Annotated in this window: 54 protein-coding genes, 4 tRNA genes and 1 riboswitch (1 of these 59 running past the window's edge); of the genes, 11 read left to right on the top strand and 47 right to left on the bottom strand. The window is 46.9% G+C overall.

Annotation, left to right across the window (positions count from 1 at the left end):
- Positions 1 to 479: the 5' portion of a DUF445 domain-containing protein gene (locus F3H20_RS11335; protein WP_223191734.1), read on the bottom strand. Its footprint begins 766 nt before the window's first position; only the first 479 of its 1,245 coding nucleotides appear in the window; the start codon lies at positions 477 to 479; its stop codon lies off the left edge, out of view.
- 193 nt (positions 480 to 672) lie between these two features.
- The gene (gene htpX, locus F3H20_RS11330) at positions 673 to 1,539 is read right to left on the bottom strand and encodes a zinc metalloprotease HtpX (RefSeq protein ID WP_149735034.1); all 867 of its coding nucleotides are present in this window, start codon (positions 1,537 to 1,539) and stop codon (positions 673 to 675) included.
- A gap of 652 nt (positions 1,540 to 2,191) precedes the next feature.
- Between htpX and F3H20_RS11325 the strand changes: the two genes are divergently transcribed.
- Entirely contained in the window at positions 2,192 to 2,650 is a 459-nt protein-coding gene (locus F3H20_RS11325) for a DUF441 domain-containing protein (protein WP_149735033.1), read from the top strand.
- A 2-nt stretch (positions 2,651 to 2,652) separates the two neighbouring features.
- Here F3H20_RS11325 and F3H20_RS11320 read toward each other — a convergent pair whose 3' ends face one another.
- Both F3H20_RS11320 and F3H20_RS11315 read right to left on the bottom strand, forming a co-directional pair.
- The gene (locus F3H20_RS11320; protein WP_149735032.1) at positions 2,653 to 4,746 is read right to left on the bottom strand and encodes an RNA degradosome polyphosphate kinase; all 2,094 of its coding nucleotides are present in this window, start codon (positions 4,744 to 4,746) and stop codon (positions 2,653 to 2,655) included.
- A 5-nt stretch (positions 4,747 to 4,751) separates the two neighbouring features.
- On the bottom strand, positions 4,752 to 6,302 hold the full coding sequence (locus F3H20_RS11315) for a Ppx/GppA phosphatase family protein (RefSeq protein WP_149735031.1): 1,551 nt from the start codon (positions 6,300 to 6,302) through the stop codon (positions 4,752 to 4,754).
- Between the two features lie 147 nt (positions 6,303 to 6,449).
- On the opposite strand from F3H20_RS11315, the gene ppx reads away from it, so the two are divergent.
- Positions 6,450 to 7,976, top strand: coding sequence for an exopolyphosphatase (gene ppx, locus F3H20_RS11310; RefSeq protein ID WP_149735030.1), 1,527 nt, complete (start codon positions 6,450 to 6,452; stop codon positions 7,974 to 7,976).
- 56 nt (positions 7,977 to 8,032) lie between these two features.
- Here ppx and F3H20_RS11305 read toward each other — a convergent pair whose 3' ends face one another.
- The gene (locus tag F3H20_RS11305) at positions 8,033 to 9,172 is read right to left on the bottom strand and encodes a two-component system sensor histidine kinase NtrB (RefSeq protein ID WP_149735029.1); all 1,140 of its coding nucleotides are present in this window, start codon (positions 9,170 to 9,172) and stop codon (positions 8,033 to 8,035) included.
- Positions 9,173 to 9,989: 817 nt separating this feature from the next.
- Here F3H20_RS11305 and F3H20_RS11295 point away from each other — a divergent pair.
- Positions 9,990 to 10,508 carry a hypothetical protein gene (locus tag F3H20_RS11295; RefSeq protein WP_149735027.1) on the top strand — a complete coding sequence of 173 codons (519 nt, stop codon included), beginning with the start codon at positions 9,990 to 9,992 and terminating at the stop codon, positions 10,506 to 10,508.
- 20 nt (positions 10,509 to 10,528) lie between these two features.
- Positions 10,529 to 11,227 carry a DUF421 domain-containing protein gene (locus F3H20_RS11290; protein ID WP_149735026.1) on the top strand — a complete coding sequence of 233 codons (699 nt, stop codon included), beginning with the start codon at positions 10,529 to 10,531 and terminating at the stop codon, positions 11,225 to 11,227.
- Between the two features lie 269 nt (positions 11,228 to 11,496).
- Here F3H20_RS11290 and F3H20_RS11285 read toward each other — a convergent pair whose 3' ends face one another.
- The 29 genes from F3H20_RS11285 to F3H20_RS11150 all read right to left on the bottom strand — a co-directional run bounded on the left by F3H20_RS11285 (position 11,497) and on the right by F3H20_RS11150 (position 41,460).
- Complete coding sequence (locus F3H20_RS11285; RefSeq protein WP_149735025.1) at positions 11,497 to 12,087, bottom strand: hypothetical protein; 591 nt, start codon at positions 12,085 to 12,087, stop codon at positions 11,497 to 11,499.
- 157 nt (positions 12,088 to 12,244) lie between these two features.
- Complete coding sequence (locus F3H20_RS11280) at positions 12,245 to 13,144, bottom strand: DUF535 family protein (protein ID WP_188128296.1); 900 nt, start codon at positions 13,142 to 13,144, stop codon at positions 12,245 to 12,247.
- A 471-nt stretch (positions 13,145 to 13,615) separates the two neighbouring features.
- The gene (locus F3H20_RS11275) at positions 13,616 to 15,601 is read right to left on the bottom strand and encodes a methyl-accepting chemotaxis protein (RefSeq protein ID WP_149735023.1); all 1,986 of its coding nucleotides are present in this window, start codon (positions 15,599 to 15,601) and stop codon (positions 13,616 to 13,618) included.
- Between the two features lie 313 nt (positions 15,602 to 15,914).
- Positions 15,915 to 15,990 (bottom strand) — tRNA-Arg (locus F3H20_RS11270).
- Positions 15,991 to 16,003: 13 nt separating this feature from the next.
- Positions 16,004 to 16,077, bottom strand: a tRNA-Gly gene (locus F3H20_RS11265).
- Between the two features lie 15 nt (positions 16,078 to 16,092).
- Positions 16,093 to 16,169: transfer RNA gene (locus F3H20_RS11260), tRNA-Pro, on the bottom strand.
- 192 nt (positions 16,170 to 16,361) lie between these two features.
- Positions 16,362 to 17,120, bottom strand: coding sequence for a succinate dehydrogenase iron-sulfur subunit (gene sdhB / locus F3H20_RS11255; RefSeq protein WP_149735022.1), 759 nt, complete (start codon positions 17,118 to 17,120; stop codon positions 16,362 to 16,364).
- 18 nt (positions 17,121 to 17,138) lie between these two features.
- Positions 17,139 to 18,890: a succinate dehydrogenase flavoprotein subunit gene (sdhA, locus tag F3H20_RS11250; protein WP_091743899.1), complete on the bottom strand. Its 1,752-nt coding sequence runs from the start codon at positions 18,888 to 18,890 to the stop codon at positions 17,139 to 17,141.
- 77 nt (positions 18,891 to 18,967) lie between these two features.
- Positions 18,968 to 19,588 (bottom strand): succinate dehydrogenase, encoded by a 621-nt coding sequence (locus F3H20_RS11245; RefSeq protein WP_091743900.1) that lies wholly within the window; start codon positions 19,586 to 19,588, stop codon positions 18,968 to 18,970.
- Between the two features lie 64 nt (positions 19,589 to 19,652).
- Entirely contained in the window at positions 19,653 to 20,210 is a 558-nt protein-coding gene (locus F3H20_RS11240) for a Fe-S-containing hydro-lyase (protein ID WP_091743901.1), read from the bottom strand.
- 15 nt (positions 20,211 to 20,225) lie between these two features.
- Positions 20,226 to 21,068: a fumarate hydratase gene (locus F3H20_RS11235; RefSeq protein ID WP_091743902.1), complete on the bottom strand. Its 843-nt coding sequence runs from the start codon at positions 21,066 to 21,068 to the stop codon at positions 20,226 to 20,228.
- Between the two features lie 517 nt (positions 21,069 to 21,585).
- Positions 21,586 to 22,830 carry a diaminopimelate decarboxylase family protein gene (locus tag F3H20_RS11230; protein ID WP_091743903.1) on the bottom strand — a complete coding sequence of 415 codons (1,245 nt, stop codon included), beginning with the start codon at positions 22,828 to 22,830 and terminating at the stop codon, positions 21,586 to 21,588.
- A 110-nt stretch (positions 22,831 to 22,940) separates the two neighbouring features.
- A riboswitch (Lysine riboswitch) is annotated at positions 22,941 to 23,116 on the bottom strand.
- Between the two features lie 58 nt (positions 23,117 to 23,174).
- On the bottom strand, positions 23,175 to 23,654 hold the full coding sequence (locus F3H20_RS11225; protein ID WP_149735021.1) for a metallophosphoesterase: 480 nt from the start codon (positions 23,652 to 23,654) through the stop codon (positions 23,175 to 23,177).
- Positions 23,651 to 24,241: an XTP/dITP diphosphatase gene (locus F3H20_RS11220; RefSeq protein WP_149735020.1), complete on the bottom strand. Its 591-nt coding sequence runs from the start codon at positions 24,239 to 24,241 to the stop codon at positions 23,651 to 23,653. Before F3H20_RS11220 ends, F3H20_RS11225 begins: the two co-directional genes overlap by 4 nt.
- Entirely contained in the window at positions 24,238 to 24,978 is a 741-nt protein-coding gene (rph, locus tag F3H20_RS11215; protein ID WP_091743982.1) for a ribonuclease PH, read from the bottom strand. The genes F3H20_RS11220 and rph overlap by 4 nt, the downstream gene beginning before the upstream one ends.
- Positions 24,979 to 24,992: 14 nt before the next feature.
- Complete coding sequence (locus F3H20_RS11210) at positions 24,993 to 26,318, bottom strand: histone deacetylase family protein (protein ID WP_149735019.1); 1,326 nt, start codon at positions 26,316 to 26,318, stop codon at positions 24,993 to 24,995.
- 5 nt (positions 26,319 to 26,323) lie between these two features.
- Entirely contained in the window at positions 26,324 to 27,991 is a 1,668-nt protein-coding gene (locus tag F3H20_RS11205) for a hydantoinase/oxoprolinase family protein (protein ID WP_149735018.1), read from the bottom strand.
- 1 nt (position 27,992) lies between these two features.
- The gene (locus tag F3H20_RS11200) at positions 27,993 to 28,757 is read right to left on the bottom strand and encodes an acyl-CoA dehydratase activase (RefSeq protein ID WP_149735017.1); all 765 of its coding nucleotides are present in this window, start codon (positions 28,755 to 28,757) and stop codon (positions 27,993 to 27,995) included.
- Between the two features lie 6 nt (positions 28,758 to 28,763).
- A complete protein-coding gene (locus F3H20_RS11195) occupies positions 28,764 to 29,738 on the bottom strand; it encodes a 2-hydroxyacyl-CoA dehydratase family protein (protein WP_149735016.1) in 975 nt (324 codons plus the stop codon).
- Between the two features lie 149 nt (positions 29,739 to 29,887).
- Positions 29,888 to 30,556 (bottom strand): coenzyme F420-0:L-glutamate ligase, encoded by a 669-nt coding sequence (locus tag F3H20_RS11190; protein ID WP_149735015.1) that lies wholly within the window; start codon positions 30,554 to 30,556, stop codon positions 29,888 to 29,890.
- Between the two features lie 20 nt (positions 30,557 to 30,576).
- Complete coding sequence (locus F3H20_RS11185) at positions 30,577 to 31,119, bottom strand: hypothetical protein (RefSeq protein ID WP_091743911.1); 543 nt, start codon at positions 31,117 to 31,119, stop codon at positions 30,577 to 30,579.
- Between the two features lie 391 nt (positions 31,120 to 31,510).
- On the bottom strand, positions 31,511 to 31,927 hold the full coding sequence (locus tag F3H20_RS11180; protein ID WP_149735046.1) for an acyl-CoA thioesterase: 417 nt from the start codon (positions 31,925 to 31,927) through the stop codon (positions 31,511 to 31,513).
- A 913-nt stretch (positions 31,928 to 32,840) separates the two neighbouring features.
- On the bottom strand, positions 32,841 to 33,017 hold the full coding sequence (locus F3H20_RS19920) for a hypothetical protein (protein ID WP_188128295.1): 177 nt from the start codon (positions 33,015 to 33,017) through the stop codon (positions 32,841 to 32,843).
- Between the two features lie 251 nt (positions 33,018 to 33,268).
- Entirely contained in the window at positions 33,269 to 34,036 is a 768-nt protein-coding gene (locus tag F3H20_RS11175; RefSeq protein WP_149735014.1) for a 4-hydroxy-tetrahydrodipicolinate reductase, read from the bottom strand.
- 315 nt (positions 34,037 to 34,351) lie between these two features.
- Positions 34,352 to 35,863, bottom strand: coding sequence for a phosphohexomutase domain-containing protein (locus F3H20_RS11170; RefSeq protein ID WP_149735013.1), 1,512 nt, complete (start codon positions 35,861 to 35,863; stop codon positions 34,352 to 34,354).
- Between the two features lie 501 nt (positions 35,864 to 36,364).
- On the bottom strand, positions 36,365 to 37,612 hold the full coding sequence (locus F3H20_RS11165; protein WP_149735012.1) for a PTS galactitol transporter subunit IIC: 1,248 nt from the start codon (positions 37,610 to 37,612) through the stop codon (positions 36,365 to 36,367).
- 83 nt (positions 37,613 to 37,695) lie between these two features.
- Positions 37,696 to 37,974 carry a PTS sugar transporter subunit IIB gene (locus F3H20_RS11160; RefSeq protein ID WP_149735011.1) on the bottom strand — a complete coding sequence of 93 codons (279 nt, stop codon included), beginning with the start codon at positions 37,972 to 37,974 and terminating at the stop codon, positions 37,696 to 37,698.
- A 31-nt stretch (positions 37,975 to 38,005) separates the two neighbouring features.
- Positions 38,006 to 38,485, bottom strand: a complete 480-nt coding sequence (locus F3H20_RS11155; RefSeq protein ID WP_188128294.1) for a PTS sugar transporter subunit IIA — start codon at positions 38,483 to 38,485, stop codon at positions 38,006 to 38,008.
- Between the two features lie 5 nt (positions 38,486 to 38,490).
- Positions 38,491 to 41,460, bottom strand: coding sequence for a sigma 54-interacting transcriptional regulator (locus F3H20_RS11150; RefSeq protein ID WP_149735009.1), 2,970 nt, complete (start codon positions 41,458 to 41,460; stop codon positions 38,491 to 38,493).
- Positions 41,461 to 41,871: 411 nt separating this feature from the next.
- Here F3H20_RS11150 and proC point away from each other — a divergent pair, with 411 nt between their 5' ends.
- The gene (proC, locus tag F3H20_RS11145) at positions 41,872 to 42,684 is read left to right on the top strand and encodes a pyrroline-5-carboxylate reductase (RefSeq protein WP_149735008.1); all 813 of its coding nucleotides are present in this window, start codon (positions 41,872 to 41,874) and stop codon (positions 42,682 to 42,684) included.
- A 56-nt stretch (positions 42,685 to 42,740) separates the two neighbouring features.
- On the opposite strand, the gene F3H20_RS11140 is transcribed toward proC, so the two are convergent.
- From F3H20_RS11140 to F3H20_RS11130, 3 genes are read right to left on the bottom strand one after another with little or no spacing between them, the layout of a single operon-like run.
- Positions 42,741 to 43,253 (bottom strand): YjbQ family protein, encoded by a 513-nt coding sequence (locus F3H20_RS11140; protein WP_149735007.1) that lies wholly within the window; start codon positions 43,251 to 43,253, stop codon positions 42,741 to 42,743.
- Positions 43,250 to 43,954: a triose-phosphate isomerase gene (locus F3H20_RS11135; RefSeq protein WP_149735006.1), complete on the bottom strand. Its 705-nt coding sequence runs from the start codon at positions 43,952 to 43,954 to the stop codon at positions 43,250 to 43,252. Before F3H20_RS11135 ends, F3H20_RS11140 begins: the two co-directional genes overlap by 4 nt.
- Positions 43,955 to 44,014: 60 nt before the next feature.
- Positions 44,015 to 44,848 (bottom strand): class II fructose-bisphosphate aldolase, encoded by an 834-nt coding sequence (locus tag F3H20_RS11130; RefSeq protein WP_149735005.1) that lies wholly within the window; start codon positions 44,846 to 44,848, stop codon positions 44,015 to 44,017.
- Between the two features lie 558 nt (positions 44,849 to 45,406).
- Between F3H20_RS11130 and F3H20_RS11125 the strand changes: the two genes are divergently transcribed.
- Both F3H20_RS11125 and F3H20_RS11120 read left to right on the top strand, forming a co-directional pair.
- Positions 45,407 to 45,961 carry a histidine phosphatase family protein gene (locus F3H20_RS11125; protein WP_149735004.1) on the top strand — a complete coding sequence of 185 codons (555 nt, stop codon included), beginning with the start codon at positions 45,407 to 45,409 and terminating at the stop codon, positions 45,959 to 45,961.
- 320 nt (positions 45,962 to 46,281) lie between these two features.
- Positions 46,282 to 46,740 (top strand): GNAT family N-acetyltransferase, encoded by a 459-nt coding sequence (locus tag F3H20_RS11120; protein ID WP_149735003.1) that lies wholly within the window; start codon positions 46,282 to 46,284, stop codon positions 46,738 to 46,740.
- Positions 46,741 to 46,918: 178 nt separating this feature from the next.
- Here F3H20_RS11120 and F3H20_RS11115 read toward each other — a convergent pair whose 3' ends face one another.
- On the bottom strand, positions 46,919 to 47,626 hold the full coding sequence (locus F3H20_RS11115; RefSeq protein WP_149735002.1) for a Bax inhibitor-1/YccA family protein: 708 nt from the start codon (positions 47,624 to 47,626) through the stop codon (positions 46,919 to 46,921).
- Between the two features lie 228 nt (positions 47,627 to 47,854).
- Between F3H20_RS11115 and F3H20_RS20455 the strand changes: the two genes are divergently transcribed.
- The gene (locus F3H20_RS20455) at positions 47,855 to 48,307 is read left to right on the top strand and encodes a DUF805 domain-containing protein (RefSeq protein WP_188128293.1); all 453 of its coding nucleotides are present in this window, start codon (positions 47,855 to 47,857) and stop codon (positions 48,305 to 48,307) included.
- 107 nt (positions 48,308 to 48,414) lie between these two features.
- Here F3H20_RS20455 and F3H20_RS11105 read toward each other — a convergent pair.
- From F3H20_RS11105 to rpe (F3H20_RS11070), 8 genes are all read right to left on the bottom strand, one after another.
- Positions 48,415 to 48,489, bottom strand: a tRNA-Arg gene (locus F3H20_RS11105).
- 154 nt (positions 48,490 to 48,643) lie between these two features.
- Entirely contained in the window at positions 48,644 to 49,963 is a 1,320-nt protein-coding gene (locus F3H20_RS11100; protein ID WP_149735001.1) for an MFS transporter, read from the bottom strand.
- Between the two features lie 159 nt (positions 49,964 to 50,122).
- On the bottom strand, positions 50,123 to 50,635 hold the full coding sequence (locus F3H20_RS11095) for a transcription repressor NadR (protein ID WP_149735000.1): 513 nt from the start codon (positions 50,633 to 50,635) through the stop codon (positions 50,123 to 50,125).
- A gap of 157 nt (positions 50,636 to 50,792) precedes the next feature.
- Positions 50,793 to 51,971, bottom strand: a complete 1,179-nt coding sequence (locus F3H20_RS11090) for an ROK family transcriptional regulator (protein WP_223191733.1) — start codon at positions 51,969 to 51,971, stop codon at positions 50,793 to 50,795.
- A 456-nt stretch (positions 51,972 to 52,427) separates the two neighbouring features.
- Entirely contained in the window at positions 52,428 to 53,105 is a 678-nt protein-coding gene (locus F3H20_RS11085; RefSeq protein ID WP_149734998.1) for a transaldolase family protein, read from the bottom strand.
- Between the two features lie 59 nt (positions 53,106 to 53,164).
- Positions 53,165 to 53,833: a ribulose-phosphate 3-epimerase gene (rpe, locus tag F3H20_RS11080; RefSeq protein ID WP_149734997.1), complete on the bottom strand. Its 669-nt coding sequence runs from the start codon at positions 53,831 to 53,833 to the stop codon at positions 53,165 to 53,167.
- Positions 53,830 to 54,288, bottom strand: a complete 459-nt coding sequence (gene rpiB / locus F3H20_RS11075) for a ribose 5-phosphate isomerase B (RefSeq protein WP_149734996.1) — start codon at positions 54,286 to 54,288, stop codon at positions 53,830 to 53,832. Before rpiB ends, rpe (F3H20_RS11080) begins: the two co-directional genes overlap by 4 nt.
- A gap of 33 nt (positions 54,289 to 54,321) precedes the next feature.
- Positions 54,322 to 54,990 (bottom strand): ribulose-phosphate 3-epimerase, encoded by a 669-nt coding sequence (gene rpe / locus F3H20_RS11070; protein ID WP_149734995.1) that lies wholly within the window; start codon positions 54,988 to 54,990, stop codon positions 54,322 to 54,324.
- Between the two features lie 236 nt (positions 54,991 to 55,226).
- On the opposite strand from rpe (F3H20_RS11070), the gene F3H20_RS11065 reads away from it, so the two are divergent.
- From F3H20_RS11065 to F3H20_RS11055, 3 genes are all read left to right on the top strand, one after another.
- Positions 55,227 to 55,970 carry a GntR family transcriptional regulator gene (locus tag F3H20_RS11065; protein WP_223191732.1) on the top strand — a complete coding sequence of 248 codons (744 nt, stop codon included), beginning with the start codon at positions 55,227 to 55,229 and terminating at the stop codon, positions 55,968 to 55,970.
- Positions 55,971 to 56,166: 196 nt separating this feature from the next.
- Positions 56,167 to 56,628: an Lrp/AsnC family transcriptional regulator gene (locus tag F3H20_RS11060; RefSeq protein ID WP_149734993.1), complete on the top strand. Its 462-nt coding sequence runs from the start codon at positions 56,167 to 56,169 to the stop codon at positions 56,626 to 56,628.
- Between the two features lie 2 nt (positions 56,629 to 56,630).
- Entirely contained in the window at positions 56,631 to 57,254 is a 624-nt protein-coding gene (locus F3H20_RS11055) for a LysE family translocator (protein WP_149734992.1), read from the top strand.
- Positions 57,255 to 57,457: 203 nt separating this feature from the next.
- Here the strand turns inward: F3H20_RS11055 and F3H20_RS11050 are convergent.
- Positions 57,458 to 57,671, bottom strand: a 214-nt coding sequence (locus tag F3H20_RS11050; protein WP_188128292.1) for a transposase, incomplete at its 5' end; no start/stop codon positions are given.

Below are 57,671 nucleotides of genomic sequence, written 5' to 3'. Positions count from 1 at the left end.
AGCAAAAGCGGTTCCGACAGGGAAAGGTTCGCCAGATTCTTTTGCACCAACTGATTCAACAAATGCGCGGTCTGGCGGGCTTTTCCCTGCTGAGCCAACGCCAAGAGTGCTAGACGAAGCAGCTTTTCTACCTGCCGTTTGCCATCCTGCTTATATAAGTACTCCAGAATAACCGCCGTAGTGTCATAACCACACAGTGTCCTGGCCATATTACTGCCTGTCAGCAGGTCATCCTGCACCATAACAGAAAAAGCGTGAAACATTTGCTCCCGCTTTCGGGGGATCATCGCCGTATGCCAGGGAAAGCCCAACGGCTTTCTAAACAAGGCCGTCACGGCAAACCAGTCGGCTAACCCGCCTGCCAGCGCCGCACTGGCTACCGCGCACAGTAGACCGCCGCCCAGGGTATGCCGGTATGGATAACTTGCCAGGCAAACTAACAGGGTAATTCCCAATATCAGGTTAGCTTTATGTTTCATGGATTTCATCCGACACCCTCGCTTTACTACGGCTTCTTATCATTATTTCTCGCTGCCGGACACTTTTCCTATCTAAGACGTTCTTATATCCATATAATATGTCCTGCAACGTTACTTTTCCGGCAATAGCCAGAAAAAAGAGATATTTCATTTTAAAATGAAATATCTCCAGAAAAACTAGGGAAATACTATGTTAGCGCATCTGGCTGGCCAATTGCTGCAGCTTGGCAACCCGTTCCGCCGTAGACGGGTGAGTGCTAAACAGACTGGTCATCCAGGAGCCTGCGCCACTAAGCGGATTGATAATAAAAAGATGCGAAGTAGACGGCGTCGCCGCAGGCATCGCCGCATGCTTGGCATAGTATTCAATTTTCTGCAGGGCGCTGGCTAAGGCCAAGGGGTTGCCGGACATGAGTCCGCCGGTTTTATCAGCCTGATATTCCCGGGTGCGGGATACACCCAGTTGGATCAAAGTCGCTGCCAGGGGAGCCAGTACCACCAAGAAAACAAACCCTACAATACCGCCGATTCCGTTATCGTCATCATCACTGCGGCCAGTACCAAAGATCGCCGCCCATTGCGCCATATTAGCAATCATCGAAATGACCCCGGCAATTGTGGCAACAACAGTGCTAATCAGAGTATCACGGTTTTTGATGTGAGACAACTCATGGGCTACCACGCCCTCCAGTTCCTCCCGGTTAAGGGCCTGCATAATGCCTGTGGTCACCGCTACAGCGCCATGCTCCGGATTGCGGCCTGTGGCAAAGGCATTGGGTGTATTGGTATCAATAATGTACACCTTCGGCATTGGCAATGCCGCTTTTTTGGCCAAATTGGCCACCAAACGAATTAAATCAGGGGCGTTTTGTGCGTCTACCTCCCGGGCATTGTACATTTTGAGAACAATCGTGTCACTGAACCAATAGCTGCCAAAATTCATGAGGATTGAAAAAATGAACATGAGAAGCATGCCGTGCGTACCGCCAAACATATTGCCTATAGCGAGTAATAACCCGGTTAGCGCCGCCAGTAAGATTGTCGTTTTCAGTGAGTTCATATCATTTTCCTCCATTTTCTATTTTACTATAAAAATAGACCTTTGGTATGACGATGATCATACCAAAGGTCTTGCTTTATTGGGTATTATCCAACGAACAACACCAGATGATAATCATCGGTTGTTGATGCTGTCCTTACAAGCTACTCCCCTAAGGTTCACTTCTTTTTTTAATTACTTACATTATAACAAACTTCTCTGGTCTTGTAAAGCACCGATTGGGGACAAGGCTGCCGGCAAACAGGCGCTTCCCGTTGCAGATAACGCCGCCTTGTAATATGATACTAATGATCCACCAACTCTGAAAATACAATTCCTTTACTGTTCTTTTTCCACAAGGCCTCGTTGTCGTCGACTTACCTATGTTCGATAGGTGCGTCTCCTCCGCCCTGCCTTACGAAAAAATTCCCGCAAATTAATTTGCACTTTCGAAATTGGCGAACCACTAGGGAACCGCTGATTTAATGAGCCTGCCAGACTGGTGAGACATTCTTTCGGCTGACAAGGAAGTAAACCGCAGGAATAGCGGTCACTATTTCAAGGTTTTACTTGACGCAGGCAGACGGAAAAGATCGCCAAAATGCACGGTATGAATAAATCAGTGGTTCACACGGGAATTCTGATTTCACGCTACACAAAAGGAAGTGATCATATGTCCTGGGACAATATTCCCTTACTTCTCATCCTGGCATTGTCCGTAATCGGTCAAAATCAATCGGTCGCCCTCGCTGCCGCCGTCCTGCTTATCCTGAAACTGCTGGGACTGACCGCCTGGTTCCCGCTACTGGAAAGTAAAGGTCTGAACTGGGGAATCACCCTGTTAACCATTGCCATTCTCGCGCCGCTGGCTTCAGGAAAAATAAGTTTGCGCGACATGTACGCCTCCTTCGGCAATCTTCAAGGGCTGTCTGCTATTGCTATCGGCATATTTGTAGCCTGGGCTGCCGGCCAGGGCATCACGCTGGTTAAGGCCTCGCCGGAAACGGTGACCTCCCTCGTATTGGGCACAGTGATCGGCGTTGCCTTCTTTCAGGGCATCGCCGTCGGCCCGTTGATTGCTGCCGGGCTGCTTTCCTTGCTGATGAGTCTGCTCAAATTACTGCAAGGCTGAACCTACAAATCCTTCCGGTACATCGGCTTTAACCGCTGCTCTAAAGGTATTTCCGCCACTTTGGCAGCTTTGCGGGCAGCATCCATCAATACTTCATGGCAATTAATTTCTTTGCCCCGCTTATCCACCTTGCGATAGGTTCCGTCTGTTTTCATGACATAAGCTTTCCGGTTATCCTTAAGCATTAGGTCCAATATCTCTTTAATCCGTTCCACATGGGCCGTATCGTCAACCGGGAAGAACAATTCCACCCGGTCATTGAGGTTGCGGGGCATCCAATCGGCACTGGACAGATAAACCCGTTCCAGTCCGTCATTGTAGAAATAAAAAATACGGCTGTGCTCTAAAAACCGTCCGACAATGCTGCGTACGGTGATGTTTTCACTCACCTTTTCCATCCCCGGCCTGAGCGCACAGATGCCGCGGATAATCAGGTCGATTTTCACCCCATGAAGGGAAGCCTCGTATAATTTTATAATAATTTCCTTATCCAGCAAGGCATTCATCTTGACGATGATGCGCGCCGGATGCCCCTGCTTGGCGGATTTAATTTCGCGATCAACCAGTGCCTCAATCTTATCCCGCAGCCCCAGCGGCGCCACCACAATTTTATTCCATACCGGTGGGTCGGAATAACCGGACAGTACATTAAAAAAGCCCGAGGCGTCGGCGCCAAACTGATCGTTGGCAGTAAACAGCCCCATATCAGTGTATACCTTCGCCGTGGTATCGTTATAATTGCCTGTTCCCATGTGAACATACCGTTTAATACCGCTGTCCTCCTGGCGAACAACCAAAATCATCTTGGCGTGTGTTTTCAGACCAACCAGGCCGTAAATAACATGACAGCCGGCTTCTTCCAGGCGCTTGGCCCACAATATATTGTTTTCCTCGTCAAAACGGGCTTTGAGCTCCACCAGCACGGTCACTTGCTTGCCATTTTCCGCCGCCTGGGCCAGTGCCAATACAATCGGCGAGTTGCCGCTGACCCGGTACAGGGTCTGCTTGATAGCCAGTACTTTGGGGTCCGCTGCCGCCTGCCGGACAAAATCAACTACCGGCCGGAAGGTTTCAAACGGATGGTGCAGCAAAATATCCTTTTTACGGATGGCGGCAAATAAATCAGGCTGATCAATCAAGTCGGCCGGGACCTGCGGCACCAGCGGGGCATAACGCAGCGCGTCACAGCCGGGCAAATCGACAAACTTCATCATGCAGGTCAAATCGATCGGTCCGTTTATTTCATACACATCGGGCTCGGAAATTTTCAGTGCGTTGATCAGGAAGCTGCGCAGGACCGGATTAGCCCGTTTGGCAATCTCCAAGCGTACCGCCTGTCCTCGCTTACGCTGACGCAGAGATTTTTCAACCTCGATCAATAAATCCTTTACGTCATCTTCATCAATGGACAAATCGGCATTGCGTGTGATCCGAAACACCGCAATGTCTTTTATTTTATAACCGTAGAATAAGTTCTGGGCATAATTCATCATAATCTGCTCTAGGAAAACAAATTCCTGCTTACCGTCAGTCCCCGGCACCGCCACAATGCGCGGCAGTCCCCTGGGCACGGGGATAACCGCCATGCTGGTCTCGTCATCCCTTACCAGGGTAACCGCCAGGTTTAGCGTCCGGTTCGCCAAAAACGGGAATGGATGGCTGGCATCAACCGCCATGGGAGTAATAACCGGATAGACCGTGTTGTGAAAGTAATCATCGAGCCACTCTTTCTGCCTGCCGTTAAAATCATCAATATCGCGGAAATATATCTGATGCTCTTCGATATCCTTTAACGTACCCTTCAAAAAACGGTATTGGCCCCTCACCAGATCATGAGCCGACTCGCTGATTAAGTCAATCTGTTCCCTGACGGTAAGGCCGGCGGCATCCATCTTATTAATTCCGCTTTCCAACTGGTGTTTGAGTCCCGCCAGGCGGATCATAAAAAATTCATCCAGATTGGAACTGGTAATGGCTAAAAAGCGCAGCCGCTCCAATAGTGGCTTTTGTTTATCATTGGCTTCTCCCAATACACGGGAGTTAAACTTCAGCCAGCTCAATTCCCGGTTAATAAAGTTTTCATGTTTAGTAAGCACCGTTATCAACCTGCCTGTCTCTTTAAAATTGCCCGGATGCCAAAGACATTTTCAAAAAATCTCGCTTTATCTTCAAAAGTCCACTCTTCCAGCGAAATGTCCTCTCTTGCCTCTACGGCGACAAACAGCATCTCTTCGTTAAAGGAAGCCGTACATTTCACTATTTTCTGCCGGTGTGTACAATCCAGTGAGTTAGCAAGCCGCAAAATAGCCGCCAGCTTCGCTACTGTCACCTTTTGCTCTTTGGTCAGGCTGTTAAAGCCGCTTTCAAAATCCGACGGCGTTCCCTTGGAGTGATAATAGGCCACACTGGCCATAATAATCTTTTCTTCCTCGCTAAAGCCCAATATATCCGAAGACAGAATCAACCGGTAGGAGTAAAGATAATGGCGGCGCAAATTGATAAATTTACCGATATCGTGCAAAATAGCCGCCACTTTTAACAGCAGCCGCTCCCGTTTCCCCATGCCATGGAGCTTTACAATCCGGTCATAAATAATCAGCGCGATCTCTTCCACCTTTTCCGCATGCGCTTCGTTGTAGCGATACCGGCGGGCAAAACTCCGTGCCAAGCTGACCAGTTGCGCCTCAATATCCTGTAACCAGGCGTCTTTTGTATTTTCCGCAATATACAAGGTAGTAATTCCATCAATAAACTGGTCGTTGGCAATAACAATTTGTTCCACATCGGTTAGTGCCATAATCTGCCGGTATAGTATAATAGTAGGGAGCACCATATCGGCCTTATTTTCAGCCAGATTGAAGATATCAATGATTTGCGATAAATTTAAGTTAACAACCTGCTTATATAATTGGTAAAAATCATGTAAACTGATATAAGAAACTGCTTCCTGCGGTTCCCGCCCCAAAATGCTCAGTAATAGATTGGTCTCCAGGCCGGACAGCACCAAATACTTAATTTGATGTCTGCCCAGCTCTTCCTGAACCGGCGCAATGACGCTATAAATAAATTCCTCCAGGGCTTTATGAAAATGCAGCGATTCCCGTTGATGCTTTTCAAAGCTTTCCTTAATACGCAAAATGCCAATATGAAGATTCTGCTGATAAATTAAAGCGCCCTGTTTATATAAGGTAATGCCTAAACCGCCTGACGAAATATCCACAAACAGTACCGCGTCTGTCCGGTTGGCTAATTGAGCCTCCTGCATCCGGCGATAAAGTGCCACATACTTATAGAAAATTTCCTGGGTCATCCCGGCTACTTCCACGCGAAAGCCCGTTTTTACCCGGATCTGGTCAATAATATATTGTTGGTTATCAGCTTCTCTGATGGCTGTCGTAGCCACCAGCCGATATTCCGTAACACCGTATTCTGCCAGCAAGCGCCGGTAGCCCTTAAGCAGCTCGCACAGTTCACTGACCGCGCTGAAACTGATCTGTCCGGTCTTGAAGGTCTCCTCTCCCAGGACCATTTGATAATTGGCCCTCTCAATTACTTTAATATCCTGCAGGCTTTTATATTCCACAATTTGTAAACTGATTTGTTCTGACCCGATATGCACGGCGGCAAACAGGTCAGGAGCCTTTCCTGACATGTACTCACCTCCATAATAAATGTAATTTCGACATGCCCGTGTCGAAACCCCTTTCTGCCTTATACAATTTTATGTTATGCTTTTGTAAATTTAGTAAAAATATTATAAACCGGAAATACAATACATTTTGCAATAGGAGTGATCTTTGTGACAGAACGGATTGCAATCATTGATTTAGGCTCCAACTCCGCCCGCCTGATTGTCATGCATGTTTACGAAAAAGGTGCCTATAATCTGGTCTACAATCAAAAAGAGTCGGTACGGTTAAGCGAAGGCATGAATGCTACTTTACACTTACAGCCCGAAGCCATTGGCCGGGCGTTAAGCACGCTAAAAATTTTTGCTCACATGTGTCAGTTATTTCAGGTGGACAAAATCATCGGCGTCGCCACCGCTGCTGTCCGCAACGCCAAAAACGGCGATCAGTTTATCGCTCTGGCGGAAAGGGAAACCGGTATCCTGCTGGACGTAATCAGCGGTGAACTGGAAGCAGAGCTGGGCTTTATCGGCGCAATGAACACTATCGACCTTACGGACGGCCTGTTGTTTGATTTGGGTGGCGGCAGCACGGAGTTGACCCTGGTGAAAAACCGGCAAATCAAGCAAAGCATCAGCCTGCCCTTTGGTGCCGTTACGCTGACCGAACGCTTCGGTCTGCAGGACAAAGTCAATGATGCCAAAATCGCCGAATTGCAGGCCTTCATCCAGGCTCAGCTTGCCAGCCTGCCCTGGCTGAAGAGAATCTTTGCTCCGCTGGTCGGCATCGGCGGCACGGCCCGCAATATTGCTAAAATAGACCAAAGGCTTAAAAACTATCCCTTTGCCAAAGTACATAATTACCGTCTGGGCCCTCTGTCTTTTGACCAAATCCTGGAGCTGATTGACAAGACCAGCCTGGCTCAGCGCCGCAAACTGCCCGGACTTAGCAGCGAGCGGGCTGACATCATTATCGCCGGTGTTAACATCGTCAAAGGGTTACTCGACATAACCCAGGCCCCTCAGTTGGTCATCAGCGGCTGCGGTGTCCGGGAAGGGCTGTTCTTGCAATACTATCAAGCCAAATACCAACAACCCCCGATCATGAAGAATATTCTGGAGCATAGTACCCATAACGTCCTGCTGGCTCACGAGGGAGATCCAAATCACGCCTATCATATAGCGGCCCTGGCTGAAACCCTGTTTGACGGCTGGCAGGATCATCTGGCACTCCGGTCGGGCGACAAAAAACTGCTGAAGGTGGCAGCCTTATTGCACGACATCGGCATCACTATCAATTACTATGATCATCCCCGCCACAGTTCATACCTAATTGAAAACGCCCGCCTATTCGGTTTGACACACCGCGAGCAAATACTGGCTGCCGTCATTGCCGGCTGGCACAACGGCACTTCGGCCAAGTACTACCGCAATAGAATCTATAGTGAATTTTTAGATGAAGGGGACTGGCATATTGCCCGGAAGCTAGCCATGCTGCTGGCCATCGCCGAATGCTTGGACGTCACCCAGATGGGCCTGGTCAAAACGGTACAGGCGTTGATAAAAACGAAGGCCGCCGTCCTCAAGCTGTACTTAAGTGAACCGGCTCCGATTGAACGCCAAGCCTTGCAAAAGTGTGACAAGTGGATCAAAAAGGATCTTGGCCTGGCACTGGAAATCGAGGAATGTTTCATATAATGAATAAGCCAAGAGGTCGCCCGACGTTACGTCAGGCGACCTCTTGGCTTATCTGTTTATTGCAGGTTTAACAGTTGCTGGTGCACGACCGTCAACCGGCGGAGCCTGTCATCGACAATGGGCAGATATATCTTTACTTTCGTACCGCCCTGTTCATCGGCATTGACATGGATAAACCCGCCATGTTCACTGATAATACGGTGGGCAATTGGCAGCCCAAGCCCCATCCGGTCAAGCTTGGTCGTGTAAAAAGGTTCAAAAATCCGCGACAAGATCTCAGTTGGGATTCCGTTGCCCGTATCGTATATCCCAATGACCAGCATGTTCAATTCCGAATTCAACCAGGACTTCACGGTTAGCGTCCCTTCCTCCGCCATAGCTTCCAGGGAGTTTTGCATGATATTGACGACGGCCTGTTTAACCAGATTAATATCCAGGGCAACTAAGGGCAAATTGGTCGCCAATTGCTTGTGAATATTAATCTTTTCACCACCCAGATCTTTAAAAGTAAGCAGCAGCGCCTCGTGCAAAATCCGGTTAATATCTACCTGCGGTTCTTTGTTCACCGGCGGTTTGGCAAACAACACCAGTTCCTTTACCACATCATTGATATAGGACACTTCATCCAGCAATACTTCCAGGGTATCGCGCTTTACAGTATACTGATCGTTTTCCAGACGCCCCAGCATGACCTGTAAATAACCGCTCAGCGTGGTAAGCGGCGTCCTGACGTGATGAGCCACACCGGCAGCCAATTCGCCCAGCGAAACCAGCATCTGTGTTGTCTGTATTTGCTTAATCGCTGCCCGGACCGCCGAAACATCCTGCAAAATGACGATCATGCCTGTCGTTTCCCCATTTGATCCGGTTAGCTTCAGTGCATTAATATGCAGGTAGAGAGCCTGCTCGTTTACATTGATTCTTACACTGGTAGTATACAGATTGTCACAATCAGCAGGTGAAAATACTTTCAGAAATTTGTAGCCGAAATCCTGAAACACCTGTTCAGCCTGTTTTCCCAGTACCCGCTTCCGGTCAATGCCGCAAATCCGTTCTGCTTCTCTATTTAAATTTTTAATTCTCCCGTTACTGTCGAGGTATAGAATGCCGGTCGTCGTTGTTTCAAAATAATCTTTATATTCATCTTCACGAGAGTAATGTACCAACTTACTGGCTGCCGCTTCCGCTGAATACATGATTCGCACCTCAATTCGAATTAATTGAAATGCTTATAACATTCTTGTAAAATAATGTATCTCCTTCTAAATTAGTCCATTTACTTTTCGTAAAAAACCGACATGATCCGGCGAAAAAAACTCCTCTCTGTCGAAAATAGGTAGCCCCAAAAGGGGCTTTTCCTATTATAAAACAGAAAATTTATCCATATTTTTACATAAAATTAATTTTCAACCATCATTTTTCAGCTTAAGCCCTTCTTTTATTACATTATTTATATCTTTTTACATTAATTTCCATAAAAACCTCTTATTTCACCATTACAAGGGCTTATCCTTTTCGACATAATCCAAGCAATCCACCCCTGCTGCCTGGCGTACTTCTCGGCAGGGTAGTATTCGGCTCTTAAAATTCATGGCCCTGCAACCATAAGGAAAGTTCCTGTCCCAAGTAACATAAAAATACCGGCAACTATGACATAAGGCTGCTTTATTCTCCATCCACTATCCATCCCTTATCGCTAATTCCTCATAGAAAGCGTACCAAGCCACTACTTTATCTTTCTTAATCCATTGAATACTGGCGGTCTATTTCCCTGATTACTTCGTTGTCGTCAGTCGGCATACTCTCGGTACCTTGACCGGATTAAAACTTTGGTTATCTCACGACTTTTTTCCCATCCTGAAGCGTTGTCGTCAGCTCACATATGTTCGATATGCTGGCTTTCTTTCTCCTATCCTTGTAAAAAAACTTACACTTTTCAATGAACAGGGCCCTGAATATATTTTTAATAAATTCTCATCCTATCTATAACAGTATAACAAGGAGGTACTTATTATGGAAGATCGGATTACAAACGGTTTTCTTGCCGGTACCATCGGTGGTATAACCGCCAATGTCTGGGGCTTTACAGCCGGCATGTTTCATTTAACAACCTTGCGTTTTGTCGACTGGATGGCTATCATCCTTTACGGCCATGTACCTCCTTTCACCTCGAGCGAAACGTTTCTTGCCCTGCTGGGGCATATTGTCTTCTGCGGTATGCTGGGTGCAGTTTTCGCTCAGCTTACACCACAGATTTCCAGCCGGAATCTGGTATTCAAAAGCTGGCTTTATTTCATGACGGTTTGGTTTACTATTTACGCCATAACTACTTTATTCAAAACAGAAGGCACCACACCCCTGCCGGTCTACACGGTATTGTCCAATATCATCAGCGCGACCATTTTAGGTATCGTACAGGCGCTTGTACTTCGCAATCTTCTATCCGTCAACAGACAGCCGGAATACCGGATCGTTCCGGCGATGAAACCGTTACCGAAACAAAAAAATAAAGACGATCAGCCAAACGACTGATAACGATAGGGAGTGGAACAATGGTCGGATCAGAATTTCTTCGTGACACCTGGCAAACCTCGCTGGTGTTTTTAAGCCTGCTTATTTTTACCCGTATTTTAGGTAACACACAAATCGGACAGTTGACCTTATATGAATATATCAGCGGCATTACCATCGGTTCCATTGCCGCCAATGTAGCCGCAGCCGATCCGGATAAAACCCTGAGTCATTATTACGATCTGGTCCTGTTTGTTCTCCTTACCTACCTCATTTCTCATCTGACCATCCGGAGCCGCCGGTTACGCAAACTCATTGACGGTTCTCCCACAGTAGTTATTGAAAATGGCCGCATTATGACTGCTAACATGGGAAAACTCCGTTACGACCTGGATGAACTGAACGGGCAGTTGCGCCAACAAGGCATTTTGGATCCTGCCGAAGTGCAGTACGCCGTAGTGGAAACCTCCGGTAATCTAAGCGTTATAAAAAAATCCGATTACCAAACGGTAACCAGAAGCGATATCAAGCTAGCCTCGCAGGATCCGACTTTTCCTCTTGAACTGATCATGGACGGCGAAGTAATCTACAAAAACCTGCAAGGAAATTATTCTCTCGATTGGCTGAATGGGCAGCTTGCCGGCAAAGGAATTACCAGTCCCGATAAGGTCAGCTATGCAGCGATTGATTCCAAGGGAAAACTGTATATCAGCCCGGCACCGTCCCCGGCCAAAATCTAGCGCTCCTCTAGCCTTGAATGCAGAATTTGCTGATAGGTGTACGACTTCCTCAACCGCCGTTGTCTTCAGTTGACATACTGGCGGTATAGCTCCTCCCTCTGCTTTGGCGACAAAATTTTGCCTCATTATCTTCTTCCAGCTTTAAAGTTGAGCGGGTCACTAGTGTTCCGCCCAACTTGAAGCGGGGAATTAATTTGCGAGGTTTTTCGTAAGAAAAGGCGGAGATGGATACCCCTATCGATTATAGGTGACGACAACGAAGCCTTACGCTAGGAAAACAGCTTGTCGGCCAGATACCGTCCCAAACGGGTATACGCAAGCTGAACAGCGGCAATAACCGCACCCACGGTATCGGCAAGCAGGTCCAGATCGGTATCCACGAGACTCGCCTGCCCCGGAATAAGAGGCTTGTTGATTGTATCAACTGCAAATTCCAGCAGTTCATAAACCACTCCCAGCGATATACCGAGGCAAATAATGAACAAACAGGTAAACAATCGATTAACCGGCTGACGGATGATCAACTGAGCCAGCAATATGTAAAAAAACAAGGCAAAAGAATAGGTGCCAAACAGATGCAGTGCTTTGTCAAAAATCTGTGACGTCATATAATAGCCTAAATAACCGCCAATATAGCTGTCAGCAACAACCGTGATGACAATCAAGGCCCGTACGTAATTGTTCATGTACAGCCGACACTTTATTTCCCAGAGGGTATAGGCAAGCAGCAATATCGCACCCCAAGCCGCTCCGCGCATAAATTCCCAATTCTCTTGCCCGGCCATTCCCAGCATCACCAGAATTTGCGCCAGTATGCAGCCACTGGTAAGAATCAGCCTCACCCTTGCATGCTCTCCCATATAAACGCCCCTTGTCTCTTCGCCCTTCCTTCCCGGAGTGACTTAATCATTTAATCTTTAACTAGTTTGCCCGGCTGCTGCAAAATTAAAAACACAAGCGTTCACACGAATAAAAAGAAGTTGAACTGCCGACATAATCGGACAGCTCAACTTCTTTTTATTGACCTATTAATTTTGTTGCAATAGCTTCACTGATTGCAGCATCCACACAGTCCAGCATCGCGAAACGCTGCCGGTAAAGATTGCGTTTGTGGGATTTGACCTCACTCAAATCCTTACGCAGCTCCTCTAGAGGTAAAGCAAAAAAACGCCGGTCTTCGGTCAACGTCCCGCCGATCTCCTGCCAGAACATATCCAGTGACCGTTTCAGCTTACGGTCCAGCCGCAGATGATTGCCGGTATAAAACCCATAATTGGATACCGCATATATATGCCGGAAGCCCAACTCTCTGACGAAACAACGAACGGCATACAGCACCAGATTGTGCGGACGATAGCCGAAGCAAAATTTAGTCAGATCATGATTCATTTGCCGCCCGTCGGGTGCTCCCTGCAATGCGCCAATCCATATAGCCGGTTCCTGCCCGGTTTCATAACCTCCCCAAAAAGTCACTTGCTGAATCCGTTCTCCATCCAGCTTTAATTCGATTGCCAGCAAGCCTTCCTTCTTATGACAGTCATGAAAACATACTTCCATCTGCAGCCGTCCTCCCTTATAGTCCTGCTCCCAAAGAATGACACTGCCTCCCGAATAGATATGTTGTAAAGCATCTTTTTTAATCAGGGACACAAACAAGGAATAATGCTCTTTTATTAATTTAATTCGTCCCCAAAAATTGGACTGCCGGTAAAACCAGTGTCTCGCTGCCTGTTCAAATGCGTATTTGCGGGTCAGAGGTAAATGCTTAAGCATGGAGTCAGCGGCAAAAAAGTGAATTAATTCCTGCATATGCCTGTTATGAAGCAATGCCCTAACAACAAATACAGGCCGCCGCCAATAGTTCTCCAAAGTCTTTGTCGCATACAATTCATGACTGATCTCAATATACTGTCTCATGCTATAACCTCCAAGGCTGTACGCCTTCATGTTTTTACTCCTTACAGAAATCAAATACCCAATCAGCCTTAATCCAGTGAATACTGGCGGTCTATATCCGTACCCCTTGTTGTCATCAGTCAGCATACATCGGATATGCTGACTTCCTCCTCTTGGGGCTGAGAAAAATAGCTGCCATGATCCTAGCGTTTTAAGCCTGGCAAGTTATCAGCTCTTGATTGGCTTATTTGTTATAGCATGCAATTCTGAAAAATACCTGAAAAAGGCAAAAAAACTGCAACCTTTTTAAAAAATAAATATAAACAAGGCTCCTTATCCTTGGGGTGGATAAGGAGCCTTGCCTCGTTCTGGCAGGTCGCAGGCTGCCGGAACAACATATGTAATCGTTTGGCCATCTTTAGTGTACTAAGTAAATGTGACAAAACAATTACAACATTCTCGCAGGGTTGTATTATCTGCAACAAAAACTTTTTAAATACTAAATTTTCCTACCGCCGTTATCAGATTTTGCGCCATATCCGCCAGACCTCTGCTTGAGGCCGCCATTTCCTCCATAGACGCCGACTGCTCCTCAGTCGCTGCCGATACCGTTTCGGCTTCCGCAGCAGCTGCTTTGCTAAGACTGTCAATCTTATCAATATTGCCAACCACTGCCTTGTTACTTTGATTAATCTCTTGCATAGAAACAGACAACGTGCCTACACTGCTGTTTATCCGGGAAATTCTTCGCTCGATTTCCTGAAAGGCATTACCGGCAGCCATGACAATTTTTGCACCATTCCCGACTTCCTTCGTGCCGTTGTGCATAGCCTGTACCGTTTGTTCGGTGTCCCGCTGGATTTCGTTGATCAGTTCGGTGATCTTTTGAGCTGCTGCCTGGGACTGTTCCGCCAATTTCCGTACTTCCTCCGCCACAACCGCAAATCCCCGTCCCTGTTCGCCCGCTCTTGCCGCCTCAATCGCAGCGTTCAAGGCAAGTAGATTGGTTTGTCCCGCAATACCGCTAATCGTGTCAATAATTTGTCCAATTTCCTGCGAACGGCTTCCCAGCACGGTCACAAGTTCAGCCGAGGTACCTACAGCGCTTTTAATATGATCCATTTGACTCACAGCCTGTTTAACCATAGCATCACCTTGCGTAGCCTTTGCCGATGTCTCAGCCGCTTCGGCGGCAACCTGCTCCATCTGCTCTGCCGCATGCTGAACAAGGTCCGACATCTGGCGGATGGACTGCACACTCTCTTCCACGGCTGCAAGCTGCATAGCCGCTCCTTCGGCAACTTGAGTGATAGAGGTCGCGACCTGTTGTGAGGCCAAGGCTGATTGTTCTGTCCCGGCGGTAAGCTCTTCCGAGGAGGCCGCCAATTGCTCCGCCTGACTATTTACCATACCGACCAGCTTTCTCAATTCGGTCCCCATATTGTTAAAGCCCTGAGCCAGTGTACCGAACTCATCAGTCGCTACATGATCAACCGTAACCGACAGATTGCCTTGACTAAATGCCTTCACGGCCACAGTAAGTTTTTCCAAGGGAACACAAAATATTTTAGTCAACCAATAAGATAGACCAAGACATAATACCAGCACAGCCAATGCCGCAATAACGGTAACAAAAATTTGGTGATTGCGATCGGCGTAATACTGCTCCAGGCTCTTTCCGGCAAACAGCATGCCTACCGTCCCATCCTGGGCTCCCAAAATGGGGCGATACGCCGTAACATAGGGTTTGCCGTTTACATCGGCCACTCCCGTATAGATCGCTTTTTCCTGCAATACCTTGGCAATGACGGCTCCACTGGCTTTGGTTCCAATCGCCCGCTGCCCATCCTTCATCACCGTGGTGCTTACCCGGGTATCGCCACCGAAAACAGTTGCATCCACCTGGTAAATTTCTTTTACTTTATCCACTAATGTCTGCTGTGCTCCGTCAATACTAACGGAAAGCGTTCCCACAACCTGTCCGCCTGGCAAACGAATCGGAAGGCAAGTTCGAATGCTTAGCGGCGTAGCCGGGGAATTTTCCACTGTAGTGGACGTATTACCGATCATGGCCTGCTGCACCGCGTAGATGTTAGCAATACTGTCCCCCGTTTTTGAGGAATGAGTCCGGGCCAGAACTACACCGTTCTTATCGGTAACCGTAACATAGTCGACACCACTTTTCGGTACATCCTGAATTAATTGCAAAAGTTTAGGCCCGTCACCGGCGTAAGCGGCTTCCGCCAGTCCCGGCAACAAAGCTGCTAAATTAGCCACCGCCTTTGTTTTCCGTTCACTTTCACTAAACATTTCTTCCATGGCCCTGCTACTGCTTAGCGCTTCATTTTGGTAGCTTTGATACATCTTTTCAGTCTGTAAATACAAAATCGGCCCGACGGTTGCTCCGATGGCCACCAATACTATCATGGCGACAATTGCCATGATTTTTCCTTTAACTCCTAAACTACGAATATGCATAATTCCAATCCCTTCTCTATGTACTTCAAAATCAACTAGTTGAAACAGCTTCCGGCATAAAATAATCAACTACCAAAGGCGGTTGCTTATTTACCCCGGCATACTCAAATAACAATTATCCATTAATATCAATACTCTAAAAATAATATACTCATTTTACCAAAACTCTTAGAACCAGTCAATCAGCTTAACCAAATATTAAAAATCCAAAACCTAACTGTCTTGTTTTTTGTCTCCCAAATGATAGACCTGGGTACTTATAATACACAAAGGCCTTCCGCTTTACCGGAAGGCCCATTTCATTAAATTTACATGGCGCGCCTGGCACGATTCGAACGTGCGACCAACCGCTTAGAAGGCGGTTGCTCTATCCCCTGAGCTACAGGCGCATTGACAAAAATATGGAGCGGGTGAAGGGAATCGAACCCTCGTAGCTAGCTTGGAAGGCTAGTGCTCTACCATTGAGCTACACCCGCATAACATTTTAAATATGGTCGGAGCGGCAGGATTTGAACCTGCGACCCCCTGGTCCCAAGCCAGGTGCTCTACCAAACTGAGCCACGCCCCGTTAATCACAAAATATATTCTACTTCATTCTTAATATTTTGTCAATGTTTTTCTTTTCACCAGCATTGCTGAATGATCATTTTAAACAAAATCTCTCTTTTAAGCTTAATTATAATAACATACATACCTTACATTGTCAATATGCAAGGAGCAGCACCTCCCGTTAAGACAGAAGGTGCTGCTTATTCCTTAATTACTTATTTAACATGTTCAGCAAAGCTTGTTTGTTAGCATCACGGTTTAACTTGGCAATATATTCGGTCAGCTTAATATCTTTCGGGCAAGCCTGTACGCAGTTTTGGCTGTTGCCGCAGCTACTGATACCGCCTTTTTGCATCAATGCGTTAATACGGTCTTCCTTATTGTACTCGCCGGTAGGATGCAGGTTAAATAAATGAGCCTGCACCATCGGAGCCGGTCCAATGAAATCGGAACCGGAGTTTACATTCGGACAAGCGTGCATGCAGCAGCCGCAGGTCATGCAACGGGAAATCTCATAAGCTGTATCGGCAGTCTTAGGGTTTTGACGGGGAGCATCATTATGAATCTGCCAACTGCCGTCCACTTTTACCCAAGCCTGTACCTTTTTTAAGCTTTCAAACATGACCGAACGGTCAATCATAAGATCCCGGATAACGGGGAAGGTTCTTGCCGGAGCCAGTCTGATCGGCTGTTCCAGATGATCAATCAGAGCGGCACATGCTTGCTGTGCCTTACCGTTGATAACCATCATGCAGGCGCCGCATACCTTTTCGAGACAATTGCATTCCCAAACAACAGCCGTTGTCTTCTTGCCGTCCTTCGTTACAGGATTTTTCTGAATTTCCATCAGCGCCGCAACCACATTAAGTGCCGGGCGATAGTCTACTTCAAATTCTTCCGTGTAAGGCTGGGAAGTAGGACCATCTTGTCTTTCTATGATAAAATGTACTTTTTTCTTTGTTTCTGCCATGATTAATTTACCTCCCTCTTACTCTTTCTTAGCAACAGCATAGTTACGCGGACGCGGTTTCACCAAGGAATGATCAAAGTCGCCATAGCTGATCTTAGGTTCTTCGGTTGCCGGATCGAACTCCGCAACGGTTATTTTCATGAAACGTTCGTCGTTACGTTCAGGGAACTCCCGTTTAAAGTGAGCCCCGCGGCTTTCATCACGCATACGTGCTGCCTTAGTTACAACCAGAGCGTAAATAATCATATTGCGCAGTTGTCTTGCAAACATAGCCTCCTGGTTAGCCCAGGTTCTTCTGTCGGATAAGCCGATATTATTCCAACGCTGAAGAATTTTCTTTACTTCTTCGAAGCAATAATCCAGGTCTTTGTTTACCCGTTCAATGGTAACGTACTGGTTCATTAAATCGCCAAGTTCATGGTGAAGTTCATGAGCATTTTCCGTACCATCCATTTTGAGAATCGCATCATATTCATCCTGGCACTCTTTTGCTGCCCTCGCCAAATCTTCATCGGTTAGTTCCGAGCCTTTATTGCCTTCTTTGGCCCAGCGCATAGCTTCCGGACCGGAAACCGTGCCGGAATAAGCGGCGGAAAGCAGCGAGTTTGCTCCCAGACGGTTTGCACCGTGATATTGGTAGTCACATTCGCCGGAGGCCATAAGGCCAGGAATATTGGTATTGTGTTTGGTATCTACCCAGATGCCGCCCATGGAATAATGGACAGACGGATAAATCTGCATCGGAACTTTACGGGGGTCATCGCCCACGAATTCCGAATACATTTCCAAGATACCGCCCAATTTACGTTCCAGATATTCGGCCGGAATATGCGAAAGATCGAGATATACCTTATTCTCGCCATTAATACCCAGCTTCTGGTTTACGCACACATCATAAATAGCGCGGGATGCCACGTCACGGGGTACAAGATTGCCATAGGCAGGATACATTTCTTCCAGGAAGTACCAGGGTTTGCCATCCTTGTATACCCAAACCCGGCCGCCTTCACCACGGCAAGCTTCAGACATCAAACGGTTTTTGTCTGAACCAGGGATAGCGGTGGGATGAATTTGAATAAATTCGGGGTTGCCAATATGCGCGCCCTGCTGGTACACAGCAGATACGGCCGATCCGTTACAGATCGTCGAAGCGGTACAGCGGCCGAACACCATGCCGGGGCCGCCTGTTGCCAGGATAACCGTATCGGCACGGAACGCTTTGATTTCCATAGCGTTCATATCTTGCGCTACGATACCGCGGCAAACGCCTTCTTTATTTTTAATGACTTTGATAAATTCCCAGAATTCGTATTTAGTAACAGCACCTTTTACTTCCCAGGCCCGAACCTGCTCGTCCAGGGCATATAAGAGCTGCTGACCGGTCGTCGAACCGGAAAACAAAGTACGTTTGTTTTTCTGGCCGCCAAAATTACGAAGGTCAAGAATACCTTCGGCCGTACGGGTAAAGGGAACGCCCATGCGATCAAACATTTTGATCAGTTTAGGTGCGGCTTCACACATGCCCTTGATTGCCGTCTGATCGGCCAGGAAGTCACCGCCATAAACGGTATCATCAAAATGTTCATACGTACTATCATTTTCACCCTTTGTATCCATGCAGGCATTGATGCCGCCCTGGGCACAAAGCGAATGAGAGCGCTTTACCGGGCAATAGGAGAATAATTCAACTTCGCCGCCGGCTTCACAAATCTTCAAGGTAGCCATTAACCCAGACAAGCCACCACCAACAACAATAATTTTCTTTTTCACTTGGGTTCTCTCCTTATTATCATAAATATACAATAATTACCTACTGGTTAAACCGTATCTATTGATTTACCTGCCAATTATGCCACATAGGCGGCCAGAGCAACCAAACCAATAACCGACAGCAGAATACACAGTCCCCAAGCCGCTTTGTTCACAATGCTTTGCGCACGCGGTCCTACTGTAATGCCCCAGGTAATGCAGAACGTAAACAAACCGTTGGTAAAATGATAGATGGCAGCAACCAAACCAATTGCATATAAAACAAACACTACAGGATTGCTTAAATAATTGTGCATAAGTGCATAACCAATTTCGCCATGTCCCATCCCCTTGATGTAGACGCGTAGATAGCCTACATGCCAGATAATGAACGCAAAGGTATACCAGGCGCTCATTCTCTGCAGATAAAACTGCCAGTTGCGGCCATAACCGTATTTTGCCACATTATTCTGAGCCTGCAAGGCTATATAAGCGCCGTAAATGCCATGGAACAAAAGCGGAATGGCAATAAACAGAATTTCCATGGTCAAGAGAACCGGGTGGGGAATGCTCGCTAAATGGGCAACGGTTTCATCAAAAACATGGGGTCCCGCCAAAACTGTAGAAATCGAAAATATATGTTCCAGCAAAAAAACGCCGATAGGTGCAACCCCACAAATGGAGTGCAGACGCCGAATGTAAAAATCTGTATTACTCATGTTTCAACCTCCTGTAATATTGCGTATAGGCCAAACCTATACCTGAAAAATTCACCGTTTCTTTCTACAGTCTGCGATAGGGTTTCTGACCTTCTTCATAGTAACTGTTGCCTTCCGAGTCAATTACCACAATAGCCGGAAAATCTTCAACCGTCAAAGCAGCCACTGCCTCAGGGCCCAGATCAGGGTATGCCAGCACTTCATATTTTTTAATGGATTTAGCAATTAACGCTGCCGCGCCGCCAACAGCCGCAAAATAAGTAACACCATGTTTTTTCATGGCATCCACCACAGCCGCCGAACGCGAACCCTTGCCAATCATGCCTTTAATCCCTTGCGCCAGCATGGTCGGCGTATACGCATCCATACGGCCCGAGGTAGTCGGTCCTGCCGAACCGATCGGATCACCCGGTTTAGCCGGAGTAGGTCCCAGATAATATACAATTTGATTATTCCAGTCCACCGGCAATTTTTCACCGCGGGCCAGGGCTTCCGTCATCGTTTTATGCGCTGCATCGCGGGCACTGAAGATCGTTCCCGTAATCAGTACACTGTCGCCTGCTTTCAGTTTGCGGGACTGCTCTTCCGTCAACGGGGTAGTAATACGAATTTTTTCTTTCATCTTACAGCACCTCCTCTACAGTTCAATCTCAGCATGCCGTGTAGCATGACAGCTAATATTTACAGAAACGGGCAGACCGGCAATATGAGTCGGATACCACTCAATATTAACAGCCAGCGCGGTGGTCGTTCCGCCAAGCTGCGGTCCAATACCGATTTTATTAATTGATTCAAGCAGCTCTTCTTCCAGTTTAGCGTATTCCGGATGCTCGTTGCGTTTGCTGATGGAACGGACCAAAGCCTTTTTCGACAGCAATGCCGCCTTTTCCATCGTTCCGCCGATTCCTACACCGACGACAATCGGTGGACACGGATTTTCTCCGGCGTGGATAATGGTGTCTAAAACCACCTTTTTCACGCCTTCCACACCATCGGCCGGTACAAGCATTTTTAAAGCACTTTTGTTTTCACTGCCAAAGCCTTTCGGCGCCAGTTTAATTTTTACCTTGTCACCGGGAACAATGGACGTGTGAAGTACTGCAGGTGTATTATTCGTAGTATTTTTGCGATTAAAGAGCGGTTCCGCCACAACGGATTTACGAAGATACCCCTCGGTGTACCCTTTGGCTACACCAGCATTCACCGCGTCCTCCAAACAGCCGCCGGTAAAGTGGACATCCTGTCCAATTTCCATAAAAATGACCGTCATGCCAGTATCTTGGCAGATCGGCCTGTCCTCATTTTTGGCAATGTCGGCATTCTTAATAATTTGACCGATAATGTCTTTTCCCAGCGGAGATTCTTCGGTTTGCTGTCCCTTTACCAGTGCGCTGTAAACATCTTCCGGCAGATAATAGCAAGCCTCCATACACATCTTGGCTATTGCCTGCGTAATTTGGTCAACCTCGAGCGTGCGCATCCAATACCCCCCGTTATTTTTTATTTGTACGTTAACTTGGTCTATCGGCTTATCCTATCCTATTAGATGGATTTTCTGCAAGTTCATATTTTCACTCACATAGGTAACCTACCGTTAACCAGTACAATCTACGCTTTAGTATACCATAGATAAATTGGTTTGCCAATTATCTACATAAAACAGTAAACAATTTATTGTTCTGTTCTGAACAAAAAAAACAAGCAAACTCTTGGCAATATTATCGGATTTTTTAGGACTGTCTATTCGTAAAGCTATCGGACTCCCGCAGTTCTTTCCTAGGGCGTGTCTGAGAGCTAACGGAATGTTCCGTGGCGAGTAATTTTTGCGCCAGACAAGGCAACATTTTGAAGGAATAGTGGGCCCTATTGCAAAAAATGTTAACGAAGTATGGTGTAAAAATTACCGTCAGGGGGCGTTTCGGATGGTTTTCAGGCATGCCCTAATAAAAGATAAAAAAGTAGTGCCGAGAATCTCGTTCTCAACACTACTCTCTGTTTTAAAACTCCAGCGTTGCAAAATAATCTTCAATTGTTTCGGCGCGGCGGATCAACTTCACGCTGCGGTCCGGCCGCAGCAGTAACTCAGCGGAGCGAAGCTTTCCATTATAATTGAAACCCATAGCGTGCCCATGGGCACCGGCATCGTGAATCACCACGACATCGCCGATATCAATCATCGGCAGCTTGCGGTTAATGGCAAACTTATCATTATTTTCGCAAAGTGAGCCGGTTACATCGTAGATATACCCTTTCGGCCAGTCTTCCTTACCGACTACCGAAATATGATGATAGGCCCCATAAAGTCCGGGACGCATCAGGTTGGCCATGCAGGCATCAAGTCCGACATAATTTTTGTAGATTTCCTTTTTATGCAAAACGGTGGATACCAGATAACCATAAGGACCGGTAACCATACGGCCGCATTCCATCGCCAGTTTTAAAGGATGCAGTCCGTTAGCCACGATCTTTTCCTCATACGCCTGCTTGATACCCTGGCCCAGACGTTCAAGATCGACTGCTTCCTGCTCCGGCCGGTACGGAATACCGATACCGCCGCCGAAATTGACAAACTCTATGCGGATACCCAATGACCGGTTAACTTCCAATACTAAATCGAACATCATATGAGCGGTTTCAATAAAGAAATTATGATCAAGTTCATTGGAAGCAACCATGGTATGAAGGCCAAAGCGTTTTACCCCTTTTTCCTTCACAATGGCCAGGGCCGACAGTAGTTGCTTTCTGGTCAGTCCGTATTTGGATTCCTCCGGATTGCCGATGATAGCATTGCCGCCTTCCCGGAGCGGGCCCGGATTATAGCGGAAGCAAAGCACCTCCGGGATGCCGGCATGTCTTTCCAGATAATCGATATGACTGATATCGTCCAGATTGATCACGGCACCCATTTCACGGGCTTTCTTAAATTCAATGGCCGGCGTATCATTGGAGGTCAGGATAATCTCCTCGCCCTGCAGCCCGGCTCTTTCTGCCAGCAAAAGTTCCGCCAGCGAACTGCAGTCGGCCCCAACACCTTCTTCCCGCAAAACTTCCATAATGGAAGGATTGGGAGTCGCTTTTACGGCAAAATACTCCTTAAATTCAGGCGCCCAGGCAAAGGCATTCAATAAAGCGCGCACATTGTCCCGGATAGCCTGTTCATCATAAATATGAAAAGGCGTTTTATATTCCTCAATAATCCTGTGAATTTCATCTTTAGAAAATGGTAGTTTCTTTTCCGCCATGTTAAAACCTCCTCAATATAGTTGGACAAGAAGCCGCCATAAAACACAAAAAGCGACTTGCGTACAATCTCACAAATCGCTGAAATGGTAAAGGAAGTTTTACCCACGTGCAAGATAGTAGCGCTCCCCTTGATATCCATCAAGCGACAGTCCGGTATTTCTTAAACACAAGACCAGCGGCAATCCCTGGCAAAGACTGCAGCTTCGGCGGCTATCCCTTTCCCTGGCTTCACAGTTCGCCAGACTCCGTCAGGTACTATTGATAGACCGCACCTCTACCACAAAATAATATAAACTTGTAACTTATCATACAGGATATGCCTATATCCTGTCAATATATATTCTTATCTGATATCAATGATCTGAGCCGCAACCTTACCCTGATCAATCACTAGCAGGGCGCAAGTCGGTACGTTGCCCCGCGGAAAGCCGGCGCTTCCCGGGTTTAAAACCAGCAAGTCGCCTTCCCAGGTAATATCGGGGATATGGCTGTGCCCGTAAATAACAATATCGACCGCAAGATCATTGGCCTTTTCAATCAGCTCCCGGGTGCCGTATTTTACTTCATAACGATGACCGTGAGTCAGCCAAATGCTTTTTCCTTCCACGGTTAAAAATTCATCTAACTTGGCGGTAGCATGATAACCGTCGCAATTTCCCGCCGCCGCCACCACCGGCACCGTTGTTAAGCCTTCAAAAAAGCGGATGTCCTGACTGTTATCGCCGGCATGAAGCCATAAATCCATATCCGGCAACGCTTTTACCGCTTGGTTAACCATAATGCCCCGGCCATGGGTATCGCTGATGACGCCGATCTTTTTCATGACATATATCCCGCCATCTTATCCACCATATGCCGTACAGCCATGCCGCGGTGACTGATTTTATTTTTTTCTTCCAAGGAAATTTCAGCCATGCTTTTGTTTAAAGCCGGGATAAAAAACAAGGGATCATAGCCAAAGCCGCCCGTTCCCCGCGGCGCCTGAAGAAGTACTCCCTCACAATAGCCTTCGGTCGTCAAAAGCGTGCCATCGGTATCCAAAAAAGCCAGTACACAGCAAAACCGCGCCTGACGGTCAGTTATCCGCTGCATAGCGGCCAGCAGCTTTTCGTTATTTTGGGTATCTGAAGCCTGTTCTCCGGCATACCGGGCGGAAAGCACCCCCGGTGCTCCGTTTAAAGCAACCACTGCCAGCCCCGAATCGTCGGCCAGGCAGGCCTTTTTCGTATATTCCTGATAATGCCGCGCTTTTAGCACCGCATTCTCGGCAAACGTGCTGCCTTTTTCCACTGCCTCCGGAATACGGTCAAAGTCGGCCAGGGAAAGTACGGTAACCGGCAAATGAGCCAAGGCTTTCTTAAACTCGGCGACCTTCCCTTTATTATAGCTGGCAATCACTATCTCTTTCACGGTTCACGCCCTACCTTCCAGGCCAGCGGCCCCAGAATGTCCTTTTGGTAATCAATCAATGCATGGATGCCTTTTTCACCGTAATTCAGCATTTCATTCAACTGCTGGCGGCTGAAATCGCTTTTTTCTCCCGTTCCCTGCACCTCGACAAAGGTACCGCTGCCGGTCATTACCAGATTCATATCCACGGCGGCATGAGAATCCTCTTCATAGCAAAGATCCAGGGCTGTTTCGCTGCCAATGACGCCTACGCTGATTGCCGCCAGGAAGTCCCTGACCGGAAAAGCCTTGTCTTGCTTATAGATGGTATTTACCGCATCAACCATGGCGATAAACGCACCGGTAATGGCCGCTGTCCGGGTGCCGCCGTCAGCCTGCAGAACATCGCAGTCCAGCCAAATCGTTCGTTCTCCCAATGCCTTTAAGTCTACCACGCTGCGCATGGCCCGGCCGATTAACCGTTGAATTTCATGGGTACGGCCGGTAATCTTTCCTTTGGCCGCCTCACGGATATTACGGGTCTGCGTGGAACGGGGCAGCAGGGAATACTCCGCCGTAATCCAGCCCTCACCGGTTCCCTTCATAAATGGAGGCACTTTTTCCTCCACTGTCGCCGCACAGATTACCTTCGTATTGCCGATTTCAATCAGCACCGAACCTTCCGCATATTTTAAATAATTGCGCGTAATTTTCACCACACGCATTTCATCCATACTTCGTCCGTCAATCCGTTTCAAATTCGTCACCGCCATCATAATTTTTCTACTTCCCAGTGCTGCTTATCCTGTAGCAAATAGTACCGGTATTCTCCCCGCTTTTTCGCCGCCAGCACCGCATCCTTGGCGGCACGGCGGCAAGCCGGGCAGGCATCCTTCGTTATTGCGGCGGCAAAAGCCGACCGGTCCCGTTCCTGCCAGCCTTCTACCGCTGTCCCCAAAGTAAAATAGCCTGAACAGTCGGGGCAAAGCCGTACTTTTTCCGTCTGCCTCTCGCTAATGCCGCTTTCGTCATAATAGATGCTGCGGCTGCGGTGCCAAAACTCCCCAGCCTCCTTACATAATTGCCGGGAAAGCTCCTCCCGGCGCGGCCAAACCTTCAGCCAGTGTTCCGTCAATTTTCGAACGTACGCCTGTCGTTGCGAATCGCTGGTCTGCCGCTTATTAGTCAAGGGATCCGGTTCAACTACCTTATGATAATTCAATTCCGCCATAGCCAGAATGATTCCTGCATTGACGTACGGCAGCGCATCCTCAATGGAATAGCCGCCTTCCAATACGGCCATATCAGCCTTAAGCTTGTCGGCCAGACGGGCATAGCCCTGCGCCGTAACAGCCATGTTGGCCAGTGGGTCACTGTAATGATTATCTTGCCCGGCCGAGTTAATAATCATGTCCGGCTTAAAATCATTCAAGATTGGCAGCACCACCTGATCCAGCACATAGTGGATATCCTCGTCGGTGGCTCCCGGCGGCAGCGGCAGGTTGATTGTTGTGCCAAACGCCGCCGGACTGCCGGCTTCCTCGACAAAGCCGGTCCCCGGATATAAAGTGCGTCCGTCCTGATGAAATGAGATGAATAGCGTATCCGGGTCATGGTAGAAAATATCCTGCGTTCCGTCACCATGATGAACATCGGTATCCACAATAGCAACCCGTCGTATGCCATACCGCCGGCGCACATATTCTACCATGACAGCTTCCGTATTAATGGTGCAAAAACCCCGGATACCATGTACCACCCGCATGGCATGATGTCCCGGCGGCCGGACCAGCGCAAAGGACCGTTTCACCTCCTGCCGCATGACCGCATCGGCTGCCGTCATCACGCCGCCGGCAGCGACTAAATGAGCATCAGTCAGCAGCGACTTAAGGTCGGGTACTCCGATATGAACCATTTCGATATCTTTCAAGTCTGCCATGCGCGGCTTATATTCCACAATACCGGGCAAGTCTAAAAGTCCCTCCTCCAGTATCTGGTCCCGCGTATATAAGAGCCGTTCTTCCCGTTCCGGATGGCTTGGACTGATCGCCCAGTCAAAGGCCGGAAAAAAAACTAACCCAAGCTTATTTTTACCCATTTCCCTTACCTCCGGTCGCTTATGCCGTCAATCGTACTTAAAACTCCCGGTTTAATTTGCATACGCAACGTAATCAGTTTGCCTGCCGTATGGAAGCCTCTGACCATGTTGAATTCTTCCGCATAGACAGCTTCACTGTCAGCCAGGTCAACTCCTGCCTGCGCGGCCCGTTCGGCCAGACTTTTTTCAGCCAGTCGCCGGGCCTCGCTCATACCGAACGGTTTGACAGTCAGTGAGCCACGCTCGCCCATTTCCGCCACCGTATAATAGCCTTGCTCCGTATCGGCCCGGAAAGTAATATCCAGCGTCGGTCGGGCTACAGCAGCACCAATGGCATTGGCCACCTGCGCCCCGTCGGGTATGCGACATTCCAGTCCCAGCGAATCGGCAACCAGCGGTACCAGACCGCCGGCGGCGCCACCGACACCGATCAATAAGCGGGGCGTGAACAATTCGCCATGTACAATATCTGCTACCCGATATACCGGTTCGGCAGCCTGCTCGGCAAGCATCCGCTCAATAGCCTGGCAGATACACCCAGCCGTCGCTGCCAGCACTTCTTCCGCCGCTGCAGCGGGCGTCTGACCGGCAGCTGCTACCTGTTGCATAGCGGCTTGGGCCTGACCGGCATCCCCTAGCTGCACTTTTTGAGCCACAACCAGAGCATCACTGACGGTAGGCGCCGGTCCGCCCAAAGCCATGGGCGCCCCTTGACGCATTGGTCCAATTTTCAATTCGCCATTTTCCCGGCGAACCAGACTGTCACCGCCAATTCCCACCGAACTCAGCCGAAAACCGCGCACGGCCGTGGGATAGCCGGCAACAGCCGCTCCCCGGGAGGCAAATAAGGGCCTTCCTTCCTGCCATAAGGCAATATCGGTCGTCGTACCGCCAATATCCAGCGATACCGCCGGTACTTCCGGCGCCGCCAAAGCCATGATCCCCAGCACACTGGCCGCCGGGCCGGTAAAGATAGACTCAACCGGCAATTCTTTTGCCGCCGCCAAAGGCAATGTTCCCCCGTCGGCTTTCAGGATATAAACAGGCGCCGTAATCTCCCGCTGCAGCAAGGCGGTTTCCACCGCCTGGGCAAACGCTTGAAATACCCGCCACACCGCCGCATTATAATAAGCGGAATTGGTCCGCCGCAAAAAATTCAGCGTTCCGGCCATTCCGGCTCCCAGACTTATATGGCGGGGATGATTGGCTTTCCTAAGCGTACCGGCTGCCAGCATTTCCTGCTCGGGATTACGCACGGCGAATTTGCCGGACACGGCCAATACCTTATAGGACGCCAGCTTTTGCGCTGCCTTAACCAGCTCGCTTTCGGCCAGAGCTAACCGTTTCCGGCCGCGGTGGTCGGTATAACCGGTTAAGATAACCGGCTCTTGCGGCACATACCCGGCAATATCCAACCCCGGACCGGGAATTAGGACAAGCCCCACCCGATCAGTTTTATTTTCGATCAAAGCATTGGTCACAATGGTGGTCGAAAGGGAAATCCGCTCGATCGCCCGGCGATCCACACCCTCCAGCACCTGATCCAGCACCGCAAGAATGCCGGACAGTAAATTCCCATGAGTTGTCGGTACTTTGGTCTGCACAAGCACTTGTCTGTCCTTCACAATAACCGCATCGGTAAACGTACCGCCTACATCAATTCCCACCAGCATATTACCGCCTCTTTTCCTGAGCATGGCAGACGCAGCCGATAGCCCCGTTAAGCTGGGGGAACGCCGGAACAACCACAGGCACGCCCAGTTCCCGCTCGAGCATCTTCCGAATGCCGCTGCCCTGAGCCACACCGCCGGTAAATACGAGCGTGCCGCCAACCAAGGCCCTTAACATCGGTTTTATCCGTCTGACAATGGAATAATTGACGCCTGCTGCCAGTTGCGCCGTGCTATGACCTTCCACAATACGGCCAATCAATTCGGACTCGCCAAAAATCGCGCAGGTTGTGTTCAGCTCTACCGGGTCAGCCTCATACCGGCTTAGTTCGGCAACATCTATGCCCAGCACGGCAGCCATGTTTTCCAAGTAACGGCCGGTACTGGCCGCGCATTTGTCATTTGTTTCAAAGTCAATCATTTTACCTTTTTTCACCTTAATCACCTTGCTGTCCTGACCGCCCAGATCAAGCAGGGTAAAATCAGTCAGACCCGTCTGGTATACCGCCCCCAGGGCATGGGCCTTCAGTTCAGGTATCACGGTGGCCCCGGCAATTTGTATGGTATTGCGCCCATAGCCGGTGGCTACCACAGCCTCCACCCGTTCAAACCCTAAAGCGGCAAAATCAATCACCAGCCCCGCTTCCTTACGGGTACCGTATTCACGATAAAATTGAACGGTTTCAAACACGTGCTTATCCTGAAGGCCGGCTTCGTCAGCCAGGACGAGCTTGACGCTGCGGCTGCCTAAATCAATCCCGCACAGCATAATCACTCACCTCAACATTTCCAGAAAGCTGTCGATGCGCAGTTTGGTCCGGGCATCCAGTTTACCCGGTTTATCACCTTCGATCGTCAACACCGGTATATCGAGCTTTTCACGGAAAATCATATCTTCAATCTGACGGTAGCAAAAACTCTGCACATAATGCAAAATGCCGTCAATATTGCGGCGCTCCAGTTCCGCCCGGATATCACGAATCCGGCCGAATACGCCGTATGGATAGGTGTAAAGCCGGTATTGTTCCACAATGTCCTGTGCTTCAAAAGGCATGGAAAACTGGCGCTGCACTTCGTTAAAAACCACTCTCGCCCCTTGCTGCTCAATATACCCGTATAGATCGGTAAAAATCGGCGGCACACCGATATAGGCCAGCCGGACATCCTCCGTTCTTTCCGCCGCCTGCCTTGCCTCCTTAAGAAAACAGTCCACATCGGCTTCAAATTCATCGGGGTTGCCGTTGAAATCACTGCAGGAAACCTGATATAAATGATTATAAAAGCCGCTCACTACATTATCCTGCCAGGTTAGCTCATCCAGCTTCGCCACCTTTTTCCGTATAACATCAAGCCGTTTTTTCACCCGATCGACCGCAGCCCAGTCGGTGCCCAGACGGGTTATCAATTTATCCATCTGCAGTTTTAGCAAATCATAGTCCCGGTCAAAGGGATAGGCAAAGGGAATGGTCTCTATTCCGGCCAGTTCATAGGTCTCCATTAAGGCATGAGTATTGCTGCAGTCACCCTGGGTAACGGCAATAACCTGTTCAAAATCCCCCTCCAGCACGACCGAATATAAACCCTTGATCCAGCCGCACAAATTGCGGGGATAACCGGCCTCTTCCGCCGCCTCCACCAGCCGAACGGCTCGCTGATTGGTAATAAAGATATTATTCAAATCCACCGGAATATATCCGGCCGCCAAAATGATTTCAACGGGAACGGTAGTCGTAATCGCAATATTTGCCATGCCCTAACTCTCCTAGTTGCAAATTCCCCGCCGGGAGATAAGAAAGAGGATAGTCTAGTCTATCCTCTTTTTCCGGTCTTTCATACCATAGGCCCGGCACGCCGGGCTGTTAAAGCTGCTTTGCCGAAAAACGCCATGGCGCTGTCTATTTACGCTTCACCACTGCCGGCAGCTTCCAGCAACGCATAGTTTTTAACAATAACAATCGGTGTACGCTGTGACGCGTTGCCAAAAGGATTATCAATTAAAATTCTGGCCAATTTCTTAGGGTCCAATCCGCTGGACACACCTAATACAGCAGCCCGTTTCAAATCGTTTACATCGGCTACTGCCGCGCCGTAACAACCCAGGCGCGTTTTGATTTCCTCCGCCACGTTCTGCGGATTCTTCGGTCCATAGACCAAATGCTTGTCAAACGGCGGCATAGTCCCTGTCACATCATCAATCAGCGCCGCCTGTTCGCCGGCCATTTCATAAAAAACACCGTTTTTACCGACCAGTTTAGCCAGCACGCCCATGATCATAGCGAATAACACGCGCCATTTTCCTTCGGCGTCCATCGCCGCCTGCATGCCGTAGACGCTGGACAAACTGCCCTTTTGCGGTACAAACCGGTTTAATATTTTCGCCAAAAAGCAAACTTTCATTTCCTCCGGACGCACCAGCCGTCCCTGCGTAATAGCAACTACGCTTTCCGCTACTGAAACGATATCATGGGGTCCGATGTTCTGTTTTGCATATTCCTCAATGGCATCTACAATATTATCCTTATGTGTCAACAACCGGGTACGAACCGGTATCAATTCAAGTTCAGCCATGTGTGTCTGCCTCCTAATATCTAGGCTTGCGCCTTTTGTCCCGCTTCATAGGCCTGCCGCAACTCGGCGGCGTCAATATAAAGCCGCGATCCTTTGGCAAGATACCATTCACTGCGGGCCACTACCTGGTACACAATATCCAGCGACATGTCCACCATGTCCGGCAGCGTCCTGGCAATATCCTTATTCTTTGCAGTCAGGATCAGTGTCACATCCACAGCCTGGCCCGTACCAAACGGTACAATAAGCGCTTCCCAGTATGCATCGGTACGCGGCGCCGTTTCAAGCGCCAGACGGGAAACAACTTCCACTCCGTCATACTGCTCATAGGGCAGCAGATGCCGCGTATAAGCATCCATGATGGTTCCATCCTGCGTTCCCTTGTTGATAAAAGGAACTCGGCAGGTAAACGCCGCCATCACTTCATTAGCTTCGGTCAATGTAAACTTCGTACGCTGATCTACCAAAAATTCAAATTCGGCATCACCCTGACGGGCAATATACAGCCAAACCGCTAAAATCAGCACTATTGCCAACACTACAATCACATTTAAGAAATCCACAACCTGGCCCCCATTTTCTATTTGTTTTGGCTATACCCGGCAATAATTCGCCTGGTTCGCCATGATCTGCTATTGATCTACGCCTTTTTATACCAAGAGTTTCTATGTATTCTTACCAAATTCCTGCAAATTAACTAGGGTGTGCCTTCAAAATAACGGAATGATTTATGGCGAGGGATTTTTGCGCCAGACGAGTTATACCCTAAAGGGCACACGAAATTTTGCAGGAATAGCGGCCCCTATTTCAAAAGATTTTAATGAAGTCTGGCCCAAAAAGCACCGCTAGGAATCGTTTCGGATAATTTGAAGACACGCCCTAACCTAATTAAGGAATTATCAGCCAACAACCAATGCAGCCCGACCGGCTCCACTGCGAGATATACTGCTATACTTACAAGCTCTCTGTCTTATTTTGCGCCGCCTGCAATAACTCATAATACCGGCCGGACAGTCGCACTATTTTTCCATTAGTATCGGTAAATACATTCTGCGTATACCCTTCAGCCAGCAATATTCCGTCCCGCTCCCGTATAACCCGGTAAGTAAACTCCATCTTCGCCTTAGAAAGCACTTTGGGAATTGTCTCAATCAATATATAATCATCAAACCTGGCAGAGGCGCGGTACTGGCAGTTCACCTCGGTAATCGGAAACACAATCCCGTCAGCCATTAAATCCAGCAATAAAATCCCGGCTTGACGTAAAAACTCAACCCGTCCCATCTCAAACCAGCGAAAATAATTGGCATGATGAACCACTCCCATCATGTCCGTCTCAACAAACCGAACTTTCTCTCTAACTGTCACCATGATCGCCATCAGCCCTTTCCATGTACCATTCTCCTTCCCGCGTAAGGCATTCACTGGGAAACTCCAGCAAGGACTGCCTTCAGCAAGACCACCATCCCGTTTGTACGCAAAACAAGTCTGCCTCTTTCGGAACATGCAAAAAAAAGCACGCCCTGCATGCGTGAACAATCTTTCCTTATTGTACTGCCCTTTGCGTTGTTTGTCAAAAAACACCTTCTTCGATCGGCCGGTGCCAAACAACTCCTGTCAAGTTTCCGTTACCGGCTTAACATGCCCGGAGAACCGCCTGTCAGAAGGAGGCTAAACCGTTCTCTACATAAAAAAGAGCCCGAAGGCTCTCTGTATCTTACCGGATGCTGCTCCAGGCACTACGAAACAGATGAAGAAAAGACTGGGGGGATGCTTCTTTCACAGGACTCTGACAATTAGATACGGTCACTACCAGCCCACATCTGGAACACCGGGTGAAACACCTTTTATCTGCCAAGCCAACAGGTGTAATATCCACTGTCTCATACTTATTACCGCCGCACCGACATCTGCTTTTGCCCAAATTCTCCAGCCCCCTTATATTCTTTTACATAATAGTACCATAGTCCCGGCAACCAGTGCAAAAGTCCTATTTCCTTTAAAATATCAAAAAGTATCCAATTAGAGAAAATATACAATATCATATGTAAATTTTATCTAAATAAATCATTTTTCACCAAATAACGCCATAATCCTTGCTAAAATTCATCATTTTTATTTTTATAACCGGTTTGTTCCAATAAAAAAGCCGGGGTTGCGCCAATCCCCGGCCATCTAACATAAGTGTATCACTGATATGATTAAAAACGAATAGGTTTTCCAACCAAATAGAAATTCCGGACTGTTTCCTGCGGCAAAATAACGGAACACCGTAAGATAGCTGCTATTGGTGGTTTTTATTGTTTTCGTCGATTATGCTTTTATATATCACATTATTTTTTAAATCGTTTTGAATATACGTGTCAAAGAAGGCCATTCTGGCTGCCGTTAGAAAAACCACCAGCAAAAATACCGCCACAGTGATCCAAAGCATGTTCCATAGCTTCTTTAAAAATTCCACAAACATTCCCCCTTGCCTTTGCTGCTTGTCCTAGTCAGAAGGCTGTTTCATCTTTTTTACATTTTTTTTTACATTTTTTATACATTTTTCTTTACCAAATTGGTATAATGATATCGCTGCAATCCCTCCACAAATTTGTGGAGAAAAGGTCAATCGTTTTCCACCGGTTGGCCTTCTTTTTTATCTAAGGGCATTATACCATAGTTTGCGTTTGGGGGAAGAGCTTTATTTAACTAAGCTTTTTACACTGATTAATAAACAGGAATATGATTACGGAACATATCTGCAATGATATTTTCCATATGATACATCCCTATAGGCTGATTGATAATATGCTTTACTGCAAAAATTGCCCCTTGACCAAAGGCAGCCCGTGATACACTCTCGTGGGATAAACGGATGGTCTGATTAGGCATACCAAAAACAATCTGATGATTGCCGACAATTCCGCCAACCCGAATAGAATGTACATGTCGCGCGGCGTCTAAATTCAGTGCTTCGGCTATTTTTTTCGCCGTACCGGAAACTTCCTTTTTTTCACCAAAGTGTTCCTCGACAATTTCAATATCTGCATGAGGAGCAATCTTCTGCAATACCTGAGCCGCCACCAACAGTACATTAATTCCCAGTGTAATATTAGGAGAATACAGCACTGCCGTGGATTTAGCGTATTCCCGCAACTGCTTCAGTTCCGCTTCGCCATATTTTGAGATAGCCGATACAATAGGAATTTTAAGTTCAGCTGCCGTCCGATATTCATAAACTCCGGCCGCACTGGAGAAATCAACAATAGCATCTACCTTTCTTTCCAGAAAGAAAGTGTCTGTAATATCCGTCATGGAGTATATATCGCCTGCCTCAAATTCATAGCCCAGCAAACGACTGGCATATTTATGATGACTTTCATAACCTTTACGAACAACCCATTCAAGCAAAAATGAATCGTTCCGCAAGAATTCATTAGCTATAATTTTGCCTGTCTTTCCAAAGCCAAATAACCCAATACGAATCTTTTCCATACACCACACTTCCTTTCTTAAAAAGTCATTACATGTTGACGATAGATGAAAAAAATGAAGCCTTTATTAAAGACTCCATCTTAACTAATACGACTAATCAACTGTCCCTGGTTTTATATAATTATCAAAATTAGATTCATCAACTAACAACCTTATTCAAAAAAAAAGTTGTTAGTTGATTTATTTTACCTTATTTTCAGCAAAAATGCAAGTCATAACCTGTCAAAAAGGGCCCTCCCAGCAGGTTCTGCCGAGAGGGTCCTTTCATCCCAAAACAGGCTTGGGGATGTCTGACGGCCTCGCCTTTACCTGTTATTAGTGAAACGAATAAACCAGTTTTTCAAACTTTTTAAAGAAAGGGGTAAGCTTATTTAGCATGACGGCTACCCCGCCAGGTACATCCGACTCAATATTCAATGCCAATACCGGCTCATGCAACGACAGCCGCAATAAGAACCAGCCCTGTCCGGCTGGGGTGCTGTCGGCGATCCTGACTCCTTCATAATTATTGGGCACCAGACTCCAGCCCTCCATCGTTTTCGCATACTCCTCAATAGTCTGAATAACCTCCGTACCATATTCTTTAAAAGCGTCTACCGTAATACCAAGCCGGAAATCAACACTTTCGCTGGGAACTTTCAGATCCTTAATCAAGCTCTGGATTTCCAGCCCCTGCTCGCGCAAAGTTGCCATGGTAATCAGTATTTTAGCGATAAGATAGGCTCCGTCATCGAGGAAATAATTTTCTTTTAAAGCGGCATGGCCGGAAGTTTCAATGGCTAGATGACTTTCTTTGCCTTCCTGATTTAAGCGCTTCGCCTCATTGATCACATTCTTGTAGCCCCGTTTAAAACGGTGATGCACTCCGCCTAGTTGCCCAATAAACTCTCCCAGCCCGGTGGAGGTTATTGAGTCTGTTACAATATAGGATTGAGGATGTTCTTTCAGCACGATAGCGGCCAGTAAGGCAATCAAGGCGTTACGGTTGATTTCGGCGCCGTCGGAGCTGACTACGGCCGCCCGGTCCACATCGGTGTCAAAAATGATGCCCAAATCGGCCTTATTCCTTAATACAGCCGTTTTAATGGCTTCCATGGCCGCCGGATTCTCCGGATTAGGCGCATGATTGGGGAAATGACCGTCAGGCTCCAAAAACTGACTGCCTGTCGTATCAGCCCCTAAGGGCTGCAATACTTTGCCGGCAAAGAAACCGCCGGCCCCGTTTCCGGCATCTACAACAATTTTGCAGCCTTGTAACGGTCTTTCGTAATTGACTTTGGAATTAACGCCCTGACGGATCGTATCGACCAATACCTTCGCATAAGAATCAATCAGGTTGGCCGCCTGCACCGTGCCCTTACCGCTTCCGGTCCCTGTGCTCCCCTGGGCGGCAAGCTCCAGCAGAGCCTGAATATCTTCCTTTTCACAGCCTCCCGCTTTGGTAAATAGCTTCAGTCCGTTATAGTAAAAAGGCAAATGGCTGGCAGTAACCATGATGGCTCCGTCACAGCTATATTCATCCAATACGGTAGTCATAAACATTCCCGGCGTCGTCCCTAATTGGCAGTCATACACCTGGCAACCTTCCCCGGTAAGCCCTTCAATCAGTGCAGCTTTTAAAGCCGGCCCTGACAAGCGCGAATCCATACCAATCGCCACTTTACAATCGCCAGTATTCTTTTTCGTCTTAGCCGACAACCAGGTAATAAAGCCGTAGGCAATAGCCCTGACCTTATCCTCCGTAAGATTTACCGCTTTGCCTTCAGCCGAAATGGCAATCCCCCGTATATCTGTCCCGTTTTGAAGCTTTTTCCACATTTCGTCCATCAGTCTACCTACCTATCTGAGTATTTTTTTGCGTTTCTGCAGATTATTTCTCGGGAAATATCCACTTCTATAGTATCATACTTTTCGTATCCGCTGCATTATCTAATGGGAATTTTTATCCAGCAACTCTCGACAAAAGCCTTGCGAGAAAAGTATTAAAATGACAAAAGTTATGCTTTTCTTAAGCTAAAGGCAAGAGAACCTACAATACCTGCAGTATCGGCGTCTATTAAATACCCGGGCGGCATGAAATCAGCATCGCCAGCCGGAATACTCTAGCTTTCATACAGTGCGGACAGGCATACAAGCATAAAGAGGCCCTGAAAAGGTCTTCTTTCTTTTCCTCCTATCATTTTTATGGGACTCTTTTTTAATGTTCAATACCTCAGAAACAACTTACGCTGCATCTTCTATTCCAATAGATAAACTGGCACCACCTTAACTATAAGATGGTGCCGGTTTCGTTATTCCTAGCTTACTACCCGCAAAATTTGACAAAGGCTACAGGAAAGAAAATAATTTTACCAAAATCCAGGTCAGCGGATTGGCTCCGTCGCACAAGGAAGAAATGGAAGTGGCGTTGGCCGGGAATTTAAAGGCGGCGTCAATAGCGGCCGTGGTATGCAGTGCGCTAATGTTGGTGGCAATCAATAGTCCTACGGCAATTACGATAGCACCAATAATAACTGACCGGAACACATTACCGCGGCAGACGGGAGCGACCATGGCCACCATAAACGGAATGGTTGCCAAATCACCAAATGGCAGCACCCGGTTGCCCGGAATAATAATAGCCAGAAGGATGCAGATAGGCACCAATATAATAGCGGTGGTAATCGCAGCCGGGTGGCCTACGGCAATAGCCGAATCCAGTCCGATATAAAATTCCCGCCCGGAGAAGCGTTTCTGGAAGAATATTCTGGCCGCTTCGGAAACAGGCATCAAGCCTTCCATTAACACCTTAACCATTCGTGGCATTAAGAACATGACTCCGGCCATTGCCATGGCTAACTGCAGAATTTCTTTTATACCGAAGCCGGCAAAGCCGCCCAGAGCGGCACCCAGCACCAACCCCAGAATGACCGGCTCGCCAATCACGCCAAACTTTTCCTGGATTACATCGGTATCCAGATCAATCTTATTTAACCCAGGTATTTTATCGAAAAGTGCATTTAAGGGAATAGCAATCGGCACATAGGCTGCTGAAAACCCATGAGGCAGCGAAATGCCTGGGATACCGTAGAATTTCTGGATCATCGGCGCCGTCCAGTCGCCCAGCTTTAATACAATAACTACGTTAATGGCTGCCGCAATACAACCCATTAAAAAACTGCCGGTCAATACATTGACCATGGCTCCGGTGAAAGCGAAATGCCAGAAGTTCCATAGGTCGACATTCACGGTTTTCGTCGTCCGGGTCAACAGCATGATGAAGTTAACGGCCAGGCCAATAGGAATGATAAATGCACCAACTTTGGAGGCAAAGGCAATCCCTGCCGCCGCCGGCCAGCCTACATCAATCACATTAAGCTCGATGCCCATTTTGGTGACCATACCTTGGGCGGCCGGACCAATGCTATTGACTAACAAACCAATAACTAAATTAATACCGATAAACCCCACTCCAATGGTAATCCCGGAACGAAAAGCCTGACCGGGCTTCTGCCCAAGTCCCCAGCCCAATAAAAAGATAATAATGGGTAACATAACGGTAGCGCCGAGGTCCAAAATAAACTTAATTGCGTCCATTCATTACACCTCCAAAATATTATAAAACCATTAACGATAACCACCCGGAGAATTGCCGCAACGCTTACTATCCCGGGGTATCTTTAGCGCAGATGCTCCGCAATCTGATCCAAAACTTCTTCCTCACCGATACCGGTAATAAGATTGATGGCACTGATGACCGGAACAGAAAGCTTATTATTCACAAATGTTGTCGACACAACCAAGTCGATATTGGCCGCATGGCTGGCCAATTCAATGATTTTGCACTGAAAAATATCCGCGGTAACGCCCCGCTTTTGCAGTCCCTTCTTGACTTTTTCCGCAACAATCGTTGACGTAGCAATTCCTGTACCGCAAACAATCGCAACACGTTTACTCATGAATTTCACCTCCTTATATGGATTTTGTCCGTCAGGCTCCTATTTGCAATGCCTGGTTAAGCAGCGATACCGCCTGTTCCCGCTTCACGGTCTTACGTAAGTTACGCAGCAGAGTGTGGTTTTGAAAGAGAGAGGAAAGTTTTTGCAGCATATTGATCTGCTCTTGCGGTTCCTTGATCGCCAGCATGAAAATAATCTCCGCCTCGACAATCTGATTCGGGTTTCCCATCATCTGAAACAATACCGGTTTTTTCAAAATACCGATGGATACAGCGGCCCTATTCACATGAACGGCATCGGTATGGGGAATGGCCACTCCGATTTCAGCCGCCGGCAAGCCGGTGGGATAGTGGATTTCCCGTTCTTGAATAGCCTGGATATACGATTCTTGCACATATCCCTGACGGAATAAATTGCTGCTCATTGTTGCCAATACTTCACACCGGGTACTGGCTTCAATCCCTACCAGAACCAATTCCGGCACCAAAGCAAAAGCTTCTTTTCCATTCATTGGACTCATCCCTTCTCCCCATAGTTGTGCACTGCTGCTATAAATTGCTCGGGTGTTTTTACCTGCTGAACCGCCGATAAAAAATCCTGAGAACAAATAAGACTGTATAACTCTTTAATCATCGTCTGACACTCCTCGGTTAAGGCCAGCATATAAACAAGCTGAACCGGTTTGCCGTTCCAATCAATCGGGGTTGCAAGTTTAGCAATAGCAAGCCCCGGTTTTTTTACAAAAGAAGGGTCTGTGTGAGGCATCGCCGCCCCATTCCCCATATAGGTAGGACGCAAAATCTCTCTTTGATAAACGCCTTCCAAAAAATTTTCATGCACATGTTGCTGCCCGATCAATAAATCGCTTAAGCTTTGCAACACCGCTTCTTTCCCCTGTACAGCAGGATGCACCAGCACAAGCTCAGGCACCAGCAATTCTTGCAGGGTATATTCATGGGCTCCTCCGGAATTAGCCGCAACAAAACATCCACCCTCCAGCAGCGCTCTGATTCTTTGAATGCCATCACCTTTGACAAGTTCCTCAATAGAAATAAAAGCCACCTGCGGTAAGGCCGGGTCCACCGTTCCGATAACGGCAAGCACCGCTTTCGTTCGTTGTACATCCTGAATAACCTGGTGCAAATTCCCCTGAATAGCGCCAAACGACATAATTTCAATTTGTTCAGGCAGCTCCGGCAGCAATGATTCAATCAATTCCTTAACTTTCAAGGCCGCCCCCTCACCGGTAATGCAAACAGTTATCAGCACTTTAGGCTTAGTTTGCGATTTATCCTTTTTAAGCCCCAGCCGGGAAACATAACGGGGGTTTTCCTCCAATGAGCCGGCCAGTTCATCCAGTGTCATTTGCTGTAGCGCGGCCTTGCGCACCGCTTCAATGGCCAGTACGGTATCCACCCGCGAGATTACCCTTGTCTTAATGCCTGTCTTTTGAGTAACCAATTCCCCAAAGGTAACAAGCGATCCCATATCAACTAAGAGCAGGACCCCTTTTCCCTCGTCTGCCGACTTTGCCATATCCAAAACCCGTTCCAGTGCGTTTTCCGGGCTTTCATCCAATGACATTTCCACACTCTTGGCATGCACAACACCTAACAGCCGGTTGGCAACGTCAGCCATTCCTTCGGCAACATGGCCATGAGAAATAATCACAATACCTACTCGGCCTTCTTCCAGTCGTTCCGTCTGGTTGGCAAAGGTCACCAGATACATAGCCACAAACCCGATTTCATCCTCGGGAAACCGCAATTGCAATTCCTTCTCCATGATCGAAACCATTTTTTGCGCCGTTTCATATTCATGGCGGTGCTCTTTCTTTATCGTCTGCAAATGGGGATTGACGACCATCCGCCCTTCTTCCAAACGATCCAGCGTCGTTTTCAAATGAATCGCCAGACAATAGAACAGTTTGTCCCCGGCGAGCTGCAATTCAGGGGATAGCAGCTTCTGGATTTTTTCACACACATCAAACACTTGTTGCCCGACAATTTTCACCAGATCAGTTTTTAAAACCGGCCGGACATTGGTTTCAATATGTTTGATGATTGTTTTAAAACGAACCTCCAGTTCATCACCAATGATGCAATTGATGGTTTCGTCGCTCATATTTTTGTTTTGCAAATCCTGATAGCGCTCTTCAATATACTGATAAATGGACGACGAGAGGGAATATATATTTTCCGTCTCCTTCGCTTCCTGAACGGTATGGTCGGGATGGACAATAAGCTTTCCCTTGATTAGCTGTTCAATATCCTGACGATTTTGAATCTTTAACAGGCCTTTACGCGCATAGGCCGGCAAATCCTCAGCGGTAATACGGATTATGTTCTTCTGATTGATTACATGGTTCAAAAAAGCTCGCGCGCAGGACACCTGAATGACGCTTAATAATTGTCCAATATTGCCCGGACACTCGAACAGCAGTAAGGCCCGTAGGGTTTCCGCATCAATCTCGATTGAGTTTTTTGTCCGCATGGCTTCCAGGGCGAAAAAGGCCGATATCAGCTCAAAGCGTTCATTAAATGGACGGACTGCCAAAGAAGGAATTTCAATCAACATGGGAATGCGGCGGCGAAAGGTGATGAGCAGCGAAGAGTCCGGGTTTTCCGTAGTTGCCGCGATGATCATAACCGACGCGTGTCGGACCAATTCGGTCTCGCCTAAGCGGCGAAAACAATTTTTATCCATTAGATAAAATAAAAGTTCCTGTCCCTCCGGCGGTAAACGATGAACTTCATCTAAGAATAAAATCCCGCCATTCGCCTTTTCAACCAGTCCTTCCTTATCGGCTGCCGCACCGGTAAAAGCACCGCGGATATAACCGAATAGCTGAGCCATCAGCAATTGCGGGTTATTAACATAGTCAGCGCAGTTAAAGAAAACAAACGGCGCCTGCCGCGAAATCCGCTGTACACTTTTGGCGTATTGATACATGGCTTCGGCCAAATCGCTTTTTCCGACTCCCGGTTCTCCCAAAATCAAGGTATGAAGACCTTTGGGCGGATAGAAAATGGCAGCTTTGGCCTGTTCAATAATGGTTTTCAAACTACCCTGCCAACCGATAAAATGGGCAAACACATCACTGGTTATGTTTGTTCCCTCCGGCTGCTTCGCGCCTGCCAGCACTGCTTCCTCTCGCACCAATTGGGCCGGCTGCGTTTTTTTCTGCGGTACCTGTTCGCATTCTTTACGGTATTCGCGAATCGCAAACCGCGAAATGTCAAAGCCGCCGCTTCGCAAATGCTGTGTCAGATCCCGTTCGGAGATCTGCGGACTTTTTTGCAATATGTTCTTTAATGCGGCCATCAGAACAGGTTTTCGCCGCGTACGTGAATCAGCAATACCATATTGCCGCCGCAAGCCCGTAACCTGCTCTCTTTTCATCCCCAGCAATTGCGCAAGCTGTTCGTCAGTATACGGTTTTTTCTTATCTTCCGTTGCAAGCAGCTGATCAAGTGATTCTTTCATATGCCCCTCCACTCTTATTTAATAGCATAAACCATGCCAAGCAAGGTATATATTGTAGACTGCTGATTTCACCGCACTCAGGCGCCCTCTACTTATTACAAAGTATACCAATCATCGACAAAACATACCATACCATCTCAAAATATACCAGGTCTGGTCCGTTTATCGGGAAAGTGTAAATTGTATCGTTTTATTATGATATAAAATGAATGGTAACAATGAAAAACATCTGTTTTATTAATTTACAAATTTGTACTATACTCATACTATCGGATTAGAAAACAGCAAATCGCTTCCGTAAAAGAACACTTGTAATAAAACAATCACTATAAGGATTTATTCAAAACATCCCCGTTTTCTCCCATATTTTATCTAATATGACTCTGCAAAAGCCTTAAGGAGGTTTTATCTATGAAAGAACTTGGTTTTATCGGCTGCGGCCATATGGGTGAGGCTATGGTGGCCGGCGTATTGAAAAGCGGCTATTTAACAGGCAGCGACATTCTCGTACATACCGGCCGTCCGGAAAGCCAGGAAGCGCTGCACCAAAGCTACGGAATCCAAACAGCCAGGACTAATTGTGACGTTGCCCGGCAGGCAAAGCTTTTGCTGCTTGCTGTCAAACCTAACATGTATGCTGCTGTTATCGGCGAAATCCGCGAAAGTATCCAGGAAAACTCAATCATTATCACCATTGCCCCCAGCTATTCTATCGCAGCAATACGCGCCGCCTTTGGCAAGCCCTTGAAAGTGGTGCGGGCCATGCCCAATACCCCGCTTATGGTTGGCTGCGGCATGTCCGGCATCACCTTCTCGGATAATATTACAGAAGTAGAAAAGCAAAATGTTCACAAACTCTTCAATAGCTCCGGTACAGCAATAGAAGTGAAGGAAGACCTGATGAGCGCCGTCGGTTCTGTCAGCGGCTCATCACCGGCATTTGTCTATATGTTGATTGAGGCTATGGCGGATACCGCCGTGGCCTTGGGCCTTTCCCGCAAAGATTCCTATTTGTTCGCTGCTAAAGCCGTCGAAGGCGCCGCCAAAATGGTGCTGGAAACTGGCGAGCACCCCGGAGCATTGAAAGATGCAGTCTGTTCGCCTGGCGGTACAACAATTGAAGGAGTACTGGCCCTTTCTGCCAATGGCTTTAGAGGAAACATCGCTGAAGCCATGCTTCGCTCGGCCAATAAATTCCGTGAAATGGAGAACGCTCAGAAATAACCACAATAAGCCAGCCGAAACCGGCTGGCTTATTCATTTACTTCTAACTTTCTCTGTTATTTCCCTAAAACCTGTATATAGATATTCCGATTACGCGCTCTATTCTGATCCCAGTCAACAAAATAGATGTAGCCAACCGTTCCGGTCATTAGCTTTCCGCCACGAATCACAAAGGTTTCACTGGAACCAAGCAAGGTTGCTTTGAGATGAGCATCAGTGTTTAACAAGGTTCCGGGATCAGGAGGATAGTTCGGATCATTTAGGCCCATGGCAAATTCGGTATGTTTAGGACCCGGGCTGCCATACTGTCCTTCCGTCACACAACGGGGAATAATTTTATCCAAAATTCTATTCAGATCTACCTGGATTACTTCATCACCGTTAAAATTCCGGTCATGCATATATTCCTCAAAAAAAACGGAACAGGTAGTGTGAGGAGTACTTACTACTACAATACCCTCCTGCACTTTGCTTTCGGCAATGATTCGGCGGACCTCTTCGGTAATTTCATGGTAAGACGGACGATTTCCATTCGATTTGACCACTAAAGTATCTCCATGTACGATCATGACAATTCAATCCTTTCTTTTTCTGTTCTTTTTAATGCCTTTATCATTTCAAGAATCTTTTCTTTTCGATTGGGAGCATTTAATATGCCACTGGTGCCACCGCTGCCGTCGGCTCCCTGCGTAATTACCCGGTACACATCATCACCGGTACTTACACCGGCCGCCTGGATAATTAATATGGAAGAATCAATCGCCTTCACCGCTTCGTTGGTTTCAAGAATATAGCTGTCATCACTGGTGTGTCCTGTACCGATTAAACTGGTCGGCTCACAAATGATCACATCCGGTTTAAGCTGCGCCACAGCTTTACATTGCGCTATACTGTCGGCACATACGATTGTAATGATCCCTAATTCATCGGCCCGTCTCATAGCTTTATCTAAATTGGCCATCGTTAGCGGACATTCCGCGTGATTTAATACCACCGCTGCAACTCCGGCATGTTTCAATGCCTCCGGCAAAACATGCCCCATGCCTCTGCCCGGGACGATTCCATCCATATGCTGAGCCGTAACAATGAGCTGAGAAGTGTGCTGAACAATAGCCGGAATATCAACTAACTGAGCAGTAAACATAACATCTATGTTGTACTCCTTGGCCAATTGGTCGGCAATTTTAGCTAATTCCAAGCTCTCTTCCCCATAGATATAAGATTTCGGATTAATAATCAGAAAAGGAGCCTTTATCTTGCGTTTATTCATAGCTTTTCCTCTTTTCCCGGTATTTTCTTAAAATCGGTCCATGTAAGAAATAGGCACCGGTTATTTCTTGGTTGCAAAAACAGCATAATAATGTCTCAAGCATTTTTGCACGCCTGCTTTGGCAGAAGTCTTTACCTTCAGGTAATGATCGGGCTTTTGTTCCTGGATTTCATTCATGGCTGCATTAAGGAAATCAGAAAAAATATTAATTTTTGTTATTCCATTCAAGGCGCATCGGTTCAGGTTTTCATCCCCCGATGAAGATCCGCCATGCAAGACCAAGGGCGTATCAATAGCTGCCGCGATTTCCCGTAACCGGTCAAAGTTAATTTCCGGAACGCCCTTATACATACCATGAGCGGTACCAATGGAAATAGCCAGCGAGTCAACGCCTGTTGCTTCCACAAATCGGCAGGCATCATCTACGGTAGTATATTCTGACTCGGTCAACTGGTGATTTTCATAGTTCTCGCCTGAGCCGACATGTCCGATTTCGGCTTCTACCACAACACCCCGCGCATGGGCATAAGCCACGATTTCCTTGGTCTTTTTTACATTGAGAGCAAAATCATCCTGCGATGCATCAATCATCACGGATGAAAAGCCCAAATCAACCGCTTTTTTTATAACAACCGGAGTAATTCCATGATCCAGATGCAAAACCACCGGAACTTTAGCGTTTTCCGCATATTTCTTGCCAATCATAGCTGCATCTTCCAATGATATGCTGTCGCCAATATGACTTTCCGCTAAAGCCAGAATTAACGGCAATTCAAGTTCTTCGGCTACTTCTACATGCCATTTCAACCAATCCACATCAATGAAGTTCGGTGCCGGAATAGCAAACTTCCCCTGCTGCGCTTTCTTGAATAAATCCTTAGACGTAACTAACACTTGCTTTCCCTCCCAACCCCATTTGAACATATGATCAATTCAATAGACAAATGTTCACTTGATGGTAAAAAATAAAATGGCCATAAGTGAAACGCGCTCTCTTATTTACCACTTGCTTTGATTTGTTTGAACTTTTGTTTATATAATTGGTCAAATGTTCATTTCAGGGGTAAAAATAAAACGGATGATCATCCATGGCTATAGCATAGTCTTTATCAGCCTATTTGTCAATATAATAATTGAACTTTTCCGAAATAACCGACTATTCCACCCCATCAAGCTTGGCGTTGACCTCTTCCACAAACTTTCTCCGTTGCAACTCCATCAGGATTTTCTCCGGGCCTCCCTGCAATACTTATGATTGCCAATTAATTCACTCATCCAATAACTGCCCCCTTCTCCTTGCCAATATAAATAATGCCTTATATAATAACTCCGTGAAGTACTGCTGCGGTTATCGTATTGCCAACATCAGTTGAGCGCCTTTCCATTTTTTAATAAAATAAGCTTAAATCAAACCGAAGGGTAACAGCTTGTTACCCCTGAAAGGATTTAGAAATGAAGATCGGCTTGGTACGTCACTTTGAGGTTGCACATCAACCTTCAAGTAATCTTAAATTAATGACACCTACTCAACTTAAAGAGTGGCTACATGAATATGAACTGTCCGATGTTAAAGACTGTCTGCTTGAACCCGACAAAGGTATATGGGAAACATGTTACTCCAGCGATTTGCCGCGAGCAATAAAAACCGCTCAAAAATTGTTTGCTGGAGAAATCATTGAAACAAAGGCTTTGCGGGAACTTCCTATCTTTCCGCCTACTAACATAAACTTTAAACTGCCGGTCGTATTATGGCTATTTTTAGGAAGAATAGCCTGGATGCTATCACATAAATCACAAGTAGAAAGTAAGGCAATGCTCAAAGAAAGAGTAAAATACATTGTGGATGAAATAATCTTAAAAAATGATCAGGATATTCTTATTGTAAGTCATGGATTTTTAATGATATTTTTGCGAAAGGAACTTTTAAAGCAAGGCTTTCGAGGGCCAAATTTTAAAAAGGCAGTCAACGGAGAGATTTATGTATTCGAGCAAGAAACCTATACTTAACGTGCCTCAACTTTCTAATATACCCGCCAGCCATCTATTTTGAGGCAATTCCTTGATGGATTTTTTGATGCTATGCATAAGCTATCATCACCTGAACCTTATGCAGCATGGCTTCTATTAAGACTGGTGTAGCATGAAATCATAATGGTTATTTTTTTACGGAGGCTGCAACTCCTCCAAATGCAAACAAAGAACTCAACGACAGAAACTTTTTACTCAGGCTCTTCCGTTCTGCTAAAATATGTATTTACCGTTTGCCTTTAATCTGACTAAAATATAATCAGTAATAAAATATTCAGGTATGAAAAGAGAGGATCGCTATGAAATTTATCTACACCGATGGCCGCAACCAAGACTTCGTCAAGCTCTGCCAATTGTTAGATGACTATCTGAATGAGCTTGCCGGAGGAGAGGCAAACCGGCAACAGTATATTCCCTATAACACGCTTGATGCCATTCGTGATGTGGTTTTAGCTTACGACGATAGCAGCAGCCCTATTGGCTGCGCCAGTTTTAAGTTTTATGATAATAAGGTTGCTGAGGTTAAACGAGTTTTCGTAAAAAGCGAGTATCGCGGCAAGGGAATTTCCAAAGAATTAATGCGCTTACTGGAAGCCCGGGCCAAAGAAAAAGGCTATAACATATTACTATTAGAAACAGGCGCTTCTCTGGTTGAGGCTATGGGTTTGTACCGTAGCTTAGGCTATGGCATAATGCAAAACTATGGTCAATACAAGGATTTACAAGAGTCGATTTGTATGCAAAAAAACCTATCGTAACCTTTCAGCATAAGCTCCAGGGCGTTCTTTTAACCTCCCGCCATGGCATAATCAAGAGAGATCAACGGGGAAAAAGCCATTGATCTCTCTTATTAGGTCTTTATGATATTACTTTTAGAATTCCAATCATCCATTCACGTTAGGGCTCCGGCTACAACACGTTCCAAGAGCCAAATGGTTAACGCCGCTTACCAAAAATACGCAAAAGATAGAGAAATAAATTGATAAAATCAAGGTATAAGGTTAATGCCCCAAGTACAGCAAACTTGCCGACACTTCCCTCGTCATTCAGTTGATGAGCTATTTCTTTTAACCGTTGCGTATCATACGCTGTTAAACCAACAAAGATTAAAACTCCAACATAGGTTAGTATCCACATTAAAGCAGAACTTTGTACGAATAGATTAACCAGAGATGCAATTACAAGTCCGATTAAGGACATAAAAAGAAGGTTACCCCACTTGCTTAAATCCGCTTTTGTTAAATAACCATAAATCGTCATTGCCCCAAAAGTTCCGGCAGTAATGAAGAAAACACTGGCAATCGAGCCATGGGTGTAACGCAAAAATATCGATGCCAGCGTTAACCCATTCAATGCGGAATACACAAAAAACAAAAAGCTGGCAGCTGTTGCACTGAGTGACTGAATCGAATTGCCCAGAGCAAAAACAATGCCTACTTCCGCCAAGAGCAATCCATAAAAGACTAATTTGCTGCCAAAGATCAAACTGAGCAGAAAGTGTGAGTGAGCGGTATAAAAAGCAAGTACGCCTGTCGTCAACAGCCCGAACATCATCCAGCCGTAAACCTGCATAAAAAAACTTTGTACGAGCACTGCTGTCTGACTGCCAGTTGTGTGGTTATACGGAGAAGGGATATTTTGCATTCCTGCTAACACTCCTTTAATCCTAAATATAGGTAAATTTACTATACTATAGAATATTTATCTTTGCAATGGCGTGACTCTCTACATTCAAATATGTATTACCTCTTTCAAAATGATTTTTTTCTGAAACACAGCTCAGGTATTGCATTTCTTACCTTGCAGGGAAATACTACCTTGTGACGAATTCGGTATATATCAAATACAGAACATCCAAAAACCACGAGGAGGTTGTTTCAACTGAATATTTTTCTCAATCTATTTAGAAAAAACGGAGTTTTCTCATTTACCGGAAGAATCAATCGGTCTAAATATATCATCAGAAGTCTCATTTTCTTATTAATGTGTATTGGGAATATGTTTCTTATGTTAGGCACGTTTCATCTGTTGGGCGATAAGCCCATTTCCTGGATCATTGTAATAGCAGTGGGCTTCTTCATTATTCTTTATAGTCTGGCCAACTCAATAAAGCGACTCCACGACCTAAATCTATCGGGACTGTGGATTTTACTCTGGATAGTACTCATTGGCCTAATAAGTAATTTTTTAGGTTATTCAACAGCAAAATTAACAAATAATATTATCTCCTTTATTATCTGGGTAATTATGATCTCTCTGCCAGGATCACCAGGCCCTAATAAATACGGAGAAGATCCCTTATCCACGACTCCACCAACAGCATAAAGGAAAAGACACAGCTCGTCTTAACACAAGCTGTGTCTTTTTTTATAAATAAGCACCAAGACGCAAAAAAGCATCTGCAGCAAGGCCACAGATGCCTGAATTTCTTATGGTGCGCCCGGCAGGAATCGAACCTGCGCACCCGGTTCCGGAGACCGGTGCTCTATCCCCTGAGCTACGGGCGCATAAAACATTCATTTAAAGACGAATATTATTATAACATATCGAATATAGGTTGTCTATTTATTTTCAAAAATAAATTCAAGAAATTTATGTATATTACTCTTACGGCAATATCTAACAGCAGGGCCGGTGATAACCGGCCCTGCTTCCTGTTTCCTATCGGCTGATTTCGTCTAACGTCTTGCCTTTCGTCTCCTCACCGGCCAGCCATACCGTTACCGCTACCAGTAGCATGACCGCGGTAAACATGGTAAAGATCATTTGAAAACCGCCTTGTCCCTGCAGCATGAAGCCCACAATGGTAGGCGCCAATATTCCGCCAATCCGTCCAACGGCTGCGGCCCAGCCGGAGCCGAAAGCTCTTACCCGGGTAGGATAGAGCTCAGGCGTATAGGTATAAACAACACCCCAGGCTCCCAAATTGAAGAACGACATCAAACTGCCCCACAAGAGTACCACGCCCGGCGTACCGCCCTGTCCGAAGAAAAAAGCTGCCACCGCACTGAGTGCCAGAAAACCGCCCAATGTCGCCTTCCGGCCAATCCGGTCCACCAGATAGGCTGCGGCAAAATAGCCGGGCAATTGAGCAAGCGTCATAATCAGCACATACTCAAAAGTTTTAAGCACTGTATAGCCCTGTCCCACCATCAACGAAGGCAGCCAGGTAAAAATACCGTAATAGGAATATACAATGCCAAACCAGATGATCCATAAAACCAGCGTCCGTTTAAAAAATTCGGGCGCCCATATATCCGAAAAAGCATTGCGCTTGGCCGGCTCCGACGGTGGAGCTATCATTTCGTTCACCGGCGTCAAACCAGACCGGCGCTCAATACCACAGACAATATCATGGGCTTCTTTGATCTTGCCTTTGTCCAGCAAATACCGGACCGACTCGGGTACCCAATTCCACAGATAAAATACATAAAGTGCCGGCACCGCACCGATAAAGAATGCCATTTGCCAACCATAATGCGGAATGAGTAAATAAGCAATCAACGCCGCTGCCAACCAGCCCACTCCCCAGAAGCTTTCTAAGAGAACAATAAACCGCCCCCGTTTATCCGGCGGCGCATATTCACTAACCAACGTCACCGCTACTGGCAATTGCCCCCCCAGGCCGAAACCAACCAGAAACCGCAGTACGACAAGAGATGCAAAGTTCCAGGCAATCCCGCACAGCCCTGTCGCGATACTATAGAGAATTAACGTAGAGGCAAACATTTTTTTCCGGCCGATCCGGTCGGCAGCCGAACCGGATAAAACAGCCCCCAGGGCCATGCCGACCAGTCCGGCACTACCGATATAGCCTACCTGCGCGGCGGTAAGGTTCCAGGCCTTCGCCAAGGAAGGCAGCACGAAGGCAATAATCCCCGTGTCCATCGCATCAAACATCCAGCCCAAGCCGGTAATCACAAGCAGCCGGTAATGAAAACTGCCGGCAGGAATTCGCTCCAAACGACTAATAATATCCATAATACCCTTCACCACTCCAAGCTTTACATCTGTCTTGTCACATGTTCATTATAAAGAGTAATCGTACTGTTAGCAAGCACTAAGTTCATAGAATCCGCTCCAGCCGGCACGCATAGCTTCAAATAAAAAGAGCCGACTTCAAAGTTCAGCTCTTTCCCTTCAATCCAGCAGGATCCCTTTGTCATGCAGCTTAGCCTGTATTTTTTGCAATATTTCACCCGTGGGTACTTCTATCGTATGCAGATGAACACCGCCTGTCACAACGGAAATAGGCTCGGCGCCGCTGGCCTCCAGTTTTTCAACAAAATCGACAACATCCTGCCGCGAAGCCAGCATCAAGTTAGCCCTGATTTCACCATATACCGGATGTTCTACAATAACATTCAGTACTTTTGCTCCATAGTCCACCATAATTTCCAGTTCTTCTCCCAGCTTGCCGGTCGTATGCCGACAAGCTAAGGTCGCAATCATTCCCTGGGGCTTGGGCCTGGGCAGTACATAACCATTCGGTGTGGCGTACACATGCGCACCAGCCGCCCGTAAAATAGCCATATCGCCAACAATAATCTGACGACTGACTCCCAGCTCTTTGGCTAAAACCGTTCCCTTTAACGGCTCGTCCGATTGCTGCAGCCGTTCCAGCAATCGTTCTCTCCGTTTCTTTGCTTCCATCTTCCCATCTCCTTGCCCTAACCGCACTCCAATATATCATGCTGGTATGTCTTGCTTAATAGTTTAACCACCTCCGGCGAAATTCCTCTTTATCAACGAAAAAAAGCGAATTTGAGGTATTTCCCCAAATTCGCCCGGCTTAGCAAAATGCTTCGGTTTACAAAACCTCGGTTAATGCCATATCCACAGCGCCCTTGACAGTTCCTTCCTTGCTGGTTGTAAACCAAATTTCAGCAGCCCGGTAGGAATTACCCATGGCCCGTTCCTCTACCGTACTACGGATAGTTTCCTCAATAAATTCCTGTGCCTGAGCTAAACCGCCGCCAATAACAACGATTTCCGGATTAAAGGTGTTGAATATATTGGCGATGCCAATTCCCAAATAACGGGCCACCTGCCGCAGCATGAAGATCGCAAGATCGTCCTGCTCTGCCGCCGCTCGATAAATATCGTCAGCCGTAACGTTTTCCAACTCGCCCTGGACCATTTCACTGATCATTGATTTTTGGCCTTCCTTAATAGCCCGCACAACAGAGGAAATGAGTGCCGCTTCCGAAGCCAGCGCTTCCAGACAGCCATAGTTACCGCAACTGCACACCGGACCGGTAACATCAATGATCGTATGACCGATTTCTCCGGCCCCGTTTGTTAACCCCCGGTATAATTCACCGGCAATAATAATGCCGGCACCAATGCCATGCCCGACCTTTACCAGTACCACATTGTCGGTTTCCTTAATAAAATGGTAATAGTATTCGCCCCGGGTCATCGCTTTCACGTCATTTTCGACAAATACAGGTATCCGGAATTTTTCTTCCACAATGGATTTAAGCGGCACATTGCGCCAACCGATTGAGGGAGCATACACGGATATACCGGCAACGGAATTTACCGGTCCGCGCACCACAATACTAATTGCCGCCACCGGCGCCTCCGCTTCCTCAATACAGGCTTTAAGCGATGCCGTCATCCAGTTGATAATGTCATCGGCCGTTAGCTTCTCAATACTATGGGTTCGCTTTTTTATCACTTCTCCGTCGGCATCCGTACGGTATACCTCGATATTCTTCGAGCGGATCAACACCACAATAACTTCCGCAAAACCGGGATTGGTCTTTAGCAGTAACGGCCGTCTGCCGCCGCTGGATTCACCAATCATATATTCGAGAATAAGTCCGGCATCCAGCAGTTTGTTGGCAATATTAATAACCGTAGGAGGCGTTAAATTTGTCAGCCTGGCGATATCAATCCGTGAAATAGGCCCCCGTCGTCTAATGGTATTTAGTACGGTTAAGTCATTGATACTATTGGTAGCTTTACATGGCAACGAGATCACCTGTATACCCCTCCCTTACTGGTTATTAGTATCCCTTGCTGCTAATACCTTAACAACCTCAATTCAGTAAATCCTGGCGGTCTATTTTCTGCATCTCTTCATTATCAGCAGTCAGCATACCCCCAGCATGCCTTCTTTTCCAACTTGTGCTGCGAAAATGACCTCACTATAATCCTATTTAAGGCTGACAAAGTACTAAAAAAACCGGCTTTCACTGACATCTTTCATTTTGTACACTTAAGAAAATAATAAAAAAACAACTTTTTTATTATTTTAAATAAGTTCGTACAATATATTTCTATTCATTTTCATCAATTCCTTCTTTAACAAACTTATTTAATAACATTATTAACGGTTTTACGGATAGTCATCGATGATTTTTTAAACAAAATAAAATGAGCCATCCTCGAGAAGATGACTCCATTTTACTTCCAAATTAGCCTGATTGGCGCGCTGTTAGGCGTTGCTCACCTTGGTTCCTTTTCCATAAACTGCTTCCCAGTCTTCCACAAATTTATTAACACTCCAGTCAGTTAAGGGATGCTTGGTCAGACTGTCAAATACGTCTTCGCTGACCGTTACCGCATGGGCCTTAACCAGGCAGCATTTCTGTACCTGATCAACATTTTTAAAGCTGGCCGCCAGTACCTCGGTAGCAAAGCCAAAAGACTCAAATATATGTGCAATATCAGCGACCACCTGCACTCCGTCGCCGGAAATGTTATCAATCCGGTTTACATAGGGAGCGACATAGTTAGCCCCGGCTCTGGCCGCCATCAGTGCCTGCTGGGCAGTAAAGACGGCTGTAGCCGTAACCTTGACGCCCTTTTCGTGCAACAAGCGCATGGCTTTATACCCTTCCGGAATAACAGGAATTTTAATGAAGGTATTCGCTCCCAGCTTGCTAATAAGATAATTTGCCTCTGTCAGGATTTCCTCTGCTGTCTGACTGAGCACCTGGGCATGCAGCGTCCGATCCGGCCCGATAATCGAGCGAATTTCCTGCAATACCTCCATAAACGGCTTACCGTTCTTGGCCAAAATGCTGGGGTTGGTCGTTACTCCGTCAATCGGGAATAAATCATTAATTTTCTTAATATAAGCGGCATTAGCCGTGTCCAGTAAAATCTTCATGTTCATTTCCTCCTAATTTTTTTTAACAGCAACGTTTCGGTCAGAACCATCCGGCTATATCAGCCTGCCTGAGCCGAATCACGCATTTGCTGAACCAACAGCGCGTAATCGGCATCTTCGCCCCGGAAAATGGACGAGGTTCCGCCAACCAGGACATTGGCGCCGGCCTTTACCGCCGCCGGAATGGTCATACTATTGATATTGCCATCAATCTGAATCAACGGACTAAGGCCCCGTTCTTCGCAAAGTGTGGTAAGTGCTTTAATCTTCCTTAATGTACTGGTTACAAATTTTTGACCGGCAAAGCCCGGATCAACCGTCATAACCAGCACCATATCCACTTCCTGCAGCACATGGGTAATGGCCGACAACGGCGTGGAAGGATTTAAAGCCACAACCGGTTTGACTCCCATTTCTTTAATCATATACAAAGCCCTGTGCAAATGGTGGGTTGCCTCGGCATGGACCGAGATATATTCCGGTTTGCAGCCGGCAAACAGGGGAATATAGCGCTCCGGTTCAAATACCGCCAGATGGATATCCAGCGGAATCTCCGTGTAGGCTCGGATTTCCTCCAGCACATAAGGTCCCATCGCCAGATTGTCCACATAGGAACCGTCCATGACATCACAATGCAGCATGTCTACCTTCGCTTTCGCCAGGCGGTCCAATTCATTGGCCAGTTTTAACTGATTGGCACACATAATGGAAGCGGCGATCTGAATCATCGGCCATCCCTCATTTCCGCTTCCAGCTCACTTAACTGCTGCAGCCGGGGAATAAAGCGGCCGCCGGTAAAAGGTGTATCGAGCCAAAGCGTCGTAATTTCCTCGGCCAGCCGCTGGCTGATAACCCGGCTGCCCATACATAGCACATTAATATTAACATCGCTTTTCGCATATTTGGCGGTAAATAGTTCATTGCAAAGACCGGCTCGCACTCCCGGCACTTTATTGGCGGCAATCGACATGCCCATGCCGGTACCGCAAATCAGAATACCGCCGTCAACTTCCGCCCCTGCCGCCCTTTCTGCCACCGCTTTGGCAATCGGCACATACTCCGCCGGTCTTTCATCCGTATCAGGCCCGCAATCGACAATCTCAATCGACCGGTTGGCTAAAAACTTTTTCAACCCTTCTTTCATCTCATATCCTGCGTGATCAGATCCAATAGCAATTTTCATAGTACAGCCTCCTCTCTTGTCCTGTTTTGCCGTTTATAGCTGTATAGAGCGAATAATATTTTGATAGTCGGCGATATTTTCCTCAGTTTTCCCCCGCTGCAGCAAGGCAGAACCGATCACAATGTTTCGCGCTCCGGCGGTTATGACAGCCTTGATATTTTCCTTATTAATCCCGCCGTCCACCTGAATTTCAAAGCTATAGTTATTTGCTTCTTTAACAGCAGCTAACTGTTCGATTTTTTTATTCATGGCCTCAATATTCTTCTGCCCGCCATAACCGGGATTGACCGTCATAAGCAATATCCGGTCCACCAATTCATACATATATTCGAGCACTTCAATCGGTGTAGCCGGATTGAGCGATACCCCAACCGTCTTGCCGGTCGCCTTAATTATTTGCAACGTCCTGTGCAAATGAGTGCAAGCTTCGGGATGGACCGTAATGGCATCCGCCCCGGCATCGGCAAAGGTCTGAATGTACCGCTCGGGTTTAACAATCATCAGATGTACATCAAATTTCATTGTAGTCAACGGACGAAGCATTTTGATCTGATCCGGTCCAAAAGCGATATTGGGAACAAAGTTTCCATCCATGACATCAATATGCAGAGCTTTAATGCCGCGCTCCTCCAGCGTTTGCAGTTCCTGTGCCAAATGCCCCATATCCGCAGCCAATAGTGAAGGCGATAAAACAATACTCATCGGAAAACCTCCTTATACGTCAATCTATTTTTTCCCGGAGAACTTGTATCTAGCAATCATAATATGACATTACATACTTACATGTACTTACATGATTAAATTGTAGCAGTCTGTGATATGTTTGTCAATTGGCCATAAGCCGTATATAATAAAAACAACATATGCTTACAGGGAGTATGCTATACTATAATTGTTTTTCACAGTATTACTATTTTTAGATGCGTAGGAGGCTAACCTTGGCTCTTGAAAATAAAGAATTAAACAAAAAAGTACCTGTACCGCTTTATTACCAATTGAAGCAATTGCTTTTGGAAGAAATCCAATCAGGCAATTTCCGTGAGAACGACTGCCTCCCCACCGAGATTGAACTGTCCGCAATGTTTAGTATCAGCCGTCCGACAGTACGCCAGGCCATCAATGAACTGGTCAACGAAGGCTACCTATCCCGCTTAAAAGGCAAAGGCACCTTTGTAACGAAACCTAAAATTAATCAGGAGTTCGTCCATATCATCGAAAACTTCAATGAAGGCATGCTCCGCAAGGGTATTAAGCCTAAAACCACGGTCCTGAACCTTAAGGTCACCGAAGCGGACGAGGAACTCGTTCAGGCGTTGGAAGTCGAGCCGGGCGACAAGGTTATCGAGCTGCTGCGTCTCCGCTATGCCAATGATGAGCCTATTGTCCTCGTTAATACCTTTATCCCCTATCACCTATGCCCGGAACTGCTGGAAGTAAATTTAAAAGAAGTTTCTATTTACACCACCTTTGAAAAAAACAGTTTGTTTATCAAGAGGATCCAACGCATTTTTGAAGCCCAGCGTGCCCTGGAAACCGATGCACAGCTTCTGGAAATCAAGGAAGGCGATCCGCTTCTTTATTTTGAAACCAAAGCCTTCCTCCCCAATGGCATGGTCATAGAATTTTCAAAGCTTAAATATCGCGGTGACCGCAATAAGTTTGTCGTGGAACTGGAAAAATAAGAATAGGGCAAGCTAAAACAAGATCACTAATTTTCAAATAAGAAACTGCCAGCCATATCTATAATTGATATGGCTGGCAGTTTCTTATTCCGGCAAGCTAATCGCGCTCCCGGTTTATCTGTTATATTTTTCGTTGACATCCAAATTATTCAAATGTATTATTAGATAAAAAGTTACGAAAGGATAGTTTTATTAGATGAATTCTTTCGATTATAAAATAATCACCCATCTAATGCATCACGCCCGTACAACCTGGGCGGAACTTGGCACCTTGCTGGGCTTATCCGCCCCTGCCGCAGCCGACAGAGTGCACAAGCTGGAAGAACAGGGGGTAATTAGCGGCTATGCGGCATTAGTCAATCCCGAATACGCCGGCTGCGGCCTGGCTGCGATCATATTAATCACGCTGGACAATCCGGCAGATAGACCTACATTCCTAGAGTTGGTAAAGCAGTCGCCGGAAATCATGGAATGCCACCATATAGCCGGTGCGGAAGATTACCTGCTCAAAGTACGCTGCGCCGGAACCCGTGAACTGGAAAAATTAATCAGCCAAGATATCAAAGCTCTGCCAGGCATTAAAACCAGGACAACGATTATTCTTTCAACCCTCAAGGAAACCCCCATCCTTCCCATCAAGCAGCCAGAGGAGTGTTGAAGATGGAATCATCACTTTTTCTTAAAGGAATGTTGTTGGGGTTTTCCATAGCCGCACCTGTAGGTCCGATTGGTCTGCTCTGTATTCAGCGCACATTAACCAATGGCTGGCTATACGGCTTTTTATCCGGCCTTGGCACGGCAACCGCCGATGCAGCCTATGGTTTTATAGCGGCTTTTGGCATAACTGCTGTTTCCGCCTTTTTAATCAGCCAGCAATTTTTCCTGCATCTTTTGGGCGGATTGTTTTTGCTTTATCTGGGCTATACCATCTTTCGAACCCTGCCCGCCGACCCAGCCACTACTTCTTCCACTAAAAATACTCTGAGCGGCTCTTATTCTTCGGCCTTCTTTCTGACATTAACCAATCCTATGACCCTTATGTCTTTCGCTGCCATCTTCGCCGGCCTTGGTGTGCAAACCGGCAGCACCTGGCGTGAAACATATATCCAGCCGGCGTTTATGGTTGGAGGTGTTTTTCTCGGCTCTTTACTGTGGTGGTTATTGCTATGCGGAACTGTCAGCATACTCCGTCCCCGTTTTCAGCAGACCAAACTCCACTGGCTCAACCGTCTATCCGGCCTGGTCATCGGTCTGTTTGGTCTGCTGAGTCTGGCAACGCTCTAATTCTGCCTCTTCCCATTTGCAAGCATCCCCTATTACATAAAAGCTTTTCTTTTCTGGTCCATCCTTCACACAGTCAGGACCACCCGTAAAACGGGTGGCTTGATTACGCCCTATAAGGGCAAGGTACTAGCTGAGTCTCAAGACTCACTGAAAAAGTCCGCCAACCGCATAACCTTTTCAGTCAGCCCCTAAAGGGGCTCTTTTTATGACTTTTTCACGGGCTCACCCGTAAACGGGTCTGTCAATTCCTTCAAACTTAGCTGGTCGACAATTATATCTTCTTGTAACTGCTCTCGGATATATTTTGCTATTGCCTCTTTGTTTCGTCCCACCGTATCCACAAAATATCCTTTGCACCAAAAATGCCTGTTTCCATACTTATATTTTAAATTCGCATGTTTATCAAATATCATCAAC

The organism is Propionispora hippei DSM 15287, from assembly GCF_900141835.1.
GTDB lineage: Bacteria > Bacillota > Negativicutes > Propionisporales > Propionisporaceae > Propionispora > Propionispora hippei.
The sequence above is the reverse complement of the archived record's forward strand: the minus strand, read 5'-3'. Positions and strand labels throughout refer to the sequence as shown.

Excerpts from the sequence above, each read along its gene's own strand:
- htpX (WP_149735034.1), bottom strand. The coding sequence starts at position 1,539 with ATGAACTCACTGAAAACGACAATCTTACTGGCGGCGCTAACCGGGTTA.
- F3H20_RS11325 (WP_149735033.1), top strand. The coding sequence starts at position 2,192 with ATGTCCTGGGACAATATTCCCTTACTTCTCATCCTGGCATTGTCCGTA.
- F3H20_RS11315 (WP_149735031.1), bottom strand. The coding sequence starts at position 6,302 with ATGTCAGGAAAGGCTCCTGACCTGTTTGCCGCCGTGCATATCGGGTCA.
- F3H20_RS11305 (WP_149735029.1), bottom strand. The coding sequence starts at position 9,172 with ATGTATTCAGCGGAAGCGGCAGCCAGTAAGTTGGTACATTACTCTCGT.
- F3H20_RS11295 (WP_149735027.1), top strand. The coding sequence starts at position 9,990 with ATGGAAGATCGGATTACAAACGGTTTTCTTGCCGGTACCATCGGTGGT.
- F3H20_RS11290 (WP_149735026.1), top strand. The coding sequence starts at position 10,529 with ATGGTCGGATCAGAATTTCTTCGTGACACCTGGCAAACCTCGCTGGTG.
- F3H20_RS11285 (WP_149735025.1), bottom strand. The coding sequence starts at position 12,087 with ATGGGAGAGCATGCAAGGGTGAGGCTGATTCTTACCAGTGGCTGCATA.
- F3H20_RS11280 (WP_188128296.1), bottom strand. The coding sequence starts at position 13,144 with ATGAGACAGTATATTGAGATCAGTCATGAATTGTATGCGACAAAGACT.
- F3H20_RS11275 (WP_149735023.1), bottom strand. The coding sequence starts at position 15,601 with ATGCATATTCGTAGTTTAGGAGTTAAAGGAAAAATCATGGCAATTGTC.
- sdhB (WP_149735022.1), bottom strand. The coding sequence starts at position 17,120 with ATGGCAGAAACAAAGAAAAAAGTACATTTTATCATAGAAAGACAAGAT.
- F3H20_RS11245 (WP_091743900.1), bottom strand. The coding sequence starts at position 19,588 with ATGAGTAATACAGATTTTTACATTCGGCGTCTGCACTCCATTTGTGGG.
- F3H20_RS11240 (WP_091743901.1), bottom strand. The coding sequence starts at position 20,210 with ATGAAAGAAAAAATTCGTATTACTACCCCGTTGACGGAAGAGCAGTCC.
- F3H20_RS11235 (WP_091743902.1), bottom strand. The coding sequence starts at position 21,068 with ATGCGCACGCTCGAGGTTGACCAAATTACGCAGGCAATAGCCAAGATG.
- F3H20_RS11230 (WP_091743903.1), bottom strand. The coding sequence starts at position 22,830 with ATGGCGGAAAAGAAACTACCATTTTCTAAAGATGAAATTCACAGGATT.
- F3H20_RS11225 (WP_149735021.1), bottom strand. The coding sequence starts at position 23,654 with ATGAAAAAGATCGGCGTCATCAGCGATACCCATGGCCGGGGCATTATG.
- F3H20_RS11210 (WP_149735019.1), bottom strand. The coding sequence starts at position 26,318 with ATGGGTAAAAATAAGCTTGGGTTAGTTTTTTTTCCGGCCTTTGACTGG.
- F3H20_RS11205 (WP_149735018.1), bottom strand. The coding sequence starts at position 27,991 with ATGCTGGTGGGAATTGATGTAGGCGGTACGTTTACCGATGCGGTTATT.
- F3H20_RS11200 (WP_149735017.1), bottom strand. The coding sequence starts at position 28,757 with ATGCTGTGCGGGATTGATTTAGGCAGCCGCAGCGTCAAGCTCGTCCTG.
- F3H20_RS11195 (WP_149735016.1), bottom strand. The coding sequence starts at position 29,738 with ATGGCAAATATTGCGATTACGACTACCGTTCCCGTTGAAATCATTTTG.
- F3H20_RS11190 (WP_149735015.1), bottom strand. The coding sequence starts at position 30,556 with ATGGCTGAACTTGAATTGATACCGGTTCGTACCCGGTTGTTGACACAT.
- F3H20_RS11180 (WP_149735046.1), bottom strand. The coding sequence starts at position 31,927 with ATGGTGACAGTTAGAGAGAAAGTTCGGTTTGTTGAGACGGACATGATG.
- F3H20_RS11175 (WP_149735014.1), bottom strand. The coding sequence starts at position 34,036 with ATGGAAAAGATTCGTATTGGGTTATTTGGCTTTGGAAAGACAGGCAAA.
- F3H20_RS11170 (WP_149735013.1), bottom strand. The coding sequence starts at position 35,863 with ATGGACGAAATGTGGAAAAAGCTTCAAAACGGGACAGATATACGGGGG.
- F3H20_RS11165 (WP_149735012.1), bottom strand. The coding sequence starts at position 37,612 with ATGGACGCAATTAAGTTTATTTTGGACCTCGGCGCTACCGTTATGTTA.
- F3H20_RS11160 (WP_149735011.1), bottom strand. The coding sequence starts at position 37,974 with ATGAGTAAACGTGTTGCGATTGTTTGCGGTACAGGAATTGCTACGTCA.
- F3H20_RS11155 (WP_188128294.1), bottom strand. The coding sequence starts at position 38,485 with ATGAATGGAAAAGAAGCTTTTGCTTTGGTGCCGGAATTGGTTCTGGTA.
- F3H20_RS11150 (WP_149735009.1), bottom strand. The coding sequence starts at position 41,460 with ATGAAAGAATCACTTGATCAGCTGCTTGCAACGGAAGATAAGAAAAAA.
- proC (WP_149735008.1), top strand. The coding sequence starts at position 41,872 with ATGAAAGAACTTGGTTTTATCGGCTGCGGCCATATGGGTGAGGCTATG.
- F3H20_RS11140 (WP_149735007.1), bottom strand. The coding sequence starts at position 43,253 with ATGATCGTACATGGAGATACTTTAGTGGTCAAATCGAATGGAAATCGT.
- F3H20_RS11135 (WP_149735006.1), bottom strand. The coding sequence starts at position 43,954 with ATGAATAAACGCAAGATAAAGGCTCCTTTTCTGATTATTAATCCGAAA.
- F3H20_RS11125 (WP_149735004.1), top strand. The coding sequence starts at position 45,407 with ATGAAGATCGGCTTGGTACGTCACTTTGAGGTTGCACATCAACCTTCA.
- F3H20_RS11120 (WP_149735003.1), top strand. The coding sequence starts at position 46,282 with ATGAAATTTATCTACACCGATGGCCGCAACCAAGACTTCGTCAAGCTC.
- F3H20_RS11115 (WP_149735002.1), bottom strand. The coding sequence starts at position 47,626 with ATGCAAAATATCCCTTCTCCGTATAACCACACAACTGGCAGTCAGACA.
- F3H20_RS11100 (WP_149735001.1), bottom strand. The coding sequence starts at position 49,963 with ATGGATATTATTAGTCGTTTGGAGCGAATTCCTGCCGGCAGTTTTCAT.
- F3H20_RS11095 (WP_149735000.1), bottom strand. The coding sequence starts at position 50,635 with ATGGAAGCAAAGAAACGGAGAGAACGATTGCTGGAACGGCTGCAGCAA.
- F3H20_RS11085 (WP_149734998.1), bottom strand. The coding sequence starts at position 53,105 with ATGAAGATTTTACTGGACACGGCTAATGCCGCTTATATTAAGAAAATT.
- rpe (WP_149734997.1), bottom strand. The coding sequence starts at position 53,833 with ATGATTCAGATCGCCGCTTCCATTATGTGTGCCAATCAGTTAAAACTG.
- rpiB (WP_149734996.1), bottom strand. The coding sequence starts at position 54,288 with ATGAAAATTGCTATTGGATCTGATCACGCAGGATATGAGATGAAAGAA.
- rpe (WP_149734995.1), bottom strand. The coding sequence starts at position 54,990 with ATGAGTATTGTTTTATCGCCTTCACTATTGGCTGCGGATATGGGGCAT.
- F3H20_RS11060 (WP_149734993.1), top strand. The coding sequence starts at position 56,167 with ATGAATTCTTTCGATTATAAAATAATCACCCATCTAATGCATCACGCC.
- F3H20_RS11055 (WP_149734992.1), top strand. The coding sequence starts at position 56,631 with ATGGAATCATCACTTTTTCTTAAAGGAATGTTGTTGGGGTTTTCCATA.